This window comes from Salmonella sp. SJTUF15581, from assembly GCF_043356775.1.
GTDB classification, from domain to species: domain Bacteria; phylum Pseudomonadota; class Gammaproteobacteria; order Enterobacterales; family Enterobacteriaceae; genus Salmonella; species Salmonella enterica.
In genome coordinates, this window is record NZ_JBEUJY010000010.1 from 115344 (window position 1) to 173014 (window position 57671).

Sequence of the window (57671 nt, forward strand, 5' to 3'; positions counted from 1 at the left end):
TTTGGTTTCTGCTACCGGGCGGTAATAATCGAAATGGCTTTCAATTTCGACAATCTTGCCCAGTTTGCCGCTCTCAATCGCTTTTTTAACCGTGAGAAAACAGGAATCAAAACGCCGATTCTGATACGGCGTGACGGTCAATCCTTTGCTTCGCGCCAGTTCGAACAACACCTTTGCTTCCGCCAGCGTCGGCGTGAAAGGTTTCTCAACCAGCACGCTTTTACCCGCTTCCAGCGCGCGTTTGGCGTATTCGAAATGGCTGTCAGCATGCGTACAGACGATCACCAGTTTTACCTGCGGATCGCCCAACACCTCATCCAGATCGCTGGTGAAGTGAATATGTGAATACTGCGGCGCCTGCTCTTCCGGTTTAGCGTGACGACGGAAAATATGCGCGACATGCCAGGTGTCTTTCCGATTCAGAACGTAGGGGAGATGGTAACGGGTGGTGCTTTTGCCGAATCCAATAAATGCGCAGTGTAAGGTCATGAGACGATCCTTTTGAAGATGATTGTCTACACCATAGCGCAAAGCGTGAGGAGACTGAATGTTGGATTCTTTGCCGGATGCGGCGTTGCCTTTTCGGGCCTACAAAAGCAGATGCCTCAAGATCGGCCGTCGGCGTCGCGGTCAGTTTGTTCACGGCAAGCGCGCAGGGCCCGGAGCGTACTAAATGTACGTGAGGAGCACGAGCACTTCCCGGGGACAAAATGACAAGTAAGCCAGGCTGAAACAAAACCCAAAAAAAAGCCAGCAAAAGCTGGCTAAAGTAATACTGGAAGCAATGTGAGCAATGTCGTGCTTTCAGGTTCTCCGTAGGGGTTCCCCTGAATGCAAGGCAATAATAATCATTCTCATTCGCACTTGTCTACTTCTTTTTGCAAAAAAATGCGGTTGACGGAATTTTCTTTCTCAGCGAGTGTAAATACACAATTACCCCTGCAGGAGATAAGGAATGAGTGAAATAGTGATACGCCACGCTGAACCGAAAGATTACGACGCCATTCGTCAGATCCACGCCCAGCCGGAGGTGTACCACAACACGCTACAGGTTCCTCATCCTTCCCTCGAAATGTGGCAGGCGCGGCTAACCGAGCAAGCCGGGGTTAAACAACTGGTTGCCTGCATTGACGATATTGTCGTTGGCCATCTTTCTATTCAGGTCACCCAACGTCCCCGCCGCAGCCACGTGGCCGATTTTGGTATCTGCGTGGATGCCCGGTGGCACAATCGCGGCATTGCCAGCGCGCTGATCCGCACAATGATCGACATGTGTGACAACTGGCTGCGCGTCGAGCGTATTGAGTTAACGGTGTTTGTTGATAACGAGCCCGCCGTGGCGGTGTATAAGAAGTACGGCTTTGAAATCGAAGGCACCGGTAAGAAATACGGCCTGCGCAACGGTGAGTACGTTGATGCGTACTTTATGGCGCGCGTGAAATAGCGCTTCCCCGCCCCACCCTGTGGGGCGAAACGTCACAAACCTTCACAACATTCCAGTTATTGCAACCTACTTCCCCTATATCAAAACAATAACCACCTGAAATTCATGGTTATTACCACTTTAAGCTTTATCACCGTTTTTTCCGTAATTTTAGCAATATTAATATTACATTTTTGTTTTTTTTTGGTTTCTGCCATCACTTTATGGTGACAATCACAACAATATACTCCTCCCGGGACTAATTTAACCACGGTGAGGTAAAAAATGAAATTTGAACGCCATCATAGAATATTGAAGGAACTCAGTATTTCGGGAGTTGTAAAAGTTTCAAATCTGGCGAAAAGTCTCAAGGTAACAAAGGAAACTATTCGTTCAGATCTCAATGAACTTGCCGGACAGGGATATCTTACTCGCTGTCATGGTGGTGCATTTATTACCCTTGATTCTCTTGATAACGTCGCAAAAAATGAAATTGCTTATGTGCTGGAAAAATATGAATCAGCGCAGAAAATAAAAAAAGGTCTCTCTGCCATGAAAAATAATGTATGTGTTATTGGCTCGTTCAATGTTGATATCATCAGTTATCTACCGAGATTACCCTTAACGGGAGAATCATTGCTGGCCGATAAATTTATTTTTTCACCCGGCGGTAAGGGATGTAATCAGGCATTAGCAGCAAGCTATGCCGACTCTGATGTGCATTTTATTACTAAAGTCGGCTCAGACCATTTTAGCGATTACGCCATTAATTTTATAAACTCATCAAAAATCCATAAAAGTGTTATCTACCAGACCAAAGAAACACAAACAGGTACAGCAACCATCATGGTGAATGGAGATACCGGAGATAACGTCATCGCTATCTACCCTGGCGCCAACATGACAATTTCCCCTGATGAAATCACCATTCAAAAAGAAGCCATTGTTCATTCAGATATTGTTCTTGTCCAACTGGAGACGAATTACGAAGCGCTGCAGCACACAATTCGTCTCGCACAAAAAAATGACATACCGGTCATTATCAATCCAGCGCCATACAATGACATGGTTAACACCATCATTGATAACATTGACTATATTACGCCAAATGAAACGGAAGCAGGCCTGCTGGCCAATATGGCGGTTAATGATATCGAATCAGCCAAATGCGCGGCCAAAATTATTCACCAGAAAGGCGTCAAAAATACCATTATTACATTAGGTAGCAAAGGTTCGCTTGCTTATGATGGCACACAATTCATCTATTCCCCGGCATTTCCGGCAGTTGTAAAAAATACGGCGGGAGCGGGTGACGCTTTCAATGGCGCCCTCGCATCTGGCCTTGCAAAAGGAAAGTCACTGGCATCCGCATTGTGCTACGCCAGCGCATTTGCCTCACTTGCGGTTGAAACGCCTAATGCCTCTGATATGCCGGAAAACGACTCCGTTCTTCATCGTATTCAGGGTTCACATTACAAACAAACTATCTCTACTCACTAAATCAAGGAGCAGACTATGAACAATACGCAGAAAAAACTAAAGGTGCTCTTTATTGGAGAATCCTGGCATATTCATATGATTCATTCAAAAGGTTATGACAGTTTCACCTCCAGTAAATATGAAGAAGGCGCTACATGGTTACTGGAATGCTTGAGGAAAGGCGGCGTTGATATTGATTACATGCCTGCCCACACGGTACAAATTGCCTTTCCAGAGAGTATTGACGAATTAAATCGTTACGATGTGATTGTTATTAGCGACATTGGTAGTAATACCTTCCTGTTGCAAAACGAGACATTTTATCAGCTAAAAATAAAACCAAACGCTCTGGAGTCCATTAAAGAGTACGTCAAAAATGGCGGTGGACTACTCATGATTGGCGGTTATCTGTCATTTATGGGTATTGAGGCAAAAGCCAATTATAAGAACACCGTTCTTGCTGAGGTTCTGCCAGTTATTATGCTTGATGGCGATGACCGGGTAGAAAAGCCCGAGGGTATCTGTGCTGAGGCTGTCTCACCTGAACATCCTGTTGTTAACGGGTTCTCAGATTATCCGGTATTTCTTGGATATAACCAGGCCGTCGCCAGAGACGATGCCGATGTCGTATTAACAATAAATAATGACCCATTGTTAGTGTTCGGTGAATACCAACAGGGTAAAACCGCCTGCTTTATGAGTGACTGCTCCCCACACTGGGGAACCCAGCAGTTTATGTCATGGCCATTTTATACCGACCTGTGGGTCAACACGCTTCAATTCATCGCCAGAAAATAAAAAACAATGGAGTAACGAAAGTTACTCCTTTTATAAAATATAAGGATTGATGTATGAACAAGAATAAGTACTCAACCCCCTTACTGATGCTTGCCACCATCTTAGCCGGTATGCTTTCCCCGATGCAGTCTGCCGTTAATGGGCAGTTAGGACATTGGTTACAAGACGGTAATGCTTGCGCAGTAATCTCGTTTGCCAGCGGTCTGGTCGTCATGTTTTTTATTATTATTGCGCGCAAAGAAACACGCCAGCAATTCGCCTCAATCCCTACGCTGATTAAAAAGAGAAAAATCCCGCTATGGAATTGGTTTGCAGGATTATGCGGGGCGATGGTCGTATTTTCTGAAGGCGCATCTGCCAGCGCGCTGGGCGTTGCCACCTTTCAAACGGCATTAATTTCCGCTCTGCTTCTTTCCGGCCTGCTGTGCGACCGTTTTGGCATCGGCGTGGAGGAGAAGAAATATTTTACGCCATGGCGCATTACTGGCGCATTGTTCGCCGTTATCGCCACCATTTTTGTCGTGTCGCCACAGTGGCACTCAACCTCGTTTATCCTGCTCGCTATCCTCCCCTTTTTGGCAGGGTTACTCGCTGGCTGGCAGCCTGCGGGAAATGCGAAAGTCGCCGAGGCAACGGGCTCCATGCTGGTGTCCATTACATGGAACTTCATCGTCGGCTTTTGTGTCCTGGGCGCGGCGCTGGCGATACGTATCGCATTAGGCCATGTCACCATCCAGTTACCCGATACATGGTGGATGTATCTCGGTGGTCCGCTGGGTCTGCTGTCCATCGGGCTAATGGCGATTCTGGTGAGAGGCTTAGGGCTATTGATGCTGGGCGTAGCGTCAACAGCAGGCCAACTGCTTGGCTCAGTGCTAATTGATGAATTGATCCCTTCATTAGGCAATACGGTCTACCTGGTCACCATCATCGGTACGCTGTTCGCGTTAGTCGGTGCGATTGTGACCACCATCCCTGAATACAGAGCATCCAAAATGGCGCAAAGAATGGAGGTGTCAGAATGAAAGGTTTCCTGCAAACCGTAACAGGCCCGGTGGCGCATACGGATATGGGGCTGACGCTACCGCATGAACATCTGTTTAACGATCTGTCTTCGGTCGTAGACGAGCCACATTATGCTTTTTCACAGCAACTGGTGGGAAAGAAAGTCAGTGCTGACCTGCAGTGGGGGCTGAAACACGACCCATACTGCTGCGCCGATAACATGGACCGCAAAGAGATTGATGATGTTATCTTCGAAATCAATAACTTTATGTCTTTGGGCGGCAGGACGATTGTCGACGCCACCGGTTCAGAATCCATTGGACGGGACGCCTCAGCGCTACGAGAAGTTGCCTTAAAAACGGGTTTGAATATCGTTGCGTCATCCGGACCTTATCTGGAGAAATTTGAAAGTACCCGGATCCATAAACCTGTTGAGCTGTTAGCCTCACTCATTGATAAAGAACTGAATCAGGGTATTGGCGAGACGGATATTCGCGCTGGCATGATCGGTGAAATCGGCGTATCTCCCGCGTTTACCCAAGCGGAGCGTAACAGCCTGCGGGCAGCGTCTCTGGCACAATGTAACAACCCCCACACGGCGATGAATATCCATATGCCAGGGTGGCTGCGACTGGGTGATGAGGTGCTGGATATCGTGCTGGAAGAAATGAACGTCTCTCCGGCAAAAGTCTCGCTGGCGCATTCGGACCCTTCAGGAAAAGATGTCGTCTATCAACGTAAAATGCTCGACCGTGGCGTATGGCTTGAATTTGACATGATTGGTCTGGACATCACCTTCCCAAAAGAAGGTGTCGCGCCGGGCGTTCAGGAGACCGCAGATGCAGTAGCGAATCTGATTGCACTGGGTTACGCCGACCAAATCGTTTTAAGCCATGATGTTTTTCTCAAACAGATGTGGGCGAAAAATGGCGGAAATGGCTGGGGGTTTGTCCCGAATGTCTTCCTCGCCTATCTGGCTGCTCGCGGAGTAGACAACGATACTCTGCGCAAGCTTTGTATTGATAATCCAGCCCGATTACTCACGGCATAATCTGCAAATAGCCCGGTGTCTGACACCGGGCCTGGAATTAAAAATCAGTATCCCGCCGTTAAATCATCCACGGAACGCGGGTCAGACGCACCGTACAGTTCGCCATCCGGTCCAACCATAATACTTTGGGTGCTGCCCATCGCTTCTTTCAGCGCGACTTTCTGCCCTTTCTGTTCCAGCAACTTCAGCGTATCGGGGCTGAAGCCCTTTTCTACCCGCAGTTCGTCCGGCAACCATTGATGATGGAAACGCGGCGCGTTGGTCGCTTCGGCGACGTTCATGCCAAAATCAATGCTGTTCACTACCATTTGCAGCACAGTAGTGATGATTCGACTCCCGCCAGGACTGCCGGTCACCAGCCAGGTTTTGCCCTCTTTAACGACGATAGTGGGCGACATCGACGACAGCGGACGTTTTTTTGGTTCGACCGCGTTAGCATCGCCGCCCACCAGGCCATAAACATTAGGTACACCGGGTTTAGCAGAAAAATCATCCATTTGATTATTCAGCAGAATACCGGTATTTCCCGCCACAATTCCTGTGCCGAAGGTGGTGTTCAGGGTATAGGTCACCGCCACAGCATTGCCGTCTTTATCCACCACCGAGAAGTGGGTGGTCTGGTTGCTTTCATACGGGGCGAGCTTGCCCGGTTTTATCTGGCTGGAAGGTTTGGCCTTGTTGATATCAATTTGATCGGCCAGCGTTTTCGCATAGGCTTTGTGGGTCAGCGCCTGCCACGGCACTTTCACAAAGTCCGGATCGCCCAGATACTCTGAGCGGTCAGCGTAGGCGTATTTTTCCGCTTCCGCCATGATTTGCATGGCATCGGCGCTGCCAAAGCCGTACTTCTTCATGTCGAAGTTTTCAAGAATATTAAGGATCTGTACGATGTGAATACCGCCCGAGGATGGCGGCGGCATGGAGAAGACCTGATACCCGCGATAGTCACCGCTGATTGGCGTACGCTCAACGGCTTTATAGCTGGCTAAATCCTCTTTGGTCATCAGACCGCCGTTCTTGTGCATTTCCCCGGCAATCTGGTCGGCAATCGCCCCTTTATAAAACGCATCCGGGCCGTTTTCGGCAATCATTTCCAGGCTTTTCGCCAGATTCTTCTGGACCAGCTTATCGCCTTTTTTCAGCGGCTCGCCGTCTTTCCAGAAAATGGCTTTGCTGTTCTCATGGTTGGGGATCACTTCGCTGCCGTAAGTTTTTAAGTCGTCGGCCAGCGCATCGTTAACCACAAAACCCTCTTCCGCCAACTTCATCGCCGGACGCACCACTTTATTCAGCGGCATCGTGCCGTATTTCTCCAGCGCCAGCGAGAACCCCGCCACGGTACCCGGCGTACCGGATGCCAGATGCGACGTCAGCGACTTTTTCGCATCGGCGTTACCCTGCTCGTCGAGGAACATATCACGGGTCGCGCCAGCAGGCGCCATTTCACGAAAATCGATCGCCGTGGTAGCGCCATCTTTAGTGCGCAGCAGCATAAATCCCCCGCCGCCCAGATTTCCGGCTTGCGGATGCGTGACAGCCAGCGCATAGCCCACGGCGACGGCGGCATCCACGGCATTACCGCCCTGCTTTAAGATATCCACGCCAACCTGCGTCGCCATTGCATCCACCGAGGCCACCATCCCTTGCGTCGCCCGCACAGGATGAAAGACATCTTCTTCAACACCATAGGAGACTGGCGGCGCGACGGGAGGATTGGCCACCGCGCTAAACGTCCCCCCGGCCAGCAGAGCGGCGATCGCCACCCAGCGCATAAACGTTGGTTTCATCGTTGTTTTTCTCCAGATAAATGGGTGTATGTCCCGTTTAATCCTGGTCCACAACGCTTAAAAAATCATCATCATGGCGAAATAGAGGTACACTTAAAAAGAGGCCTCATCGGGAGGAGACGACAATGAAACGCTTACTACTTATTACGGCTTTGTTACCCTTTGCTGTATTGGCCCAGCCAATTAACACTATGAATAATCCTAATCAGCCAGGTTATAAGATTCCCAGCCAACAGCGTATGCAGACGCAGATGCAAACGCAGCAGATTCAGCAGCAGGGTATGTTGAAACAACAGATGCAAACGCAGGCGCGCAGCCAGCAGCAAAATCTACAGTCGCAGTTGAATGCCAATACGCAGCGGGTTCAGCAGGGACAGCCGGGCAACGGTATGCTCGGCCAGCAAACGCTGCCCAATACGCAGGGCGGAATGCTCAGCGGCAGCGGAAATCCGGACCGGATGCTAAACCATTCCCAGCCAATGTTGCAGCAGGGCAGCGGGACGCCGCAGCCTGACATCCCGCTGAAAACCATCAGCCCTTAAAACTGACAGCCCTTAAAACTGAAAGTGAGGGCCGATGTCATCAATGCGATCGGTGCAGATACAATCCACGCCCCAGCGCAGCAGCTCTGCCGCCCGCTGGGGCTGATTGACGGTATACACCAGAATCCGCAGACCCGCGGCCTTAATCTCTTGCACTCGCGTCTCATCGAGTAATTTATGGTTGAGATGGAGGGAAACACAGCCCAGACGGGTCGTCAGTTCACGCCAGTCTTCACGCCATTTATCCAGCAATAACCCGCGCGGCAGTTCAGGTGCTGCCGCCTGCGCCGCCTCCAGCGCCTCTATCTCAAAGGAAGAGAGCAGCGGCGGCGTCATCCCGGCCCACAGTTCGCGGGCGGCCAACGCCACGACGCGTCCTGTTAGCCTTTCGCTCCCCGTTGTCGGTTTGATCTCAATATTCGCCATCATGCCGTGTTTACGGCAGCGCTCCGCCACCTGCGAGAGCAACGGCAGCGGCTCGCCTTTAAATTCGCCGCTAAACCAACCGCCAGCGTCCACACGCAATAAATCCTGCCAGTTCAACTCGCCCGCCACGCCCCAACCGTTGCTGGTGCGCTCCAGGTTATCGTCATGCAGCAGGAAAATTTCGCCGTCTTTCGACAGCTTGGCATCAAACTCAATCATGGTGTGCCCGTATCGCGCGCCCACGTCAATCGCCGCCAGAGTGTTTTCCGGCGCCAGTTTACCGCCGCCGCGATGGGCGACAATGTGGGGATAAGGCCAGTTACTCATACACGTTGTCCTGTTTCGCCATCAAAAAGATGTCGCTGATGTTCCGGCAGATGCAGCCATAGCGTACTGCCCGCCGCCGGGCGCTGCTGATGCGCCAACCGCACCACCAGTTTCTGATCGCCCCAGCGCCCATGCGCCAGATTATCCGCGCCCAGAATCTCCAGCGTATCTACCGTTAGCGGCACGCCGCCTTCCGCCTGCGAGCTTAACGCAATATGCTCCGGTCGGATACCCAGCGTCATGTTACGTCCGGCATGACCCCGATAGCCCGCACCAATCGGCAACGCCAGACCGCCAGGCAATTCGAAACGGTCGCCGGAAGCGCTGATAACGCCATCCAACAGGTTCATCGCCGGGCTGCCGATAAAGCTCGCCACGAAGCGACTGGCCGGTTTTTCATATACCTCTACCGGCGTGCCAATCTGTTCTGCGACGCCTTTATTCATCACCATCACCCGCTGGGCCAGCGTCATCGCCTCTACCTGATCGTGAGTAACATAGAGCGAGGTGGTACGAAGACGACGATGCAGATGTTGTAACTCCAGACGCATCTGCACGCGCAGCTTGGCGTCGAGGTTAGAGAGCGGTTCGTCGAATAAGAAGACTGCCGGCTCGCGGACGATCGCGCGCCCCATTGCCACGCGCTGCCGCTGACCGCCGGAAAGCTCGCGTGGACGGCGTTTAAGCAGGCCGTCCAGCTCCAGAATGCGCGCCGCCTCCCGCACGCGTTCTTCAATATGCGCTTTGCTCATACCGCGAATTTTCAGCCCCCACGCCATGTTCTCCTCTACGCTCATATGGGGATAGAGAGCATAGTTCTGAAATACCATCGCGATGCCGCGATCTTTGGGCTCCATCTCGGTGACCCGTTTGCGATCAATCCAGATATCGCCGCTGGTCACGCGTTCCAGACCGGCCACCATCCGCAACAACGTTGATTTGCCACAGCCGGATGGCCCGACCATCACAATAAATTCGCCATCCGCCACGTCCAACGTCAGCGGTTGAATGACCTGGGTTTTGCCGTCCCAGCTTTTGGTTACTGCCTGTAGTTTTAAACCAGCCATTTTATTTCTCACTATCGACCAGGCCACGCACAAACGCGCGCTGCATGGCTAAAACGATGACAACCGGGGGAATAAGGGTCAGCAGCATCGCCGCCATCACCTGGTTCCATTGCGTGGTACCTTCGCCAGTGGCGATCATCCCTTTGATACCCGCTACGGCAGTGCCAAGATTCACGTCGGTGATAATCAACAGCGGCCACAGATACTGGTTCCAGCCGTAGATAAAGGTGATGACGAATAACGCCGCCAGGTTGGTTTTTGACAGCGGCAACACGATGTCGCGGAAAAAGCGCATCGGCGACGCGCCGTCAATACGGGCCGCCTCCACCAGTTCATCCGGAAGCGTCATAAAGAACTGACGAAACAGGAAAGTGGCGGTAGCGGACGCCATCAGCGGTAGCGTCAGACCGGCATAGCTGTCGAGCATTTTCAGGTTGGCGATCACTTCCACCGTCGGGAAGATACGCACTTCAACCGGCAGCATCAGGGTGATAAAAATCATCCAGAAGAACAGGTTACGCAGGGGAAAACGAAACCAGACGATGGCGAATGCGGAAAGCATAGATACCGTGATTTTGCCTACCGTAATGCTGAACGCCATAATGAAACTGTTAAGCATCATCAGCCAGAATGGCGCGCTATTAACACCGACGCCGTTGACCCAAATAGTTTTGATATTCTCCAGTAACTGCGTGCCGGGAAGCAGCGTCATCGGCGTCTCAAACACCGCGCGGTCGTCCAGCGTCGCCGCGACAAACGCGACATACAGCGGAAACAAAATGACCGCGATCCCCAGAATCAGCATGGTATGGCTGAATATTGTCAGCCCGCGACGATTCTCTATCATTGGTAACGCACCTTACTTTCCACATAGCGGAACTGCACCACCGTCAGAATGATGACGAGGAACATCAACACCACCGACTGCGCGGCGGACGCCGAGAGATCCAGGCCGGTAAACCCTTCGCGATAGATCTTATAAATCAGCGTCGTGGTGGCTTGTACCGGCCCGCCGGCGGTCGCGGCGTCGATCACCGGGAAGGTGTCGAAAAAGGCATACACCAGGTTGACCACCAGCAGGAAGAAACTGACCGGCGCAATAAGCGGCAAAGAAAGCCGGAAGAAACGACGAATCGGCCCGGCGCCGTCAATGGCCGCCGCTTCCACCAGCGAGCGGGGAATGGATTGCAGCGCGGCAAAGAAGAATAAAAAGTTGTAACTAATCTGCTTCCAGACTGACGCAAATACCACCAGGAACATCGCCTGACCGCTGTGTTGCGCGTGGTTCCAGTCATAGCCGAATTCGCCGAGGAAATGGGTGATTAATCCCCGCCCCGGGTTAAACAGGAAAATCCACAATACGGCGGCGACGGCGGGCGCGACGGCATAAGGCAGCAGCATCAGCGTCTGATAAAAACGGCTGCCGCGCACCACGTAATCCACCAGGGCGGCGAAAAACAGCGAGACCAGCAGGCCGCTAAACGTGACCAGCGCGCTGAATTTAATCGTCGTCCAGAAGGCGTCGAGATAATAACTGTCGTGAAAAAGCGCGACAAAATTCTCCAGCCCGACAAATTGGCTGGAAAAACCAAACGGATCGACGCTTTGCAGCGAATACCACAGCGCTTCGCCCGCAGGCCAGATAAAGAAAATAACGGTGATAACCAACTGCGGGGCAACCAGTAAATACGGCAGCCAGCGCGAGCGGAACACCGGACGGAATGATGACATGAAGGTTCTTTTCCTGGAAGGTGCCGGATGGCGGTGCAAGCACCTTATCCGGCCTACAAACGCTGTAGGCCTGATAAGCGCAGCGCCATCAGGCACTTATACACTTAAGATTTGCTCGCTTTCTCAAAACGACGCAGCAACTGATTCCCGCGATCCACTGCGGTATCCAACGCCTGTTGTGGGGTTTTCTTTCCGGTCCAGACGCTTTCCAGCTCTTCGTCCACGATGGTACGAATCTGCGGCATATTGCCCAGACGCAAGCCTTTGGTGAAGGGTAACGGCGGCTTATTCAACATCTGGCGAGTGGCGATATCCGCACCGGGGTTTTTATCGTAATAACCCTGCTCGCGGGTCAGCTCGTAGGCGGCGGTGGTAATCGGCAGGTAGCCGGTTTTTTGATGCCATTCAGCAGCGTTTTCCGGCTTTGCCAGGAAGTCGAGGAATTTGGCGACGCCGGTATAGGTTTCTTTATCTTTACCCTGCATGACCCATAGGCTGGCTCCGCCGATAATGGCGTTTTGCGGCGCGCCCTTGATATCAGCGTCGTACGGCATCATACCCACGCCATAGTTAAATTTGGCATACTGGCGGATATTGGCGAGCGAGCCGGAGGACGCGGTTGTCATCGCGCAGTCACCGTTATAAAACTTCTCGGTAGACTCGTCCTTACGCCCAACATAGCTAAAATCGCCTTTTTTATTCATCTCTTCCAGCAGCGCGATATGTTTCACCTGCTCTGGCTTATTAAATTCCAGCACCGCATCTGTACCGTCAAAACCATTGTTTTTACTGGCGAAGGGGAGACCGTTCCAGGCGCTGAAGTTTTCCAGTTGGATCCAGCCTTGCCAGCCGCTGGCGTAACCGCATTTCATGCCTGCCGCTCTCAGTTTCGCGGTATAGTCAGCCAGCTCCTGCCAGGTTTTCGGCGGCTGTTCCGGATCTAAACCGGCTTTCTTAAAGGCGTCTTTGTTGTAGTACAGCACCGGCGTGGAGCTGTTAAAGGGCTGGGAGAGCAGATGCCCGCTTTTAGCATCGGTGTAGTAGCCTGCAACGGTTGGTACAAACTGGGACTCGTCAAAGTTAATACCGGCGTCTTTAAACACTTCATAAACCGGCTTAATGGCTTTCGAGGCCATCATGGTCGCCGTCCCAACCTCATAAACCTGCAATATTGCCGGCGCGTTGCCGGTACGGAATGCCGCGATCCCGGCGCTCAGGTTCTGTTCATAGTTCCCCTTATAGACCGGAACGATTTTGTAATCCGGATTAGCCTGGTTGAAACGTTGCGCCAGTGAATCAACTTCTTTGCCTAACTCCCCTTCCATTGAATGCCAGAATGGAATAGTGGTGACGGCCAACGCCTGACCCGTAAATGCCAGACTCAGCGCCAGTCCTAAAGCTGTATGTCGTAACGATATCATCGGTTATCTCTCTTTTTGTGCCGGGATGCGCGATATCACGCGTTTTATGTTCGCGGGGGTAACATGACATGCTCGAATGACAGAAAAATAACTTTTTTATTACAAAAAAAAGATAGTAAGGCGACAGAGAGATGGCAAGGCAGTGAAAGCGCCGGAAAAGAAAAGTGGGAGCTACGGCACGGATAGGTACGACATTATTCTCGGGGGCGGCGCACATGCCGTAACCCAACCAGGCGGAGCGTCGCCGGGATTAACGTCTCAGGCACGTAAGCGAACGGCAATTTGCTCCAGCGTAAGCCGCCCTGCCGCCGCATCGACTGTCATATCGACAAAATCCGGATTCGCAGCGAGTGAGATCCCGTTACGCTTTAAAAACAGCAGCGTAATAAATAAGGCGGTACGTTTGTTACCATCATTGAAGATATGCCCACGGGATATAGCGAGCAAATGCATTGCCGCCAGCAGCCACACGTCGGTCACCCCTTCATATTCTATTTGATTGAGTACCCGGTACATTAGCGCTTCCGCGCGCCCAGGATCAGACATGCCTGTTACACCAGGCGTAACGCGGAGAAGCCTGTCGTGAAACTGAATTATCTCTTCCGCTGAGATAAGTTGTAGGGTCATTTATCCGCCAGCTCCCTGAGCTCATTGCCATGAACCGCCATAATGGCAGCAAACTCATCATCCATTCGCGCCGTCTGATAACGCTCAAACTCCTCGGCGCTGATGATCACTGCGGACTTATGCCCACGACGCGTGATGGTGACAGGGCCCCCCGTCACCGCACTTTCCAGGACTTCGGCCAGATTTTGCCGCGCTTCGCTATAGTTAACCGTACGCATAAACACCTCCCCAGTTGTACATGTTTATTGTACAACAAACATGTACAAAAAAAGAGCCATCAGGCTCTTTTGAAAAATTTTACCGCTTGCCGTTACCGGGGGCGGCGCACGCGCTTCCCCCCTGGCACAGTCTAACCGCCCAGATAGGCGCTGCGCACCGCTTCGTTCGCCAGCAGTGCATCACCGGTATCGGATAGCACCACGTGGCCGTTTTCCAGCACATAACCGCGGTCGGCGAGCTTCAGAGCCTGGTTGGCGTTCTGCTCGACAAGGAAGATGGTCATACCCTGCTCGCGCAACTGCTCAATGGTGTCGAAGATCTGCTGGATGATGATCGGCGCCAGCCCCAGCGACGGTTCATCCAGCAGCAATAGCCTCGGCTGGCTCATCAGCGCGCGGCCAATCGCCAGCATTTGCTGTTCGCCGCCGGACATGGTGCCCGCTCGCTGGATACGGCGTTCATGCAGGCGCGGAAACAGCTCGTAAACCCATTTGATACGCTCCTGAAACCGATCGCGCTCGGCAAAAAAACCGCCCATCGCCAGATTCTCTTCCACCGTCATCCGCGAGAAGACGCGCCGCCCTTCCGGCACTATCGCCACCGCTTCACGCATGATTTTCGCCGTCTGCCAGTCGGTTATGTCTTTACCGTCAAACACCACCCGTCCGCTGGAGGCGCGCGGATCGCCGCACAAGGTGCCAAGCAGCGTCGTTTTCCCCGCGCCGTTAGCGCCAATCAGGGTAACGATTTCCCCCTGGTTGATGTGCAGACTGACGTCGTGCAGCGCCTGAATTTTGCCGTAGTGGGCGCTGACTTTTTCAAACGTTAACATCGTTTTTTCCATCTTATGCCTCACCCAGATAAGCGCGGATGACGTCCGGGTTGTTGCGGATCTCTTCCGGCGTGCCGTTCGCCAGCGGCGTGCCCTGGTTCACCACGTAAATGCGATCGGAAATGCCCATCACCAGCTTCATATCGTGCTCAATCAGCAGAATGGTGGTGTTGTGATGATTACGCAGTTCGGCAATCAGCTCGTCCAGCTCTTTGGTCTCTTTCGGGTTGAGGCCGGCGGCCGGTTCGTCGAGCATCAGGATTTCTGGCTGGGTCACCATGCAGCGGGCAATCTCCAGCCGGCGCTGGTCGCCGTAGGCCAGATTACTGGCCTGGCGGTTGGCATGTTCCAGCAGGCCAATACGCTCAAGCCAGGTCGCCGCGCGGTCCAGCGCTTCGCTTTGCGCGCGGCGGAAAGCGGGCGTTTTCAACAGGCCGGAAAAGAGGCCCGTTTTCAGTTGCTGGTGCTGCGCCACCAGCAGGTTTTCAATCACCGTCATTTCGCGAAACAGGCGAACATGCTGGAAAGTACGTACCACGCCCATGCGGGCGATCTGCTGGCCCGGCAACCCTTCCAGATGCCGCTCGCGCAACGTGATCGTACCGCCTGTCGGCTTATAAAAACCGGTCAGGCAGTTAAACACCGTCGTTTTACCCGCGCCGTTAGGGCCAATCAGCGACACAATTTCCCGCTCACGCAATTCCAGCGATACATTGTTGACCGCCAGCAAACCGCCAAAGCGCATCATCAGGCCGTTAACCGCTAATAATGGCTGACTCATGCCTGCTCTCCTTTCGCCTGACCACTTTTCAGCTTCAACTGCGGACGCGTCATCGGCAACAATCCCTGCGGGCGCCAGATCATCATCAACACCATCAAACCACCGAGCATCAACATGCTGTATTCGTTGAAGTCGCGCATCAATTCGCGCGACACCACCAGCAGAACCGCCGCCAGGATCACCGCAAACTGCGAGCCCATTCCGCCCAGCACCACAATCGCCAGCACGAAGGCGGATTCGGCGAAGGTGAAGGATTCCGGGCTGACAAAGCCCTGGCGGGCGGCAAACAACGTCCCGGCGAAACCGGCAAACGCGGCGCTGATAGTAAAAGCGGTCAGCTTGATGCGCGTCGGGCTTAAACCTAATGAGCGACAGGCGATCTCATCCTCACGCAACGCTTCCCACGCCCGGCCCAGCGGCATACGCAGCAGGCGGTTAATGACAAACAGCGACAGGACCACCAGCAACAGGGCCACCAGATAGAGGAAAATGACCCGGTCGGATGGGTCGTACTTCACGCCAAAGAAATTGCTGAAGGTATCCCAGCCGCCTTCTCGGGTGTTGCGGCTAAACTCCAGACCAAACAGCGTCGGTTTGGGGATCTGGCTGATGCCGTTCGGGCCGCCGGTAATTTCAGTGTTGTTGAGCAACAGGATACGGACGATTTCGCCGAAGCCGAGCGTCACAATCGCCAGATAGTCGCCGCGCAGGCGCAGTACCGGGAAGCCGAGCAGGAAACCGGCGGCGGCGGAGACCAGTCCCGCCAGTGGCAGGCAGGTCCAGAAACCCAAACCGTAATAGTGGTTGAGCAGCGCAAAGGTATAAGCGCCGATGGCGTAAAAGCCGCCGTAGCCCAATACCAGCAGGCCGGACAGCCCTACCACCACGTTCAGCCCCAGACCGAGGATGATATAAATCATGGTCATAGTGGCGATATCGACGCTACCGCGCGACACCATAAACGGCCACGCCACGGCGATAACCAGCAGCGCCATCAGAAACAGCTTTTGCTTAACGGTAGAGCCATCGATCGCCGGCAGAATAAACTTCGGTCCGGAGACGTGCTTCACCGCTTTCTGGAACATCGGACGCAGCAACTGAAAGAAAAAAACCACTGCCGTACCGATAAAGATCCACTGCCAGCGGATGTCGGCGGCGGTATCCACCACCAGTTTGGTGCCGTCCAGCTCCAGTTGTACGCCCATGAAGACGCCAGCCAGAACGAAGAACATCGCCGCAGAGAACAGAGCCATCGCAATATGCATCGGTTTCATACTTTCTCTACCTCCGGACGCCCCAGGATACCGGTCGGCATCACCAGCAGTACCAGAATCAGCAGAGCGAACGACACGACATCTTTATATTCGGTACTTAAATATGCAGACGAGAGCGCTTCGGCGACGCCCAAAATCAGACCGCCGATCATCGCGCCCGGAATGCTGCCAATACCGCCCAGCACCGCCGCGGTGAACGCTTTCATCCCGGCCATAAAACCGATGTAGGGGTTAATCACGCCATAGAACTGACCGAGCAGCACGCCCGCCACCGCCGCCATTGCCGCGCCGATAACAAACGTTAGCGCAATGACGCGGTCGGTATTAATGCCGAGCAGGCTGGCCATTTTCAGATCCTCCGCGCAGGCGCGGCAGGCGCGGCCCATCCGGGAGTAGCGAATGAAAATGGTGAGCGCCAGCATAGCCAGAAAGGTGACTATCCAGATAACCGCCTGCATGGTGGTGATGGACGCGGAAAAGTTTTCGCTGCTGCCCACAATCCACTGGCCGTTAAACAGGCTGGGTAACGCCACGTCGCGCGAACCTTCCGTCAGGCTGACGTAGTTTTGCAGAAAGATGGACATCCCGATGGCGGAAATCAGGGCGATCAGGCGCTTAGAGTTGCGCACGGGCCGGTAAGCGACTCGCTCAATACTCCAGCCGTAGGCGCTGGCAATAATAATCGCGCCGATAAATCCGGCGGCCACCAGGAGCCAACTGGTGTCTATTCCCATCATCATTAGCGCGGCGATGATCATAAAAGAGACGTAGCTGCCGATCATATACACCTCGCCATGAGCGAAGTTGATCATGCCGATAATGCCGTACACCATCGTATAACCGATAGCAATCAGCGCGTAGGTGCTCCCCAGCGTGACGCCGTTAAACATCTGCTGCAAGAAATAGAGAAACTGCTCGGACATAAGGTAACCTTTTTAAACCCGCCCGGCGTGCGGGCGGTGGGATAACTTATCTTCTGGCATTACTTCGCGACGGTTGACGAGCCGTCGGCGTGCCACTGGAAGACGCCAAATTCAAATCCCTTAAGATCGCCTTTTTCATCCCATTTCAGCGGCCCAATAACGGTATCAGCCCCGTTCGCTTTAAGATCTTTCACCAGATCCAGCGGAGCATGGCTGGCGCTACGCGTCATTGCGGTCGTCAGCGACTGGACGGCGGCGTAGGTGATCCAGACGTACGGACCGCTGGGATCTTTCTTGTCGGCTTTCAGCGCCTCGACAATCGCTTTATTCGCCGGGTCCTGGTCATAACGTTTTGGCATCGTCACCAACATGCCTTCCGCCGCACCGCCCGCAATATTGGACAGCGACGCGTTACCCACGCCTTCCGGCCCCATAAATTGCGTTTTCAGGCCATTAGCCCGTGCCTGGCGCAGCATCTGCCCCATTTCCGGGTAGTAGCCGCCGTAATACACAAAGTCGATATTCTCTTTTTGCAAGCGAGCAATCAGGGCGGAGAAATCTTTTTCACCGGCGGTAATACCATCAAAAAAGACAATATTGGCATTGCCTTGCTTCAGGCCATCCTGCACGGAGCGCGCCAGTCCTTCGCCGTATTGCTGTTTATCGTGAATGATAGCGATGCGCTGCGGTTTCACCGTTTCCAGGATGTATTTCGCGGCCGTTGGCCCCTGGGAGGAGTCCAGGCCGGCGGTACGCATAATGTACTGATAGCCGCGCTGGGTCAGCTCCGGGTTAGTCGCCCCCGGGGAGATCATCAGAATACCTTCATCTTCATAGATATCGGATGCTGGCTGAGTAGAAGAAGAACACAAGTGACCAATAACGTATTGAATACCGTCGTTAACGATTTTGTTGGCCACCGCCACCGCCTGTTTTGGATCGCAGGCATCATCGTACTCTACGCCGACCAGCTTATCGCCTTTAATCCCGCCTTTAGCGTTGATGTCTTTAATGGCCTGGCGCGCGCCGTTAAATTCCATATCGCCCCATTGCGCTACCGGGCCGGACATCGCCCCGACTATGGCGACTTTAATATCATCTGCCATTGCCCCCTGCGAGACTGCTAATGCAACAATCCCTGCGATTATTGTTTTCGCTTTCCGTTTCATGTGCCTGTATCCCCATTCGTGATGTTATATGTTTTGTTTTTTGCTGGTTAAAAAGCAGACTGTACTTTTTATAAATGGTGCGCTTTTTACTGACTCATTAATGAGTTAGCGCAGAATTTAAAGCATAATAAGATTAAAATCTCTATTTTTCAGTCTATTAAGAAAAGATAATATTCTGCTTTTCGCTATAGATAAACAAAAAAAAGCACGCTTGTCAGCATAAAATAACGGCATATTAAGCGGAATAATTCACTAGCATTCAGGGAATTATGCTGCCTGTTTTCCATTCTCTAATGCTTCAAACTGTAATTATCGTTGTTAAAAAATTAATAACCTGGTAAATGACACAAAAAAGAGAAAGCATCTGGCCTGCCTGTTTCGGTACACTGATCGCATCTTTTGAAATCGGGACAAGCCGTCGATGAAGCTGACCATTCTTCGTTTAGAACACTTTAGCGCTCAGGATCAGATCGATCTGGGCAAAATCTGGCCGGAATATTCCGCCTCCTCATTAAGCGTAGATGAAACGCACCGGATTTATGCCGCGCGGTTTAACGAGCGTTTGTTGGGCGCCGTAAGAGTGACGCTGAGCGGAACGCAGGGCGCGCTGGATTCCTTACGCGTGCGTGAAATCACCCGTCGTCGCGGCGTCGGGCAATACCTGGTAGAAGAAGTCATCCGCGATAATCCCAACGTCTCGTCGTGGTGGATGGCAGATGTCGGTGTTGAAGACCGTAGCGTGATGGCCGCGTTTATGCAGGCGTTAGGGTTTACGGCCCAGGCGGATGGCTGGGAAAAAAGATAAAAAAGCCGGATGGCGCTGACGCTTATCCGGCCTACATGCCGGGAGCAAAAAATAAAAAACCACCTCGCAATTTTCCAGGTATGTAGGCCGGGTAAGGCGAAGCCGCCACCCGGCACTCAATTACTTCGCGTCGGTCGCCGTACCATTCGCATGCCAGTCAAACACGCCGAACTCAAATCCTTTCAGATCGCCCTTCTCATCCCACGACAGCGGTCCCATTACGGTGTCGACCGTGGCGCCTTTCAGGTATTTGGCGATTTCCGCCGGATCGTCAGACTGGTTCAGACCCGCCTGCAACGATTGCAGCGCGGCGTAGGTGGTCCACACGAATGCGCCGCTAGGATCTTGTTTCTTGGCTTTGATGGCATCCACAATCGGTTTGTTCGCCGGGACCTGATCGTAGTTCTTCGGTTTGGTGACCAGTAAGCCTTCCGCCGACTCTCCGGCGATGTTAGACAGCGAGACGTTCGCCACCCCTTCCGGCCCCATAAACTGGGTTTTCAGCCCTGCGGCGCGGGACTGGCGCAAAATCTGCCCCATTTCCGGGTGATAACCGCCGTAGTAGACAAAGTCGATATTCTCTTTCTTCAGGCGCGCAACCAGAGTGGAGAAATCTTTTTCGCCAGCGGTGATGCCGTCAAAGAATACGACGTTAACGCCGCCTTTCTTCAGACCGTCCTGCACCGCGCGCGCCAGCCCTTCGCCGTACTGCTGCTTATCGTGGATAATCGCGATGCGCTGCGGTTTTACCTTCTCCAGAATATACTTTGCCGCCGTTGGCCCCTGGTCAGAGTCCAGGCCGGTCGTGCGCAAAATCAGGTTATAGCCGCGCGCGGTCAGCTCCGGCGCGGTCGCCGCCGGGGTTATCATCAGGATGCCTTCGTCTTCGTAGATATCAGACGCTGGCTGTGTGGAAGAGGAGCATAAGTGACCGATAACATACCTGATGCCGTCGTTCACCACTTTGTTAGCGACCGCTACCGCCTGTTTCGGGTCACAGGCGTCGTCATATTTCACCGCGACGAGCTTATCGCCTTTAATACCGCCTTTCGCATTGATATCGGCAATTGCCTGCTCCGCACCGGTAAATTCCTGGTCGCCATACTGCGCCACCGGACCGGACATCGCGCCGACAACCGCGACTTTAATGTCCTCGGCGAATGCCATATGGCTTAATGACAGGGCGATACATCCTGCCAATAACGTTTTACCCTTCATATTCATCCTGATAATCCCCATTATTCTGGTTGTTACGTGTGTTGTGGTGTTATTGTTCAGCACTTTATTTCGATTATTGGCTAGCTACCCGTGCTTTAGCAGCATACTCTGCTAAAACATACCCGATTTTTATTATTTTGGAATAGCTAAATTTACATCCAGATAACAGATTTGTGTCGGTGGGGGAGAGGAAGGGCCCGTAGGCCCGATAAGCGAAGCGCCATCGGGCAAACGTGTTGCCGGATGGCAGGGTAAACGCCTTATCCGGCCTACAAAAAACAAAACCCCCGAATTCACATTCGAGGGTTCATTGGCAATTCGCGAAGGTTACGCTTCGATCGCAGCGCGAAGCTTTTTCATGGCGTTCTTTTCAAGCTGGCGCACACGCTCAGCGGAGACGCCGTAACGATCGGCCAGCTCCTGCAACGTAGACTTATTGTCTTCGTCCAGCCAGCGAGCGCGGATAATATCCTGGCTACGCTCGTCGAGCCCCTGCATCGCGTCGGTCAGTCGGTTGGCGGCCTGCTCTTCCCAGTTATCGTCTTCAATGCCGTCGGCAAAGTTAGACGATTTATCCTGCAGATACAGCACCGGCGCCATTGGCTGGCTGTCGGACTCATCGTCCGAAGACATGTCAAACGTCATGTCCTGCGCCGCCATACGCGACTCCATCTCACGCACGTCTTTACTGGAAACACCCAGTTCGCGCGCCACCATTTCAACCTCATCCTGATTAAACCAGCCCAGACGCTGCTTGGTTTTACGCAGATTAAAGAACAGCTTACGCTGCGCTTTCGTGGTTGCGACTTTAACGATACGCCAGTTACGCAGCACGTATTCGTGAATTTCTGCTTTAATCCAGTGTACGGCGAAGGAGACCAGACGCACGCCTACTTCCGGGTTGAAACGGCGTACGGCTTTCATCAGGCCGATGTTGCCTTCCTGGATCAAATCCGCCTGCGGCAGACCATAGCCCGCATAGTTACGAGCAATATGAACAACAAAGCGCAGGTGAGACAGGATCAGCGTTTTAGCTGCTTCCAGATCGCCCTGGTAATGCAGCCTTTCAGCCAATGCCCGCTCCTCGTCAGCCGATAACATCGGCCACGCGTTCGCCGCCCGGATATAAGATTCCAGGTTGCCAACAGGGGCTAAAGCTAAATTTTGCATTTCTTTGGTCATTCAAATCCTCTCAATCAGTATTGCCTGGCACCGTCAGCGAGCAACAACCGTGCCAAAGCCGATGAGCAACGAGAATATCACCCACTCTTTTATCAGACAGTGATTTTATCCACAAGTTCAATGTAACATTGTGCATAATTTGCACAAATCTTGTGACATAAAGATGATGCGCGGGGAAGAGACAACAGGGACTCTTTCCCTGCGAACGGAAGCCCATTGCAGGGAAAGATTATACCACGATTTTATCAATCGGGAGTAAAGTGACGTAAATGTTGCACCGTGGCCAGCCAGGCGGCGATCCAGCCAATCATGGAACAGACCAGCAGCAGCAGTAGGCACTCATCGAACGATAAGCCATTGAGATCAAACTTCGTGCCGAAGACCTGCGCCACTTCAGTCACCGCCGATGATAAACGCATCACCAAAATTTCAGACAATATCAGTGAAAGAAACGCGCCGGAAAAACCGAGCAACGCGCCGCCATAGAGGAACGGACGCAGGATAAAGCCATCGGTCGCGCCAATCAGCTTTTGCACGTTAATGGTATCGCGACGGGCAAAAATGCTCAGGCGCACGCTGTTGCCGATAACGAGGAAGACCGCCGCGACCATCAGCACGCCGATCATCGCCGACACGCGGCCCACCAGCCCGGTGAGCGCCGCCAGGCGCGCAAACCAGCTATCATCCATGCGGACTTCGTCAATGCCGTTAATCTGCGAGATACGGTCGCGCAGCGTATTAAGCGAGGCGGTACTCTGGAAGTCCAGCTTGGGGATCACCACCGCCACCGCCGGTAGCGGGTTCTCTTCCAGCATGTCCAGCGCGCCGCCAAAACCCGACCAGTTGCGGAATTCTCCCAGCGCGTCCTCACGGGACAGGTAGTTGACCTTCTCAACGCCCTGCTCGGCCTGAAGCTGCCCAACGACCCGCGCCGCCGCGTCATCATCCAGCGTTTTTTGCAGATAAACGGTGATCTGCGGCGACGGATAATACTGAGTCGCCGCCTGGTTGACGTTCTTATAGACCATGTAACAGACGCTGGGCAGCGTCAGGGAGATGGCGATCACCATCACCGTTAGAAACGTCGCCAGCGGTTTGCTTTTCAGATCTTGCAGCGCGCCGTGCCAGGCATAGCGCACCTGTTCATTAAAGACATTCGTTTTACGTGAGTTCGGTTTCGGCGTCGGCTTCTGGCGTCCTGGCGCGTTGCGCCCGCCGCCTGTTCCGCCGCGAGACTTACGCAGTCGATCCAGCCGTCCGCCGAACTGCCTGATTTGGTTAATCGCGTCGCGCCTATTCATTGGCCAGGCCTCCATGCAGATGTCCATCGCTCAGGACGAGCTGCCTATAGGAACGACGGGAGATAAGTCCAATATCGTGCGTCGCCATCAGTACCGTCACCCCTACGCGGTTAAACTCTTCAAACAGACGTAAAATCCCTTCCGACAACGCGTCGTCCAGGTTCCCGGTCGGTTCATCCGCCAGCAATACCGCTGGCTTATTGACCACCGCGCGGGCGATGCCCACGCGCTGTTGTTCGCCTCCGGAGAGTTGAATCGGGAAGTTTCTCGCTTTGTCCAGTAGTCCAACCTTATCCAGCGCCGCCGACACACGACGACGGATATCATCGCCGCTGGCGCCGGCAATGATTAACGGTATCGCCACATTGTCATAAACCGTGCGATCCATCAGCAGATGGTGATCCTGGAAAATCATCCCAATCTGGCGGCGCAAAAACGGCACTTCGCGGTTTTTCAGGCGCGTAATATCATGCCCGCTGAAGAAGATTTTGCCGGCGCTGGGCCGCTCAATCCCACAGATTAGCTTCAGCAGGGTACTTTTCCCCGCGCCGGAGTGGCCGGTCAGAAACGCCATCTCGCCTGGCCGCATATGGAATGTCACTCCCTGCAGCGCTTGTCTCCCGCCGAGATAGGCCTTGCTGACATGTTCAAAGCGAATCATTGTTAATCCTCTCGGGCAAAAAGTGCCTCAATAAAATCGTCCGCCTTAAACGGACGCAAATCCTCGATACGTTCGCCCACGCCAATGTAACGGATAGGAATGCCAAACTGGTCAGCTACCGAGAAAATCACCCCGCCTTTCGCCGTACCGTCCAGCTTGGTCAGGGTAATACCGGTTAAGCCTACCGCTTCATGGAACAGTTTGGCCTGGCTTACCGCGTTCTGTCCGGTGCTGGCGTCAATGGTCAGCATAACTTCATGTGGCGCTTCTTCGTCCAGCTTTTTCATGACGCGAACGATTTTTTTCAGCTCTTCCATCAGGTGCGACTTGTTCTGCAAACGCCCTGCCGTATCGGCAATTAACACATCCACATTACGCGCCTTCGCGGCCTGGATAGCGTCAAAAATCACCGAGGCGGAGTCCGCGCCGGTATGCTGGGCGATAACCGGAATGTTGTTACGCTGTCCCCAGACCTGTAGCTGTTCGACCGCCGCCGCGCGGAAAGTATCCCCCGCCGCCAGCATCACTGATTTACCCTGCTGCTCAAACTGGCGCGCCAGTTTACCGATAGTGGTGGTTTTACCCACGCCGTTCACGCCAACCATCAGAATAACAAAAGGCGTTTTACCTTCAATATTAAGCGGTTCGTCTACCTTCGCCAGAATCTCGCCCATCTCGTCTTTCAACAGACCATACAGCGCCTCGGCATCTTTAAGCTGTTTGCGGCTGGCGCCTTCCGTCAGATTAGCGATAATCTTACGCGTGGTTTCTACCCCGACATCAGCGATGAGCAACTGCTCTTCCAGCTCCTCGAACAAATCATCGTCGATTTTCTTGCCGCGGAACAGACTGATAAATCCGGAACCGAGATTTTCTTTGGTTTTCAGCAGACTGCGTTTCAGGCGGGCAAAGAAACCTTCTTTAGTCGGTTTTTCCTGTTCCTGAACGATCGCTTCCACCGGCGCGTCTTCTTCCGCAGGCGGAACAACCATCACCGCCTCTTCCGCCGCCTGAGCGGCCAGCGCCTGCGCTTCCAGCTCTTCGTCGGTGAATTTCGCCGCGTTTTCGCCCTCTTCTTCTACCGCGGCAATGACCTCTACGGTTTCCGCTTCGGCCTGCCACTCTTCCGGCGAGATAGCCTCGTCTTTGACCTCTTCCGGCAGCGGCAACTCCTCGCGTTCCACCGCGATCTGCGGTGCTGCCGTCTCAATGGCCGCCGCGGGCTCCGGCTCTACCGGCTGCGGTTTTTCGCTCTCCTGAACTTTCTCAGTAACGTCCACCACCTCTTCCGCAAAGGCTTCTGTTTCTGCTTTGCTGTGCGCGGGCGTTTGCGCGTCTATGTCTGCCGCCGTTTCAACAGGGGGCTCAACCGGTCGTTGTTCCTCAACAATCTGCTGTTCTTCGGTCTGTTCCTGCTTCTGCTCTTTATCACCGAAGCCCAACCAGGAAAAGAAGCCACGTTTTTTCTGTTTTGCCATCTGCGACTACACCCCTCGCGGCGCTATATACATGGAAGCTAAAAAAATGATGAAATAGTCTATCACTTAACTTAATTCACATCACCGCCTGGAATAACTTGCAACAGGCGGTTCGAGCAAGAGAAATGAAAAAACCGACTCACTCTGGCAGCGGCCAAATCCGCATTATTGGCGGGCAATGGCGTGGCCGTAAATTACCGGTTCCGGACAGCCCGGGTCTGCGTCCCACCACCGATCGCGTGCGCGAAACGTTATTTAACTGGCTGGCTCCGGTAATGGTAGACGCCCATTGTCTGGATTGCTTTGCCGGCAGCGGCGCTCTGGGCCTGGAGGCGCTATCGCGTTATGCGGCCCAGGCAACGTTACTGGAAATGGATCGCGCCGTATCGCAGCAGTTGCAAAAAAATCTGGCGACGCTGAAAGCCAACAATGCTCGCGTCGTCAATACCAATACTCTGGCCTTCCTCAGCCAGCCGGGAACGCCGCATCACGTCGTCTTTGTCGACCCGCCGTTTCGTAAAGGGCTGCTGGAAGAGACGTTACAATTGCTGGAAACCCAGGGATGGCTGGCCGACGACGCGCTAATCTACGTAGAAAGCGAGGTGGAAAACGGTCTGCCGCCCGTTCCGGCGAACTGGGCATTGTATCGAGAAAAGGTGGCCGGACAGGTCGCTTATCGTCTGTATCAGCGCGACGCGCAAGGAGAAAATGATGTTGATTAATCTGGGCCGCTTATTAATGCTCTTCGTGTGGGCATTTTTGATTCTTAATCTGGTGCAACCCTTCCCGCGCCCGCTCAATATCTTCGTCAACGTGGCGTTGGTGTTCATGGCGCTGATGCACGGTATGCAGTTGGCGTTGCTGAAATCAACGATACCGAAAGAGGGTCCGCAGATGACGACGGGAGAGAAAATCCGCATTTTCCTGTTCGGCGTGTTTGAGCTGCTGGTCTGGCAGAAGAAGTTTAAGAACAAAAAATAACGTTTGCTGCCGGATGACGGTTTATTCGTTATCCGGGGTACGGCTAACAAACCCGACGAACCGCGTTCCCTTATAGCTCAGCGTACCTTGATCGCCCACCGTCAAAGCGTGGTACTGCTGCGCTTGTAAACGGAACGTTTTTTCCAGACCGCCATTGAGCGGCTTAAAACTTGCCTCATAGCGCATACTGGTTCCCGCCGGGCTCACTTCCTGCTGGCGAGAGCGTCGGTCATTAACCGGCTTCTCCCGTTTATTGCTGACCACGACCAGCTTTTGCTGTAACGGCGCCGCCTCATTAGCGGCTTTTTCCCGCCGTTGCTGAACGAAGCGGAACGACGCGGCAACTACGATTAATGCAATGATTATAATGAAGAAAAGCGGTGGCTTACTCATACTGTTAACCTGTCAGAAAATGCGGAAATAAGCATACCCTGCCCGTTATAGTGTTGTCATCTGACCGTCACGGCCTCTACACTGAATAATAGAGCCGCAAGCATACCGTTTGCGAAAAAATAACGAATTCAAGGAATTAAGATGCTTTGGTCGTTTATCGCTGTCTGCCTGTCCGCATGGCTGTATGTGGACGCCTCCTATCGCGGGCCAGCCTGGCAACGCTGGGTTTTTAAGCCCGTCACGTTATTACTGTTGCTGTTACTGGCCTGGCAAGCGCCGATGTTTGACGCCATCAGTTATCTTGTGTTGGCCGGGCTGTGCGCCTCGCTGGTCGGCGATGCGTTAACGCTCTTACCGCGTCAACGCCTGCTGTACGCCGTCGGGGCATTTTTCTTATCGCATCTGCTCTACACCATTTACTTTGCCAGCCAAATGACGTTGTCGTTCTTCTGGCCGCTGCCGCTGGCGTTACTGATAGTCGGCGCGTTGCTTATCGCCGTTATCTGGACGCGACTGGAGGAGCTACGCTGGCCGGTATGTACTTTTATCGCCATGACTCTGGTCATGGTCTGGCTGGCGGGCGAACTGTGGTTCTTCCGCCCAACGGCGCCAGCCCTTTCGGCCTTTACCGGCGCGACGCTGCTGTTTATCGGCAATATCGTCTGGCTGGGTAGCCATTACCGCCGCCGTTTCCGGGCGGATAACGCGATTGCCGCCGCCTGCTACTTTGCCGGACACTTCCTGATTGTTCGCTCGCTGTACCTGTAAATAATAGCGCTTGACTCTGGAGTCGACTCCAGAGTGTATCCTCCGGTTAATGAGAAAATTATCATCAACCGGAGGACGTTATGTCGACCCCTGATACCGATGGCAAAAAAGTCCCGCCCTTTACCTCCTTCAGATTAGCCCCGGCAATACAGAAGGCCGATAGCTGCTGCTGCGAAGAACATTGCGCGTCCAGCGCGCCTGTTTCTACTGCCGTGGCAGGCACGCGCTATACCTGGAAAATCTCCGGCATGGACTGCGCCGCCTGCGCCCGAAAAGTGGAGAATGCGGTCCGCCAAATTCGCGGCGTCAACCAGGCGCAAGTGCTGTTCGCCACCGAAAAGTTAGTGGTCGATGCCGACGCCGACCTCCGCGCGCAAATTGAACGCGCCGTACAGAAGGCGGGTTATACCTTGCGTAGCGAAGATTCGCGCGACGCCGCGCCTGAATCTCGTCTTAAAGAGAACCTGCCGCTTATTACGCTGATCATTATGATGGCGATAAGCTGGGGGCTGGAGCAATTTAACCACCCGTTCGGCCAACTGGCCTTTATCGTCACCACTCTGGTCGGTCTGTATCCTATTGCCCGCCAGGCGCTGCGGCTGATGAAAAGCGGCAGTTGGTTCGCTATTGAAACGCTGATGAGCGTCGCCGCCATTGGCGCGCTGTTTATTGGCGCGACGGCGGAGGCGGCAATGGTATTGCTGCTGTTCCTCATCGGCGAGCGCCTGGAAGGATGGGCCGCCAGCCGCGCCCGTAAAGGCGTCAGCGCGTTAATGGCGCTTAAACCGGAAACGGCGACCCGTCTGCGCGACGGCGTACGGGAAGAGGTCGCTATTAATACCCTGCGACCGGGCGATATTATCGAAGTCGCCGCCGGGGGGCGTTTACCCGCCGACGGTAAACTGGTTTCCGGTTTCGCCAGCTTTGATGAAAGCGCGCTCACCGGCGAGTCTATCCCAGTGGAGCGCGCAACGGGCGACAAAGTCCCGGCAGGCGCGACCAGCGTTGACCGTCTCGTCACCCTGGAGGTGCTATCTGAACCTGGCGCCAGCGCGATTGACCGTATCCTGACGCTGATTGAAGAGGCGGAAGAGCGCCGTGCGCCCATTGAGCGGTTTATTGACCGTTTCAGCCGCATCTATACGCCAGTCATTATGGTCATCGCGCTGCTGGTGACGCTTATTCCGCCGCTGATGTTCGATGGCGGCTGGCAGGAGTGGATTTATAAAGGGCTGACGCTGCTATTAATCGGTTGCCCGTGCGCGCTGGTGATCTCCACGCCCGCGGCCATTACCTCCGGGCTGGCGGCGGCGGCACGGCGCGGCGCATTGATAAAAGGCGGCGCAGCGCTGGAGCAACTGGGCCGTATCACGCAGGTCGCCTTTGATAAAACCGGTACGTTGACCATCGGTAAACCACGGGTGACGGCGATTCATCCGGCAAGCGGTATCAGCGAAGCTGAACTGTTGGCGCTGGCGGCAGCCGTAGAACAAGGCGCTACGCACCCGCTGGCGCAGGCTATTGTCCGCGAAGCGCAGACACGCGATCTGGCGATCCCGACGGCGGAATCGCAGCGAACGCTGGCCGGCACCGGGATTGAAGCGCAGGTTAACGGCGAACGTATTCTGATTTGCGCGGCGGGAAAACAGCCTGCGGCAGCGTTTGCCGGGCAAATTAGCGAACTGGAAAACGCCGGGCAGACGGTGGTTCTGGTGCTACGTAACGAGACCGTACTTGGCGTCCTCGCCCTCCAGGATACGTTGCGTGACGATGCGCGCGACGCCATCCGCGAACTACATCAGTTAGGCGTTAACGGCGTGATTCTGACTGGCGATAACCCACGGGCGGCGGCAGCGATTGCCGGCGAGCTGGATCTGGCGTTTAAAGCCGGGCTACTGCCGGAAGACAAGGTGCGGGCAGTCACCGCCCTTAACCAACAAGCGCCGCTGGCAATGGTGGGCGACGGCATTAATGATGCGCCCGCGATGAAAGCCGCCAGTATCGGAATTGCGATGGGCAGCGGTACTGACGTCGCGCTGGAAACGGCTGACGCCGCCCTTACTCATAACCGTCTGCGCGGGTTAGCGCAGATGATTACGCTGGCGCGCGCTACCCACGCGAATATCCGACAGAACATCACCATTGCGCTGGGGCTGAAAGCCATTTTCCTGGTGACGACGCTACTGGGTTTTACCGGGCTATGGCTGGCAATCCTGGCGGATACGGGAGCCACGGTATTAGTGACCGCCAACGCGCTACGTTTGCTGCGTAAAAACTAATCTTCTCCCACCCGGCGGCATGTCGCCGGGTTATCCCGCGGTATTCCTTTCTTTGTGCATATTATTCACGCGAAAATTATTTATTTTCTATTACTTATCAAACCATTAATCAGAAATAGCGTGATTTGATGTAAGGTTAATTTTTATCCAACCGATATTGATCATACCGTCTACAAAATAAGGAATGTTAGGCACTATGAAAAATATCAAAGTCATCACCGGCGTTATCGCGACGCTGGGCATATTTAGCGCCTTATTGTTGGTGACAGGAATACTGTTTTATTCCGCCGTCAGCAGCGATCGGCTGAATTTCCAGAATGCGAGCGCGCTGAGTTACCAACAACAGGAACTGGGCGGCAGTTTTCAGACATTGATCGAAACCCGCGTCACCATTAACCGCGTGGCGATACGCATGTTAAAAAATCAGCGCGATCCCGCCTCGCTGGACGCCATGAACACGCTGTTAACCAACGCTGGCGCGTCGCTCAACGAAGCGGAAAAGCATTTCAACAACTACGTGAACTCCGAAGCGATCGCAGGCAAAGATCCGGCGTTGGATGCCCAGGCCGAAGCCAGCTTTAAGCAGATGTATGACGTTTTGCAGCAGTCTATCCACTATCTTAAAGCCGATAATTACGCCGCCTATGGCAACCTTGACGCGCAAAAAGCGCAGGATGACATGGAGCAGGTATATGACCAGTGGCTCTCTCAAAATGCGCAATTAATAAAATTAGCCAGCGATCAGAATCAGAGCAGTTTTACCCAGATGCAATGGACGCTGGGGATAATTCTACTTATCGTACTCATCGTGCTGGCGTTTATCTGGCTGGGGCTGCAACGCGTTCTACTCCGCCCGCTGCAACGGATTATGGCGCACATTCAAACTATCGCCGACGGCGATCTTACCCATGAGATAGAGGCTGAAGGACGCAGTGAAATGGGCCAACTGGCCGCCGGTCTCAAAACGATGCAGCAGTCGTTAATCCGTACCGTCAGCGCGGTGCGCGATAACGCAGACTCTATCTATACTGGCGCAGGCGAAATTTCCGCCGGCAGCAGCGACCTCTCTTCCCGTACCGAACAGCAGGCCTCGGCGCTGGAGGAGACCGCCGCCAGCATGGAACAGTTAACCGCCACGGTACGGCAAAACACCGATAACGCACGCCAGGCGACGGGTCTGGCGAAAACCGCATCAGAAACCGCGCGTAAAGGAGGACGCGTGGTGGATAACGTAGTGAACACCATGAACGATATCGCCGAAAGCTCGGAAAAAATCGTGGACATCACCAGCGTGATTGACGGTATCGCCTTCCAGACTAATATCCTGGCGCTGAACGCCGCGGTAGAAGCCGCCCGCGCCGGCGAACAGGGGCGAGGATTCGCGGTCGTGGCCGGAGAGGTACGCACGTTGGCCAGCCGTAGCGCGCAGGCCGCCAAAGAGATCAAAGTGCTGATTGAAAACTCCGTGTCGCGCATTGATACCGGCTCTACGCAGGTACGCGAAGCGGGAGAAACCATGAAAGAGATCGTCAACGCCGTGACCCGCGTGACCGATATTATGGGCGAAATCGCCTCTGCCTCCGATGAGCAAAGCAAAGGCATTGAGCAGGTGGCGCAGGCGGTATCGGAAATGGACAGCGTGACGCAGCAAAACGCCTCGCTGGTAGAGGAATCCGCAGCAGCGGCGGCGGCGCTGGAAGATCAGGCTAACGAACTTCGTCAGGCGGTCGCCGCGTTCCGCATCCAGAAACAGCCTCGTCGGGAGGCATCGCCGACGCCGTTAAGCAAAGGTTTAACGCCACAGCCCGCCGCAGAACAGGCGAACTGGGAAAGCTTCTAATCAGAATGCTATCTGCCGTGCGGTTAATGCGCTTTACGCAATAAATAGCGGTACGGCAGACCCTCCGTCTCTTGCGCCAGCAAATCGTGTTCCATAAAGGTACAGAACCCCGGAATATCACGCGTCGTCGCCGGATCGTCGGCGATAATCAGCAATGTTTCGCCAGTTTGCATGTTGCGCACCGTTTTGCGCACCATCATTACCGGTTCAGGGCAACGCAGCCCCAGGGCGTCAAGCGTATGGTCAGGGGAGGAAAACAGATCGCTCATCTTCGTCTCAATGGTAGAAAAACGGCGATATTTTACGCCCATCTTCGTCAGTAAGCCAGGCAGGTTAACGATTGCGTGAAAATTAGCCATTGCAATGCCAGCGCAAAACAGTATTATGCGGCGGTTCTTTATTGGGTTCCCTCACCCCATCCAACAAAAAGGTCACAATATGACTCCGTTTACACAATCACAGCGCGTAAAAGCGTTGTTCTGGCTATCGCTATTCCATTTACTGGTGATCATTTCCAGTAACTATCTGGTGCAGCTCCCCATCACTATTTTTGGTTTCCACACGACCTGGGGCGCGTTTAGTTTTCCTTTTATTTTTCTCGCCACCGATCTTACCGTGCGTATTTTTGGCGCACCGCTGGCGCGCCGCATTATCTTCGCCGTCATGATCCCTGCGCTGCTGGTGTCATATGTGGTGTCATCGCTGTTCTATATGGGCGCCTGGCAAGGTTTCGCCGCGCTGGCGAACTTTAATCTGTTCGTCGCCCGTATCGCCGCCGCCAGCTTTATGGCCTACGCGCTGGGACAGATCCTTGATGTCCATGTGTTTAACCGCCTGCGCCAAAATCGTCGCTGGTGGCTGGCGCCGACCGCTTCAACGCTGTTTGGCAATATCAGCGATACCCTTGCCTTTTTCTTCATTGCGTTCTGGCGAAGCCCCGATGCCTTTATGGCCGGGCACTGGATGGAAATTGCGCTAGTGGATTATTGCTTTAAGGTGCTCATCAGCATTATTTTCTTCCTGCCGATGTACGGCGTTCTACTGAATATGTTGCTGAAAAAGCTGGCAGATAAATCTGAAATTTCCCCATTACCGGCAAGTTAAAGGTTCGTTTTCCGAGTTGTGATAAGATGAGCGAATGAGCCGTTATGGCCGTTTATCGAAAGGAAGAAGTCAATGCGCAATTTGGTTAAATATGCCGGTATTGGCCTGCTGGTTATGGGGCTTGCGGCCTGTGATAACAACGATACAAAAGCGTCGGCAGAAAGCGCCGCCGCAGAAAGCCAGGCCTCCGGTCAGCCCATCAGCCTGATGGATGGCAAACTCAGTTTCTCACTGCCGGCGGATATGACCGATCAAAGCGGTAAGCTGGGCACCCAGGCGAATAATATGCACGTTTATTCTGACCCGACGGGCCAGAAAGCGGTGATTGTTATCGTCGGCGATAATACCGATGAAGCGTTGCCGGTGCTGGCGAACCGCCTGCTTGAGCAACAGCGTAGCCGTGACCCGCAGCTTCAGGTCGTTACCAATAAGTCTATTGAGCTCAAAGGCCATACGTTGCAACAACTGGACAGCATTATCTCCGCGAAGGGCCAGACGGCGTACTCTTCCATCGTGCTGGGCAAAGTGGATAACCAATTGCTGACGATTCAGGTCACGCTGCCTGCGGACAATCAGCAAAAAGCGCAAACCACGGCTGAAAACATCATCAATACGTTGGTTATTAAGTAACCTTTACGATGATGATGCGGCCTCCGGCAGTGCAGACGGAGGCCGTTTTTTTAAGCGCCAGGTCAGCAATAGCGCCATCGTTACCAGCCCGGCTGCCGCCAGATAAATCACCGGCACGCCCGCCCAGGTCATCACCAGCCCCGCCAGCGGCCCGGTAACCCCCAAAGACATATCCATAAAGACGGTATAGGTCGCCAGCGCCGCGCCCTGGTTCTGCGGCGGCACGGCTTTGACGGCCACCACGCCCAGCGCCGGAAAGACCAGCGAAAACCCCATCCCCGTGAGTAAAACGCCGATTTTTGCCATCCACGGCATGGCTGCCGTTCCCACCAGTAACAGACCAATAATCTCCACGCCAAAGCAGATCATGGCGACATTCAACCCGCCTAAACGATTGATGCCGTTAGGGAACAGCAAACGCGTGCCGACAAACGCGACGCTAAATAACGTGAGCGCAAAGGCGGCGCCATCCCAACCTTTAGCATCATAAAATAAGGTAATAAACGTCGCGATGACGCCAAACCCTGCCGAGGCCAGCGCCAACGCCATACCATACAGCCAGACACGCCCCAGCACCGCGCGAAACGGCAGCGGCTTGCCTTTGTTCGCCTTCACCGACGGACGTGGAAGGGCTAACAGTACCGCCAACAGCGCCACGCCCATCACCGTTAGCGCCAGTCCCTGTAACCCGCCCCAGGCATAACACAGCACGCCCAGCGGCGCGCCCATCGCCATTGCGCCGTAGGTGACGATACCGTTCCAGGAGATGACCCGACCAATATGCAACGACCCGACGACGCCGACGCCCCATAGTGTCGAACCGGTGCCGGCAAAACTTTGCCCAATCCCCAAAATCACGCGACCCAGCCCCAGTAGCAACAAACTGATCATCGGCCAGGCGCTGGCGATATCCGCCAGCAGGTAGCCGAGTCCGCTTAAAAAACAGCCGCATAAGCCAAAGACAACGATTTTTTTCGGCCCTAATACATCCGCATACCGCCCGGCATGGGGACGGCTTAACAGAGTGGCGAAGTATTGCAGGCTGATAATAAGCCCCGCCCAGAACGCGCTGAATCCCATCGCATCATGCACATAGCCGGGCAAGACGGCGAGCGGCAGGCCGATGGTCAGGTAGCTGGCAAAGTTAAACATCACAATGGAGACAATACGCAGATTGAGGCGCAATCCGTTTAGCGCCGGTTCAGCGACGGGTTCGGGCATGAGTATCACCGCATTTTTACAACATGTTTTCTTTTCTATCATGGCGCGCGGTGAAAATCAGTAGTGAGATTCAGATTATCGGTATCAGGGCAGCCGCTACACTTAGAAAAAAACACAACAAGGAAAACTTCATGGCAACCGCTCAACCCGACAAAACGGGTATGCATATTCTGCTGAAACTGGCCTCCCTGGTTATTATTCTCGCCGGGATTCATGCCGCGGCGGATATTATTGTACAACTCTTGCTGGCGCTCTTTTTTGCCATCGTTCTTAATCCATTAGTGACCTGGTTTATTCGCCGGGGCGTGAAGCGACCGCTGGCGATTACTATCGTGGTGGTCGTCATGCTGATCGTGCTTACCGCGCTGGTGGGTGTGCTTGCCGCATCGCTTAATGAATTTATCGCTATGCTGCCTAAATACAGCAAGGAGCTGACGCGTAAAGTCTTACACCTTCAGGAGTTAATGCCCTTCCTGAATTTACATATGTCACCGGAACGTATGCTCCGCGGGATGGATTCCGATAAAATCATGCTCTTCACCACAACATTAATGACCGGCGTATCGGGCGCGATGGCAAGCATTGTGCTGCTGGTGATGACCGTGGTTTTTATGCTGTTTGAGGTGCGTCACGTGCCTTATAAATTACGTTTCGCGCTAAACAATCCACAAATCCATATTGCCGGCCTGCACCGCGCCCTGAAAGGCGTCTCGCATTATCTGGCGCTGAAAACGCTGCTCAGTTTATGGACGGGCGCGATTATCTGGCTGGGACTGGCGTTAATGGGTATTCAGTTTGCGCTAATGTGGGGCGTACTGGCCTTTTTGCTCAATTACGTTCCTAATATCGGCTCGGTGATTTCCGCCGTTCCCCCCATGATTCAGGCGCTGTTATTTAACGGTTTTTACGAGTGCGTACTGGTCGGCGCGCTCTTTTTGGTGGTCCATATGGTGATTGGCAACATTATGGAGCCACGCATGATGGGCCATCGTCTGGGAATGTCCACGCTGGTGGTATTTCTTTCGTTATTGGTCTGGGGATGGCTATTAGGCCCGGTCGGGATGCTCTTGTCCGTTCCTTTGACCAGCGTCTGCAAAATCTGGATGGAAACCACTAAAGGCGGCAGCAAGCTGGCGATCTTACTGGGGCCAGGCCGACCGAAAAGCCGTTTACCGGGTTGAGGCGACAGATGCTACAATCTCCTCTTCTTCATAGGCAACGTTGGTCCTGATATGTACCAGGTCGTTCTGGGAAAAGTGTCAACATTAAGCGCAGGTCAATTGCCCGACGCGTTAATCGCTCAGGCGCCGCAGGGCGTTCGCCGGGCAAGCTGGCTGGCCGGGCGCGTGCTGCTTTCCCGTGCGCTCTCGCCGCTACCGGAGATGGTGTATGGCGAACAGGGTAAACCGGCTTTTTCCGCCGGAGCGCCGCTGTGGTTTAACCTCAGTCATAGCGGCGACACTATTGCTCTGTTGCTTAGCGACGAAGGTGAAGTCGGCTGCGATATTGAAGTGATCCGCCCGCGCGATAACTGGCGTTCGCTAGCAAATGCGGTATTCAGCCTCGGCGAACATGCTGAAATGGAAGCGGAACGTCCGGAGCAACAACTGGCGGCATTCTGGCGTATCTGGACGCGTAAAGAAGCCATCGTAAAACAACGCGGCGGCAGCGCCTGGCAAATCGTCAGCGTGGACAGCACGTTGCCCTCTGCCTTGTCGGTCAGCCAGTGTCAGCTCGATACGCTCAGTCTGGCAGTCTGTACCCCCACACCGTTTACGCTGACGCCGCAGACGATAACGAAAGCGTTATGACACATTAATTTTTCCCTCTGGCGGCGGACGTGTGTTACAAAATGCGGAGCTTCCCATGCGCCGACGCGCCATACCAAAAGGTTTAAGTCAGATGCAACGTGTCACCATCACCCTCGATGACGATTTACTGGAAACGCTGGACAGCCTGAGCCAGCGACGCGGCTATAACAATCGCTCCGAAGCGATCCGTGATATTTTGCGCGGCGCTCTGGCGCAGGAGGCCACTCAGGAACACGGCACACAGGGTTTCGCGGTACTTTCATATGTTTATGAACATGAGAAACGGGATTTAGCCAGCCGCATCGTCTCCACCCAGCATCATCATCATGATTTATCCGTCGCCACGCTGCACGTCCATATCAACCACGATGACTGTCTGGAGATCGCCGTTCTGAAGGGCGATATGGGCGACGTACAGCATTTTGCCGATGATGTTATCGCCCAGCGCGGCGTGCGCCACGGCCACTTGCAGTGTTTGCCGAAAGAAGACTAACGCCCCAGCGCTTTGCCGGGGGCGCTTCGCTTGCCCGGCCTACGTTCGCACGTCGTCGTTTGTAGGCCGGATGAGGCGCAGCCGCCCTCCGGCAATAATGTTTACGCCATTGTGCCAATCGTTTTTCTGAAGCGTAACAGCGCTATCAGGAAGAACACGCCGCCTATCGCCAGCAGGGTCAGGAACTGCGGCCAGACGATACTCAAACCTGCGCCGCGATAAAGAATAGCCTGGGCAAGGCTGACAAAATGCGTCGTCGGCATGGTCAGCATAATATCCTGCACCGCCTGCGGCATACTTTCGCGCGGCGTGGAACCGCCGGAAAGCATTTGTAGCGGCAACAGTACCAGAATCATTAATAACCCCAGTTGCGGCATCGAACGGGCGATGGTGCCCATAAAAATCCCAATTGAAGTGGTGGCGAACAGGCTCAGCGCCACGCCCAACATAAACAATGGGATCGATCCTTCAATCGGTACGCCAAGTACGCCTTTCACCATCAGCATCAAAGACAAACCGGAAACCACCAGCACGACCAGCCCCATCGACCACACTTTTGCCATCATGATCTCAAAGGGCGTGACCGGCATCACCAACAGATGCTCTACCGTGCCGTGTTCTCGCTCGCGGATCAGCGCCGATCCGGTCAGCACTATCGCCAGCATGGTAATGTTGTTGATAATCGCCATCACGCCGCCAAACCACGCCGGGTCCAGATTCGGGTTAAAGCGCATCCGAATCTCCAGCGACACCGGCTGAACGTTATCTCCCCGCGCGCGCGCCACAAAGCTGTTGACCTCGCCGCTAATAATATTCTGGATATAACTGTTGCCGGTAAACGCCTGGCTCATGCGCGTCGCATCGACGTTAACCTGAATATCAGGCTGACGTCCGGCCAGCACATCACGCTGGAAATTCGGCGGAATATTGACCGCAAAGGTATAGCGTCCGGCATCCAGTCCGGCATCCATTTCCGTTGCCGTAATCATCTCCGGCGGCAGAAACCACGGGCGGTAAAAACTATTCACAATACGGTTCGACAACTGTGACTGATCCATATCGGCGATGGCGATAGGGGCAAGATGCAACGAACCGGGCAGGACGGTAGCGGAGGAGTAAACCGAAATCGTAAAGGCGAAGACGATCAGCGACAGCATCGCTTTGTCGCCCAGCAGACTGCGCAGTTCTTTAACGCCGAGGTTATAAATATTACGTAATCCGCGCATTACCCCTCCTGTTTTTTCAGCAGCAGAATGCTCAGACCCATCACCACCGGGACGGCAATCAGTAACGGCATAAATAACGGCCAGAGATCGGACAGATCCAACGCTTTGGAAAACGTCCCGCGCGCGATCGTCAGAAAATGGCTGGTCGGGTAGATCTCGCCGATCCATCTTCCCGGCCCTTCCAGCGAAGCCACCGGATCGATCATGCCGGAAAATTGTGTTGCCGGAATGAGGGTAATAATCGACGTCCCAAAAATAGCGGCGATTTGGCTCTTCATAAACGTGGAGATCAGCAGCCCCAGACCGGTGGCGATGATGACGTAAAGTAGCGCCGCGAGGGTAAGCGTGAGAAAGCTGCCTTTCAGCGGCACGCCGAACACAAAGACCGACAGCGCGCACAGTAGCAAGAAGTTCAGCATACCCAGCGCGATATACGGCAGTTGTTTACCCAGCAAAAATTCGCTGCGCGTCGTCGGCGTTACGTACAGATTAATCATCGACCCCAGCTCTTTCTCCCGCACCACGCTCAGGGCGCTAAGCATTGACGGGATCATCATGAGCAGCAGCGGAATGACCGCCGGAACGATAGCGGGCAGACTTTTCACATCCGGGTTATAGCGATAGCGCGTTTCAATGTTGAGCAGCCCGGCCTGTTTAACCGGGTTCGGCTGACGACTTGCCGCCTCCTGCAGCCAGCTTTGGTGCATCGCCTGAACGTACCCCTTCACCGTCTCGGCGCGGCTGGGCATGGCGCCATCCACCCAGACGCCAATCTGCGCTGGCGTACCGCGAGCAATATCGCGGCCAAAATTAGGCGGGATCTCAATGGCAACCGCCAACTCTCCCGAACGCATCCGCCGGTCAAGCTCGTCATAGCTGGCGAGCGGCGGCTGTTCGATAAAATAGCGCGATCCCGCCAGATTGAGCGACCATGCCTGGCTGCTGACGGTTTGATCGCGGTCGAGTACGGCAAAACGCAGGTTCTCCACGTCCATACTGATGCCATAGCCCATAATCAGCATCAGAATTACCGTTCCCAGCAGCGCCAGCGTCGAGCGTACCGGATCGCGGCGTAGCTCCAGCGCTTCGCGGCGACTGTAGCTGAACAAACGCCGGAAGCTCAATCCCTGCCGCGACGGTTTACCTGACGCGGCGGGCGTCTGGGATGGCGGTATTGGGGTTTCAGGCGCCGCTCCCGCAGCTTCCTGTAGCCAGGAGATAAACGCCGCTTCCAGATTGGCCGCGCCCCGCTGTTGCACCAATTCCTGCGGCGTACCGCTGGCGAGCACTTTACCGGCGTGCATCAATGACATTCGGTCGCAACGTTCCGCTTCGTTCATAAAATGGGTCGAGATAAAAATCGTCACCTTATCCTGACGCGAAAGATCGACCATAAGCTGCCAGAACATATCCCTGGCGACCGGATCAACGCCGGACGTTGGCTCATCAAGAATCAGCATTTCCGGGCGATGGATCACCGCTACCGCCAGCGATAAACGCTGGCGGATACCGAGCGGCAACGAAGCGGGGAGCGTATCTTCCACCTCCGTTAGCATAAAGCGTTCGATCATCTGCGCGACGCGCGCCGGGATCTCCGCTGGCGGAATATGAAACAGGCGGGCATGAAGTTCCAGATTCTGCCGCACGGTGAGTTCGTTATAGAGCGAAAAAGCCTGCGACATATACCCGACCCGGCGACGAGTATCGATGTCGTTCGGGTCCACCGGCTGGCCAAATAGCCAGGCCTGGCCTTCGCTGGCGGGAAGCAGACCGGTCAGCATTTTCATGGTGGTCGATTTGCCGCAACCGTTTGAACCGAGGAAGCCAAAAATCTCGCCGCGCGGAATGCGGAAATTAACATGGTCAACCGCGACGAACTTACCGAAGCGCATGGTCAGATCTTTCGCCTCAATGGCAATCTCTTCCTGCTCAGCGTGATACGGCGGGATCACCACTGGCTTATGCGCCTGGCGCTGCGCTTCTGGCAACAGGGCGATAAACGCCTGTTCCAGCGTCGCACTATGGGTTTTTGCCCGCAGTTGCTGCGCGCTGCCGGTTGCCAGTATCTCGCCCGCATTCATCGCCACCAGCCAGTCAAAACGCTCCGCCTCTTCCATATAGGCCGTTGCGACCAACACGCTCATATTGGTCTGCCGTTGGCGGATACTGTCGATTAAGTCCCAGAACTGAGCGCGGGAGAGCGGGTCCACGCCGGTGGTAGGCTCATCAAGAATCAGCAATTCCGGGTCATGAATCAGCGCACAGCACAGCCCCAGCTTTTGTTTCATCCCACCGGACAGCTTCCCGGCAGGACGGTCACGAAACGGCGCCAGGCCGGTGCTGTTCAGCAGCTCGGTAATACGCGCTTCGCGTTCAGCTTTGTCATGACCAAAGAGACGAGCGAAAAAATCGACGTTCTCATAAACCGATAATGTGTGATAAAGGTTTTTCCCCAGCCCCTGCGGCATCCAGGCGATGCGCGGACAGACGTCGCGGCGATGTTTCGCATCGCGCATATCGCCGCCCAGGACGATAACGTTCCCTTGCTCAATCACCCGCGCGCCAGAAATCAGCGACAGCAGGCTCGACTTACCCACCCCGTCCGGACCAATCAGCCCGACCATACTACGGGCGGGAATGTCCAGCGTGATATTGTTCAGCGCGACCGTTTTTCCGTAATGCTGGCTCACCCCCTCAAGCTGCGCCACGGGAGGAACAGGCACCAGCGTCAGCGACGTCATTGCGACAGCCTCACGCTTAGAGCGTCAGGCCAGGGCACGCGCTCATCCAGACGAACCCAGGCCATTCCCGGCAAACCGGTTTTGACATATTCCAGATGCTGTCGCAGCAGCTCTGGCGGAATACGCGCTTTGACGCGGAACATCAGCTTCAGCCGTTCATCGTGGGTTTCCACGGTTTTGGGCGTGAACTGCGCCACGCTGGCGACAAAACTGATCGTCGCCGGGATACGCAGATCCGGCGCGGCGTCCAGCACCAGTCGCGCTTCGCCGCCGATCTTCAACAACCCCGCCTGTTCGGTCGGCAGGAAAAATGTCATATAAACGTCGCTGAGATCGACCATGTTCAACACCCGGCCGCCAGCCGATAACACTTCGCCCGGCTCCGCAACGCGGTACTGCACGCGTCCATCGCGCGGCGCTTTTAATTCGCTGTCGTCGATGTCGGCGACAATACGCCGCTCGGTCGCCTGCGCCGCTTCCACGCGCGTTTGCGCCTGGATAATACTGGTACGCGCCGCCTCAATCGCCGCTTTTGCCGCAGATACCTGCGCTTTGGCGGTCTCGAGGGCGGCGCGCGCGCTTTCCGCCGCCGCGCGATCGTCATCTAACTGTTGTACAGATACCGCGCCACGCTGCGACAGCGAACGGGAACGCACGTGACGTTTAGAGACGGAGTCCAGCTCAGCTTCCCGCTGTTTGACGACCGACTGCGCGGCGCGCATTTCACTCTGGCGTTGCTCCAGCAAGGCGCGGGCGGCGGCAACTGCGCTCTCGGCCTCTTTAATCTGCGCAATCGCCTCCAGCCGCTGCTCCTGCAGTACGCGGGTATCCATTTTCGCCAGCACCTCGCCCTGACGAACGAACTGCCCTTCCGAAACGAGGATGGTATCAATACGCCCGGCAATCTTAGTGGCAATATCCACTTCGGTGGCTTCAATTCTGCCGTTGCTGGCGGCAAATCCCTCCGGTATTCCCGCAGGGCGCAGCATCCACCAGGCTATCGCGGCCACCGCTACAAGAATCCCCGCTCCCCACCACACCAGATGACGCTTCATTTTGTCCATAATCGACCCGCCGTAATCCCTGTTGTCTAACCATGCGTGTCACAAAGTCCGCCGGGCGTGCGCTCAGCGGGGGTTTCCATTCGGGATAAGAATGAAAAAAGAAAAGGGGCCAGACGACGAACAGACGCCGATGAAGCGCTCGCCGTCAAAGGGAGTGAATGATGTAGGTACCCGGAAAAGAGGGAGTAATGTTGTCATCATCAGCGTTCCTGGCCGTAAATGAAACACGCATACTCATAACTGCTATAAATCGATACTAACACCTCTGTCCGGGATGTCTATTCGCTTATTGTTTGTAATGGTACTTAGCGTTTTGCCGCTGTGTAGAGACATTAAAGTTGTATCCTTTAACCTGAAAAAGACTTTAAAGTTGTAAAGTTTTAAAAAAACACATACAAAACATGATGCTAAGTGTGTATCACACGCTGTTCCAACATTATGCCTTGATGTTCTTGCAGGAACTGCAATTTACAGGAGGAAAAAGGTGTTTTTGTAGTTATCTGGCGTTACGTGACAGTGTTGGTCAGATACTTCCACCTCTTCAGAGTTAAAGTTTGATATATGGGAAAAAAAACGCTCCCGGACGGGAGCGTAAGCCAGTGACTTCGGCGTCAAATGAGGGTCTAACAAGTGGAGCTGCGGGTTAATTCTGGGTGATCTGACTGCGATGCTTATCAGCCTGCTGCTGGTGAACAACGGAAGACTGACCATTATTCGCCTTCTCATGTACAGCTGCGGCCTTCTCATGCTCGCTCATTTCAGAAAATGACTTTGCTGTTTCGTTGGTAGCTCCGGGTTTAGCTTTCATCATTTTTTTATGCATTTCAGCCATGTCCTGGTGGGCAGCAGAATTGCTGTTTTGCATCATGTCATGGGACATTGCGGCCTGATCGTGACTGCTCATATCCATCATTGTCATGCTGTCTCCCTGAATTGCACTTTTTTCAGCAGATGACTGCATCTGGTGGGCAGGTGCCTGTGCATTATTTACCTGGTCATGCATGTTCATTGTCTCTGCAGCCATGGCAGATGAAGCGGCAGCCATAATGGCAACAAATGATACGAGAATCTTTTTCATGGTTGGGTCTCCGGTGTTTACATACCCAAACAATCAATGGCTTATAACAGAGAAAGCAGTTGATCTCAGGGCGGGTTAATCATCACTCCAGGAACCAGGTGATTGTGTTATCACGCTGCTCCTGATTTATGAATAATTATAAAAAACCGCCTCTGTTTATCGCGTGACTGAATGATGACAATTTTGTCACCTTCCAGGTTTCTCCTGAACAACGGGATTAATCCATTAACAGGCGCACTTTGAACACAATTTCACGCCCCTGCTGTTCTGCTGACAGCTCGCCGCCGTGAGCATGAATGATCGACCTTGTAATTGATAATCCCAGCCCCGCGCCTTCCGTGTTGTAGAACCTTGATGAGTCTGCGCGATAGAACCGGTCAAACAAACGTTCCAGATTAGCGGGAACCTGGCCGGACATCGTATTCGTAATCATCACGTTCACACAGTCACTGTCACGCTCAAGGTGTATCGCTGTACAGGTGTTATCGGGAGAATACTTGATTGCATTGGAAAGCAGGTTACTGAAAGCACGTCGGAGCATATCGCTGTCTCCGGCAACAACGCCCTCTCCTTCAACCGTGATTGTCTTTCCTGTTTCGTCTGCCAGGGGCTCGAACAACTCACGTAATTCATTCAGTTCGGCTGCCAGATCCACATCATGTTTATCCAGCCGCAGCAGACCATGCTCTGAACGTGCCAGAAAAAGCATGTCACTGGTCATTCGTGACAACCTTTTCAGTTCTTCCAGGTTAGCGAATAAAATTTCGCGGTAATGCGAAACATCCCTTTCCTTAGCCAGTGCAAACTGCGTCTGCATCATCAGATTACTGACTGGTGTGCGCAGCTCATGCGCGATGTCAGACGAGAAATCTGACAGTTTCCGGAATGCCCCCTCCAGGCGATCAAACATATTATTGAACTCCTGCATGGTCTCAGAGATTTCCGGCGGAGCCAGATCGGGATTTAGACGCTGATCCAGGCTGTGTACGGTCATGGAGGAAGCCAGACTGGTCATTTCCCGTAGCGGTTTCAGACCAATACGTGTGGTCAGCCAGCCCAGAAAAACAGAAATAAAGACCAGACCGATATTGAACCAGAACAGCCAGGTACTGAGTTTGTCCATAAACAGGGTGTGATACCCAGTATCCGTGGCAACCGTAATGATGACATGTTTGCTTTTACCCTGTTCCGGCGTCACGGCAACCCGCCGCGAGATACTGCGGTACACGGTGTTATTTTCTTCCGTCTGGATCATATAGTCGAGAATATCACCCGACTTATTAAGCAGGACCGCTGGAACAACAGAATTTTTGGCATAGAGTTCAACAATTTTTTCATTTTCCATGTTTTTTATAGAAATGAATAAGCCATTGTGCCCCACCATCGCATCGTTTATTTTTTCTGATAATGACTTAATATCCGTTTTGTTCCTGAACGTCTCTGTTTTAAGAAACTCTTCGGTGAGCTGAAGTTTACCTGTCAGAAAATCGCGGTCCTGATTATCGAAATAGCCATTAAGGGTGCTAATCAGGATAAAACTTGATAACCACCATACCGTAAGCATCACCGCAGAAAAAATCAGGCTCAGGCGTGTGGTCAGGGAAATTTTGAACCTCACTCTTCTCTGATCTCCAGGACATATCCGGCACCGCGAACGGTATGGATCAGTTTTGGCTCAAAGTCATCATCAATTTTACTTCTCAGACGTCTCACGGCGACATCAATCACATTCGTATCACTGTCAAAATTCATGTTCCAGACCAGGGACGAGATAAGACTCCTGGGTAACACTTCTCCGGTGCGTTGCAGCAGCAACTCAAGCAGAACGTATTCTTTACCGGTGAGATGGATCTTCTTCCCCGAACGGATCACGGTCCGGCGCACCATATCAACGGTCATATCGGCGATGGTGCAGACTGTTGCGGCCTGCGAGCGTGCCCGGCGCAGTAGGGTTCTTACACGTGCAACCAGCTCCGTAAAATCAAAGGGCTTAATCAGGTAGTCATCTGCGCCAAGCTCCAGTCCTTTCACTTTGTCCCGCACGTTGTCCTTTGCGGTTAAAAACAGGACCGGTTCTTCGTGCCCGGACTCCCTCAGTGCGCTGATGATTTGCCACCCGTCGAGGAAAGGCAGCATCACGTCCAGTATTATCAAATCATACTGTCCCTTCGACGCGGCCCCGAGACCATCGCGGCCATTATTAAAGAGATCGGCCTGATAGCCTTCCTCAACCAGTCCCTGCTGCAGGTAACGACCTGTTTTTTGTTCGTCTTCAACGATTAAAATACGCTGCATGGTCAACTCGCTGATATGAAAGTAAAAATCTCACGCATGAGCTTTGGCTGTCCCCTAGCTGACCTGAGACGGAGCAAGCATTCCGAGCCACGCTACGGCGCCCAGAATGATAATCGCAACAACGAATTCTGTCAGGATGCTGTTTCGCATCAGGGCAACGCTGCGATCATAATTCCCTTCCCTGACCATAACTTCAAGCCGGGGACCCAGGTGAAACCGGTTTGCTGCAGCCAGAAGAAGCATCAGAACAAACAGAGCCGTCTTGGCAAGCAATATCCTCCCCCAGGAACTGTTGAATAAGGGAGTTAAGTTACCCTCAGCAATATACAGATAGTTGACCAGCGCACTCAGGATCAGGGCTACAACAATCACCGTTCCTGCCGTGGCAAATTTTGCCAGGGAGTCAGATATCACAATGACGCTCTGTGCATTATGCTCGTTTCTGCGCATCAGCAGGATAGCAAATGCAACCAGAGCACCTGTCCAGGCACCTGCAGCGCCGAGATGGGTCAGATCGCTCAGTAAATGGAGATAGTAATGCAGACCGTCATGCATAACGGCGTGTCCTCCCCAGGCAAGTGTAGCCAGCGCCACGCCCCCACTCATCGTCATCAGCAGGCAGGACAATACTCTCTTATTAGTGTAAAGGAACAAAGCACCGAGTGTGGTAAACAGGGCACAGAGCCTGACAATCCAGCTAATACCCACATCAGTTTCTTCTATCACCATCTCGATAACATGGATGGATAATTCTCTGAGGTCAGTTACTCCACTCATGGCATTAGATACCAGGAGCATATTAATGCCAGTAAGAATGATGCCTGTAACAACAGCAAAAGTTATAAACGACCTGAAATTAGTCAGGTTATAGGTTTCATGTCTGACACCGCTTATTCCATATATCTGAAAAAATGGCAATCCAAATATTACCATCAAATCCAGATAAAGAAGAAAACGAATAACAATCATAATCAGGTCGTTCATAATATTACTTCACTGTAAAGGTGTAATTACCGGTAATAAGGTGCGTATCTGAAGAAACCGCGCGCCAGTCAACACGATAAGTGCCAGCGGGTAAAGGCTCTCGCGGAATAATGACCATCGATTTAGGGTCAGCGCCTGGCGCCACTTTTGCCGCGACCGGCATCGGAGAATGTGATGACATGCCTTTCATACCCGTCATCGTTAATTTTGCACCTGAGAATTTCACGGTCAGATTTTCCGAGAAATTAAGCTGAATCTTTTCCGGGGCCGCTACGGCTGAATCAGCCTGTGGCACAGAGCTTTTTAATTCCGGATGGGCCATAGCAGAGAAAGCAACGCCCATAACGAGGCCACCTGTAAGAATGGCTTTATTTAAAATCGACATTTTATTTACCTGTTTAGTTGAGTGTTTTATATCAGTGCGTTAAAACCAGATTCTGGCTCCCGCCAGGAATACTACCTGATGGTCTTTCTCACCTTCTCTTTTCGCCATATCGGATGTTTTCCCGTAAAGTTGATTCCAGGAAACGCCTATATAGGGTGCAAACTCACGGCGTATTTCATAGCGCAGCCGGAGCCCCAGCTCTGTGTCAGTCAGTCCCCTGCCGCGACCCCGCGATTCATCATCCTGACTGTAGAAATTCACCTCATAGGATGGCTGGAGTATGAGCCGGTTAGTCAGTAAAACGTCGTATTCTCCTCCCAGACGAAGGGCTGCTTTTCCGCCATTACTGACAAAACCCGTAATTTCAGACTCAAAATTATAGAGTGCCAGCCCCTGAAAACCGACAGCAGCCCAGGTCCGGGCAGAAGCAGGTCTGAAATCCTGCCTGACACCCGCAACCAAATCCCACCATGGGCCAACCGCATGTCCCCAGAGTAACTGCGCTTCAGCCGCCTCCGTTTCCCCATTGCTTCGTTCACCTTCACTCTTTAGCCAAATCCGATCTGTGTCGCCTCCAATCCAGCTGTTAACACTCCAGCTGAAATTGTTGGTGTTATCCGACCGTTGCCATTCCAGTTGATCCAGCAGAACCAGATAATTAATCGCACTGTCGTGAATCGCATGCCCCTGTAAATTGCCGAATGCAGCCTTCCGGTCGGCATCGGTAACAGGCGGAATTGGCGTTCTGCTCTCAGTTACAATGGGCTCCATTGACGTCATCTCAGTGAAATTCTCATCTGCTGGCATCTGCATGGCAGACATGTCGTGCCCGGCGTGGGGATCTGCAGAGACGGAGCCCGCCGCAATAGAAAGCTGTGAGGTAAACAAACCGGCGACCAGAACAGGTATGGCCTTCAAATTTCTCTTCATTCGCATCATTCCTCCACCCGGACTTCACGAAACATTCCCATTTCCATGTGATAGAGCAAATGGCAGTGATACGCCCAGCGGCCAAGCGCATCTGCTGTCACTCTGTAACTGCGTTTTGTACCAGGGGGAACATCTATTGTGTGTTTACGAACCATGAAATTACCGTTTTCATCTTCCAGATCGCTCCACATACCATGCAGGTGAATGGGGTGAGTCATCATGGTATCGTTGATCAGCGTGATCCTGAGCCGCTCACCGTATTTCAGCAGCACCGGTGCGGCATCTGAAAACTTGATTCCGTTAAATGACCAGGCAAACTTTTCCATGTGGCCGGTTAAATGCAGTTCTATGGTACGGCCAGGTTCACGTCCGTCAGGATCCTCAAAGCGGCTTTTCAAATCCGCGTACGTGAGAACCTTTCTTCCGTTATTTCGAAGACCAATACCCGGATCATTTAATTTCGGAGAGACGCTCATCGCCTGCATATCAACCAGTGGGTTATCCGTTTCTGACGCAGGATGACTTTGCATACCCGGCATTCCGGCCATCCGGGAATGATCCATACCGGCCATGCTGCTGTGATCCATGGGCGCGGAGGATGTCCCGCTATCCGGAAGGTCAGCACCGTCCATAGACATCATCTCTCCGCTGTTATCCATGCCTCCCATCTGGCTGTGGTCCATTCCTGCCATATCATGTCCCATTCCCCCCATACCCATATCTTCCATGGTCAACAGAGGACGGGGATCGAGGGGGGGAACGGCAGCACTTAACCCCTCTCTCGTGGCCAGTGTCCCTCGAGCGTAACCGGTCCTGTCCATGGATTGTGCGAAGATGGTATAGGCCTCACCCTGAGGCTCCACAATGACATCATAGGTTTCGGCAACGGCAATCCTGAATTCGTCAACGGTAACCGGGTTTACATACTGGCCATCTGCAGCCACGACCGTCATTTTCAGCCCGGGGATACGGATATCGAAATAGGTCATTGCCGAGCCGTTGATAAACCGTAAGCGTATCTTTTCACCGGGACGGAACAGTCCGGTCCAGTTTTTCAGCGGGGCCTGCCCGTTCATGAGATAGGTGTAGGTGTAGCCACTGACATCCGCGAGGTCAGTCGGATTCATTTTCATTTCAGCCCACATTTTCCGATCGGCAATGGTGGCTGACAGCCCCCTGGTATTCACGTCGCGGAAAAAAGAGCCAACGGTTGGTTTATTGAAATTGTAGTAATCCGACTGTTTTTTTAATTTTTTCAGCAGGCTGTGAGGATTTTCATCGGTCCAGTCAGACAACATGACCACATGCTCACGATCGTAAGTAAACGGTTCTGGCTCCCCGGCATCGATGATAATGGCACCGTATACCCCCTCCTGTTCCTGCAGACCGGAATGGCTGTGGTACCAGTAAGTCCCGTTCTGCTTAACCTTAAAGGTGTAAACGTAGGTATCATCAGGCTCTATGCCCATAAAACTCAGCCCCGGAACACCATCCATATTGGCCGGAAGAATAATGCCGTGCCAGTGAATGGACGTCTGTTCATTAAGACGGTTTTTGACCTTCAGGGTAATGGTGTCACCTTCTTTCCAGCGAAGAACGGGCCCCGGCAGGCCTCCATTGATTGTTTTGGCCTGACGCTCACTGCCCGTGATATTGACGGCCGTTTCACCAATGGTCAGGTCAAACTGAGTACCCTGCAGGGATGCGGCAACTGGCAGGCTCAGACTGGAACGCGCATTGAAACTCCATACGCCAAGACTTCCGGCTACGCCAGAGAGGGTTAACCCCTTCAGGAAAGTTCGTCGAGACGTTTTCAACAGCATGCGTATTCCCTTATTTAAAGTATGGTTACTGACAGAATTCGAGAACCGATTTAAATTAAATTACTGGTTCATCCACTTACAATAAAATGAATCTAGCACACCTTAAGAAACAAATTCATTACAATCGTGTAATGTACATAGCTGTATTACATTTACGTCATCTTCCCCACAGGTTGATTATTTTTATATATGATCATAAGGACATCTTTTATGTACCTCAGAAGGTAATTACACATGAATATATTAATCACGACCACTGCGTTTACAGCTTTATTTTGTGGGGCAGCTTTTGCTCAGTCCAGTGATATTGCCCATGAAGCACATCGATTTGTTAATAATGCCTCAGCCGTCAGTCATGTGAATTCCTCGACGCATGAAAACTTACCGGACAGGGTTAATAAAAACAACACGCCCTCATTCTCTGAAATGAATGAACATGAAAGGGCCATTGTTGCTCATTCATTTATGAACAACAGCGCGTCCTATGCGCATCAGAAAATGATTGAGGAACATAAAAAAATGCTGTCCGGCAGTGACGCAAATTCAAAGACCTCGTCTTCTTCTTTTAACGAACTGAATGCCGGAGAAAAAGCCGCTCTCGTGCATGAGCAGGTCAATAATGCCGGTGCGGAAGCACATCAGACGCAGGCAAGAAAGCTTCGCGGGCTGTATTCGACCAGGTAACTGCAGGCGGGTTAGTGCTTAGCGTCAGGTGCGCAGCAGGGCTTTACTGACGGGTTACGTAGCAGGACATGAGCCCCATATTGCTCTGCCGTAACCTGTTTCAGTCCCGTTAATCATCACCGTCGGGCTGGTCATACAGTTCCCAGAGCTTCAGGAGCAAACGGGAAACAAGATATGTTACAAAAATGACGACCATCAACGGTGCTCCCGATTAACTGACAGATGACACGCCTCCTGAAAACCCCTAGCATACGCCGCAGTGTTCATGCTAACGGCGAATTCCAGTAAATGTATTCTACCGATGTCGTAAAAGAAAATGCCTACCTTTCAGCCACCCGCTCGGGGCTGGAATCGAACGAGATCGCTACTCTTCAGCGCTCCTTGCCTTCCCGGTTTAATCTGCGGCATTTGAAAAAAAATGAATCATTAAAACTCGTACTGCAAAAGAAAGCGGGAAAATCACGTGTCGTGGCCTATAAATTTACGTCCGGTTCATTTAATTACACGGCGTATCGTATATCAGATAAAAAGTTCTATAACCTTTCCGATACTTCCGGGAAAGGCAGTCTCGATTATCCGTTACCGGCCACAGCAAGACTCAGTTCGCCTTTCAATCCTGCAAGACTTAACCCGGTATCGGGAAAAGTGAGTCCCCATAATGGCATTGATTATTCCATGCCCATGAACACGAAAATAGTCAGCGTCATCGACGGAAAAATCACCCGGGCCGAATACAACAGTACCATGGGATATTTTGTTGAAGTAACGGGAAAAGCCGGTGTTAAAACTCGCTATCTCCACCTCAATAAAATACTCGTTACTAAAGGGGCCAGGGTTACACGGGGAGGTGCTATTGCGTTATCCGGTAACAGCGGACGTTCATCCGGTCCTCATCTGCATTACGAGCTGGTCATCAATAACAACCCTGTTAACTCTCTGGCGTTCCGGGCAGCGGCACCCGCTGATAACAAACTCGAACAGCATGCCTTTGCGCATGCCAGAGACTACGAACGATACCTGGACTGATAACGGGACCGCGACGCGGCCCCGTCTGCCGGATTAATTTTTTTTATCGTTTTCACTTCCGTGATGTTGATGATCTCCATGCCCTCCGTGGCCGTGGAAAAGATGCATTAGCGGGCAGACCAGCAATAACAGATATGGCCAGTAACCTGCCACATGTGACCAGTGTTCGCGCAGGAGGGCAAATGCCGCGATCGCGGCGACAGCAATAAGCGCATAGGTGGTACTTTTCATACTGGACTCCTTCTGTTCGTAACTGACCCTTCACTCAGTGTTATTTCCCGAGCCTGACACTTTTCAGACGCAACGCATTCACAATGACGCTGACGGAGGAAAGAGCCATGGCCGCCGCCGCAATAACTGGCGACAGCAGTATTCCATACACAGGATAAAGCAGACCTGCAGCCACAGGCACGCCAAGTGCGTTGTAGATAAATGCAAAAAACAGATTCTGACGGATATTTTTCATGGTGATCTCTGACAGATGACGGGCCCTGTTCAGTATCATCAAGTCGCCTTTGAGAAGGGTGACTCCGGCACTTTCAATTGCCACATCTGTACCCGTTCCCATGGCTATTCCCACGTCAGCCGCTGCCAGCGCCGGGGCATCATTCACACCGTCTCCGGCCATCGCAACCACATGGCCAGACGCTTTCAGTCGGGTTATCACTGCTTTTTTGCCATCCGGCAGAATCCCGGCTTCAACCTCATCTATTCCCAGTTTCCGTGCGACTGCTTCAGCAGTAAGCTGGTTATCCCCGGTGAGCATAACAATGCGGATCCCCGCCTGACGCAAAGCTTTAAGCGCATCCGGCGTGGTTGCTTTCACGGGATCCGAGATAGCTATCAGGCCTGCAAGGTACCCATCTGTGGCCACATAGATAACGGTAGCGCCTTCCATCCGCAACTTATCCGCAACGGCCTTTTGATTATCAATAACGATACTGTTTTCCTGCATAGCCAGTTCATTACCAATAACAACCCGTTGACCTTCAACATCGCCTGAAACACCTTTCCCCGACGGAGCATTGAAATCACTGACTGCGGGTATCATGATCCCCCTGTGCTGGGCTGCCCGGACTACAGCCATACCCAGCGGATGCTGCGAGCCTTTTTCCACTGCGGCCGCTACACGTAAAAGAGATGCTTCCCCACCCGGATTGAGACTGATAATCCCTGTCACCGTAGGCGAACCTTCCGTGAGCGTGCCTGTTTTGTCGACAACCAGCGTGTCCACTTTTTCAAGACGCTCAAGGGCTTCGGCATTCCTGATTAACACCCCGGCCTGGGCTCCTTTGCCTACCCCCACCATTATCGACATCGGTGTGGCCAGCCCCAGTGCGCAGGGGCAGGCAATAATCAGGACCGACACAGCCGCAATCAGACCGTGCGCCATCCTGGGCTCGGGCCCCCAGACAGACCAGATCACGAAAGCAACAACCGCGATAAGTATCACCAGAGGAACAAACCAGCCTGAAACGCTGTCAGCCATTCTCTGGATGGGGGCACGCGAACGCTGTGCATCAGCGACCATCTGAACAATTCGTGAGAGCATCGTTTCATCACCGACTTTCTCTGCACGGATGATAAGACTCCCTGTCTGATTAATCGTCCCCCCAATGACAGGGTCATCCTTCGTTTTGGTAACCGGCATAGACTCCCCGGTCACCATCGATTCATCAACGGTTGTTTTGCCTTCGATCACGATACCGTCGACCGGAATACTCTCTCCAGGTCTGATGCGGAGCTTATCGCCAGGCAGGACATCTTCCGCATTAATATCCGTTTCATGACCGTCATGATCCAGCCGTCTGGCGGTTTTGGGGGCAAGGTTCAGAAGCGCAGTAATGGCGCCTGAGGTTTGTTCCCGTGCCCGCAGCTCAAGAACCTGTCCCAGCAGAACAAGCACCGTAATAACTGCTGCGGCTTCAAAATAAACGGCCACCAGGCCATCCATGTTTCTGAACGATGCAGGAAACCAGGAGGGGAAGACGGTTGCAATGACGCTGTAAACCCAGGCTACGCCGGTCCCCATTGCAACAAGGGTAAACATATTCAGGGAGCGGTTACGTAACGACATTCCGGCCCGGGCGAAGAATGGCCAGCCACACCACAACACGACAGGGGAGGCCAGAAGCAACTGCAGCCATGTGTTGTACTGTGGCGGTACTGTATTCCTCAAGTCGGGAAACAGATGAGATCCCATTTCGAGTACCAGAACCGGAAACGCCAGCAACAACCCCAGCCAGAAGCGTCTTGTCATGTCGTGAAGTTCATCACTCGGCCCCGTGGATGCCGTAGCTACGAGCGGCTCCAGTGCCATTCCACAGACAGGACAGCTTCCGGGACCACTGCGGCGTATCTCCGGGTGCATCGGACATGTCCACACACCTTCAGAATTCTCTTTTTCCGCCTGGTGGTGAGGCTGTTTTATCTGATCAGGGCTGACTTCGTGATGATCGTGGTGATGGTGATGGGAATGTTCACTGGCATCTTCGGTAAGATAACGATCGGGATGGGCTTTAAATTTACTCTCACAGCTGGCGGAGCAGAAATAAAGTTGATGGTCCTGGTATCGAATGCTGCTGTGCGCCCTGTCGGGCAGGATGGCCATCCCGCACACGGGATCTCTCACCTTATGCAATACGTGGCCCTCGTCCGGGGATAATGTCTGCTCAGAAGCAGTCTGGTTGTTGTGTTGCACTGCATTGTTATTTTTCACTGTAACTCTCCTTATGCATATCTGAAGCATTTTCTGTCTTCAGGGTATGTCATGGATGCGATTACCACGAATATCGCCGGCACAGGAGTGCCTGCTACCGGCGTCCCGTTATCAGCCGTTCCGCTGACTATTCGATTCGCTGGAAGACTTTTTTACTTCCATCCGGTGAGAATGCGATAACATCGTAAGCCTCTTTTCGGGCTCCCATCTCCATTCCAGGACTTCCTGCTGGCATACCGGGGGTGGCGAGACCGTATATACCCGAACCAGACTGCATTGCCTTATGTATCGTTGTCGCAGGCACATGGCCTTCAATGATCAAATTACCGGCAACCGCGGTATGACAACTTCGTAGTCCTGCAGGAATAGCATGCTTTTCTTTCTGGGCTGACAGCGCCTGATCATTCATGACGTGAGTTCGTACTTCGAACCCGTCTTTTTCCATCGCTTTGCCCCACAGGGAACAACAGCCACAGTTTTCAGATTTGTACATATCAATGACTTTTTCACTCGCCATCGCGGGTAGTGAAAGGCCGAGAGCCAGCGCCATTAGAACCACTTTTTTCATACTCACCTCTGTATATTATCGATATAAACCCTGACGTCAGGGTGAATCAGTAAAGAAGGACACCCACAGGGGGTGCCCTTTCAGGTTCAGGACACGCTTTTTTTATGTCTGCGCAGCCAGATTAATTTGTAGGCGGCAGGAATAATGAACAGGGACAGCAGCGGAGCCGTGATCATCCCACCAATCATGGGTGCCGCGATACGGCTCATGACTTCTGAACCTGCACCGGTTCCCCAGAGTATTGGCAGCAGACCCGCAATGATCACCGCCACGGTCATGGCTTTCGGCCGGACACGCAGTACGGCACCATGATAGAGGGCTTCATCAAGGCCTTCCGGTGTGAACGTCTCTTTACGGGACAATTCCGGGTGCGCGTCAATGGCATGACGCAGATACATCAGCATGACCACGCCAAACTCTGCTGCCACCCCGGCCAGAGCGATAAACCCCGTTCCGGTTGCGACAGACATATGGAAGCCCTGCCAGTACAGGAACCATATCCCGCCAACCAGGGCGAACGGCAGGCTCATCAGGATCAGCAGGGCTTCATCAACCCGGCGGAATGCCAGATACAACAGGATGAAGATGATCATCACCGTCATCGGCACCATCAGCTTCAGTTTCTTGTTGGCATGCTCAAGCAGTTCAAACTGTCCGGAGAATGACACGCTGGTACCCGGTCTCAGTTTCACTTTCTGACTGATCGCCGTTTTAATGTCATTAACCACCGACACCATATCCCTGCCGCGCGCGTCAATGTAAATCCAGCTGGCTGGACGGGCATTTTCCGTTTTCAGCATAGTCGGCCCGGAAACGACCTTAATATCCGCAACATCGCCCAGCGTGATCTGCTGCTTCATCGGGGTCAGGATCGGCATCTGTTTCAGGGCCTGCGGGCTGTTCCGGTAATCCTGCGGATAGCGGATATTAATCGGGTACCGGGCCACGCCTTCAACCGTTTCCCCTACCGTCGCGCCGCCGATGGCTGATGAGATGAACAGCTGCACATCGCCCACCGTCATTCCGTAGCGGGAGGCTTTTTCCCGGTTGATATCCACATCAATGTAGCGCCCGCCTTCCAGTCGCTCTGCGAGAGCAGACACTACGCCGGGTACGGTTTTGGCGACCGCTTCGATACTCTGCGCCGTTGCATCGATATCGGACAGAACCGTTCCGGACACCTTGATACCTATCGGGCTTTTGATCCCGGTTGAGAGCATATCAATACGGTTACGGATTGGCGGCACCCAGAGGTTTGCCAGCCCCGGTAAACGGACGGTCCTGTCGAGTTCTTCAATAATCTTGTCAATCGTCATGCCTGGACGCCACTGATCCTCAGGTTTGAGCTGGATCGTGGTTTCAACCATTTCGAGCGGTGCGGAATCCGTGGCGGTCTCTGCTTTACCGGTCTTGCCAAATACAGAGGCCACTTCAGGAACGCTTTTGATTAACTTGTCCGTCGTCTGCAGGAGCGCTGCAGCTTCAGCCGGAGAGACACCCGGCAGGGTCGACGGCATATACAACAGGTCGCCCTCGTTAATCTTCGGCAGAAACTCACCGCCCACCTGGCTCAGCGGCCAGATAACGGTGAAAATGGACAAGGCCGCAACCAGCAGGGTTGTTTTTGGCCAGTGGAGAACCCACAACAGCAATGGATGATACGCTTTGATCAGTACCCGGTTCAGGGGGTTACTGGTCTCTGCAGGAATTTTCCCCCGGATCCAGAATCCCATCAGAATCGGAATGACGATGATGGCCAGCGCGGCCGCGCCCGCCATGGAGTACGTTTTCGTGAATGCCAGCGGGCCAAACAGACGTCCTTCCTGACCTTCCAGGGTAAAGATAGGAATAAAGGACAGGGTGATGATCAGCAGGCTGATAAACAGTGCGGGTCCCACTTCAACGGAGGCATCGGTAATCACCTTCCAGCGGGTGGCGTTGTCAATCTGCTCACCCGGATGCTGATGATCCCACTCCTCAAGCCGCTTATGCGCATTCTCAATCATCACAATGGCGGCATCCACCATCGCACCGACGGCAATCGCTATCCCTCCCAGCGACATGATATTGGCGTTCAGTCCCTGGAAGTGCATGACGATAAAGGCGATACACAGACCAAGCGGCAGAGAGATAATCGCCACCAGGGCAGAACGTACGTGCCACAGGAACAGGGCACAGACGATGGCCACCACGATAAACTCTTCCAGAAGTTTGGAACTGAGGTTATCAATCGCCCGGTCGATGAGCTGGCTGCGATCGTAGGTGGTCACGATTTCAACGCCTTCCGGCAGGCTGGCCTTCAGCGTCTCAAGTTTATCCCTCACTGCCGTGATAACGTCGCGTGCATTTTTACCCGACCGCAGGATCACCACGCCGCCAGCGACTTCGCCCTGGCCGTTCAGCTCGGCAATACCACGCCGCATTTCAGGCCCGGTCTGCACGCGGGCAACATCCCGCAGATAAACCGGCACGCCGTTCTCGCCTGTTTTCAGGACGATGTTATTAAAATCATCAATGCTCTGAAGATAACCGCTGGCACGGACCATATACTCAGCTTCGGCCATTTCAACGGATGAGCCACCGGCCTCCTGGTTAGACGATTCAAGGGCCTGTTTCACTTCGGGCAGGCTGATACCATACTGAGACAATTTTACCGGATTGACCTGAATCTGGTACTGTTTCACCACGCCGCCAACCGAAGCGACCTCAGCCACGTTCGGGATGGTTTTCAGCTCAAATTTCAGGAACCAGTCCTGCAGAGAACGCAGTTCTGAAAGGTCGTGTTTTCCGCTGCGATCGACAAGGGCATATTCAAATATCCAGCCCACCCCCGTGGCGTCCGGACCGATTTCAGAACTCACACCGGCGGGCAGTTTTCCCTGTACCTGGTTCAGGTACTCCAGCACGCGGGAACGGGCCCAGTACAGATCGGTGCCGTCTTCAAAAATGACATACACATACGAATCACCGAACTGTGAAAAACCACGCACGGTTTTTGCGCCAGGCACGGACAGCATGGTGGTGGTAAGTGGATAGGTGACCTGGTTTTCTACAATCTGCGGGGCCTGGCCGGGATAGCTGGTTTTGATAATGACCTGCAC

55 protein-coding genes and 1 pseudogene (2 of these 56 cut by a window edge) are annotated in these 57671 nt (G+C 53.4%); 20 read left to right on the plus strand and 36 right to left on the minus strand.

What is annotated here, in order from left to right:
* Positions 1-489: the 5' end (the start) of an oxidoreductase gene (locus ABVN36_RS17260; protein WP_020899337.1), read on the minus strand. Its footprint begins 549 nt before the window's first position; the window shows 489 of its 1038 coding nt (coding positions 1-489); its start codon is at positions 487-489; the stop codon falls past the left edge of the window.
* Between the two features lie 466 nt (positions 490-955).
* Here ABVN36_RS17260 and yhhY point away from each other — a divergent pair, with 466 nt between their 5' ends.
* From yhhY to ABVN36_RS17285, 5 genes are all read left to right on the plus strand, one after another.
* Positions 956-1444 carry an N-acetyltransferase gene (gene yhhY / locus ABVN36_RS17265; RefSeq protein ID WP_001290279.1) on the plus strand — a complete coding sequence of 163 codons (489 nt, stop codon included), beginning with the start codon at positions 956-958 and terminating at the stop codon, positions 1442-1444.
* 264 nt (positions 1445-1708) lie between these two features.
* Positions 1709-2923 carry a PfkB family carbohydrate kinase gene (locus ABVN36_RS17270; RefSeq protein ID WP_023138595.1) on the plus strand — a complete coding sequence of 405 codons (1215 nt, stop codon included), beginning with the start codon at positions 1709-1711 and terminating at the stop codon, positions 2921-2923.
* Positions 2924-2938: 15 nt separating this feature from the next.
* A complete protein-coding gene (locus ABVN36_RS17275; RefSeq protein WP_001066509.1) occupies positions 2939-3700 on the plus strand; it encodes a glutamine amidotransferase in 762 nt (253 codons plus the stop codon).
* A gap of 53 nt (positions 3701-3753) precedes the next feature.
* On the plus strand, positions 3754-4725 hold the full coding sequence (locus ABVN36_RS17280) for a DMT family transporter (protein ID WP_001038949.1): 972 nt from the start codon (positions 3754-3756) through the stop codon (positions 4723-4725).
* Complete coding sequence (locus ABVN36_RS17285) at positions 4722-5756, plus strand: phosphotriesterase (protein WP_000675710.1); 1035 nt, start codon at positions 4722-4724, stop codon at positions 5754-5756. Before ABVN36_RS17280 ends, ABVN36_RS17285 begins: the two co-directional genes overlap by 4 nt.
* 44 nt (positions 5757-5800) lie before the next feature.
* Here the strand turns inward: ABVN36_RS17285 and ggt are convergent, their stop codons facing one another.
* Positions 5801-7543 (minus strand): gamma-glutamyltransferase, encoded by a 1743-nt coding sequence (ggt, locus tag ABVN36_RS17290; RefSeq protein ID WP_023138594.1) that lies wholly within the window; start codon positions 7541-7543, stop codon positions 5801-5803.
* Between the two features lie 125 nt (positions 7544-7668).
* Between ggt and ABVN36_RS17295 the strand changes: the two genes are divergently transcribed.
* Entirely contained in the window at positions 7669-8085 is a 417-nt protein-coding gene (locus ABVN36_RS17295; protein ID WP_000826035.1) for a DUF2756 family protein, read from the plus strand.
* Between the two features lie 12 nt (positions 8086-8097).
* On the opposite strand, the gene ugpQ is transcribed toward ABVN36_RS17295, so the two are convergent.
* The 12 genes from ugpQ to livK form a co-directional block, all read right to left on the minus strand.
* The gene (gene ugpQ / locus ABVN36_RS17300) at positions 8098-8838 is read right to left on the minus strand and encodes a glycerophosphodiester phosphodiesterase (protein ID WP_000073542.1); all 741 of its coding nucleotides are present in this window, start codon (positions 8836-8838) and stop codon (positions 8098-8100) included.
* Positions 8835-9905, minus strand: coding sequence for a sn-glycerol-3-phosphate import ATP-binding protein UgpC (locus ABVN36_RS17305; RefSeq protein ID WP_001646570.1), 1071 nt, complete (start codon positions 9903-9905; stop codon positions 8835-8837). The genes ugpQ and ABVN36_RS17305 overlap by 4 nt, the downstream gene beginning before the upstream one ends.
* Position 9906: 1 nt before the next feature.
* Complete coding sequence (ugpE, locus tag ABVN36_RS17310; protein WP_000572196.1) at positions 9907-10752, minus strand: sn-glycerol-3-phosphate ABC transporter permease UgpE; 846 nt, start codon at positions 10750-10752, stop codon at positions 9907-9909.
* Positions 10749-11636: a sn-glycerol-3-phosphate ABC transporter permease UgpA gene (gene ugpA / locus ABVN36_RS17315; RefSeq protein WP_023138593.1), complete on the minus strand. Its 888-nt coding sequence runs from the start codon at positions 11634-11636 to the stop codon at positions 10749-10751. The genes ugpE and ugpA overlap by 4 nt, the downstream gene beginning before the upstream one ends.
* A gap of 104 nt (positions 11637-11740) precedes the next feature.
* Complete coding sequence (gene ugpB, locus ABVN36_RS17320) at positions 11741-13057, minus strand: sn-glycerol-3-phosphate ABC transporter substrate-binding protein UgpB (RefSeq protein ID WP_000624747.1); 1317 nt, start codon at positions 13055-13057, stop codon at positions 11741-11743.
* 258 nt (positions 13058-13315) lie between these two features.
* Entirely contained in the window at positions 13316-13684 is a 369-nt protein-coding gene (locus ABVN36_RS17325) for a type II toxin-antitoxin system death-on-curing family toxin (protein WP_023138592.1), read from the minus strand.
* Positions 13681-13902, minus strand: coding sequence for a type II toxin-antitoxin system Phd/YefM family antitoxin (locus ABVN36_RS17330; RefSeq protein ID WP_001520924.1), 222 nt, complete (start codon positions 13900-13902; stop codon positions 13681-13683). Before ABVN36_RS17330 ends, ABVN36_RS17325 begins: the two co-directional genes overlap by 4 nt.
* Positions 13903-14033: 131 nt before the next feature.
* Positions 14034-14747: a high-affinity branched-chain amino acid ABC transporter ATP-binding protein LivF gene (gene livF / locus ABVN36_RS17335; RefSeq protein WP_000416114.1), complete on the minus strand. Its 714-nt coding sequence runs from the start codon at positions 14745-14747 to the stop codon at positions 14034-14036.
* 1 nt (position 14748) lies between these two features.
* Positions 14749-15516, minus strand: a complete 768-nt coding sequence (livG, locus tag ABVN36_RS17340) for a high-affinity branched-chain amino acid ABC transporter ATP-binding protein LivG (RefSeq protein WP_000082083.1) — start codon at positions 15514-15516, stop codon at positions 14749-14751.
* Entirely contained in the window at positions 15513-16790 is a 1278-nt protein-coding gene (gene livM / locus ABVN36_RS17345; RefSeq protein ID WP_000803764.1) for a branched chain amino acid ABC transporter permease LivM, read from the minus strand. Before livM ends, livG begins: the two co-directional genes overlap by 4 nt.
* Positions 16787-17713: a high-affinity branched-chain amino acid ABC transporter permease LivH gene (gene livH / locus ABVN36_RS17350; protein WP_000003007.1), complete on the minus strand. Its 927-nt coding sequence runs from the start codon at positions 17711-17713 to the stop codon at positions 16787-16789. The genes livM and livH overlap by 4 nt, the downstream gene beginning before the upstream one ends.
* Positions 17714-17772: 59 nt before the next feature.
* Positions 17773-18882, minus strand: coding sequence for a high-affinity branched-chain amino acid ABC transporter substrate-binding protein LivK (gene livK / locus ABVN36_RS17355; RefSeq protein ID WP_000822977.1), 1110 nt, complete (start codon positions 18880-18882; stop codon positions 17773-17775).
* Between the two features lie 421 nt (positions 18883-19303).
* Here livK and panM point away from each other — a divergent pair, with 421 nt between their 5' ends.
* Both panM and ABVN36_RS17365 read left to right on the plus strand, forming a co-directional pair.
* Positions 19304-19687, plus strand: a complete 384-nt coding sequence (panM, locus tag ABVN36_RS17360) for an aspartate 1-decarboxylase autocleavage activator PanM (RefSeq protein ID WP_000778872.1) — start codon at positions 19304-19306, stop codon at positions 19685-19687.
* Positions 19672-19766: pseudogene (locus ABVN36_RS17365) on the plus strand (hypothetical protein); the annotation flags it as partial. The gene panM and the pseudogene ABVN36_RS17365, both read left to right, overlap by 16 nt.
* A 41-nt stretch (positions 19767-19807) precedes the next feature.
* Here ABVN36_RS17365 and livJ read toward each other — a convergent pair.
* From livJ to ftsY, 5 genes are all read right to left on the minus strand, one after another.
* Positions 19808-20911 (minus strand): branched chain amino acid ABC transporter substrate-binding protein LivJ, encoded by a 1104-nt coding sequence (gene livJ / locus ABVN36_RS17370; protein WP_001747710.1) that lies wholly within the window; start codon positions 20909-20911, stop codon positions 19808-19810.
* 321 nt (positions 20912-21232) lie between these two features.
* Positions 21233-22087 (minus strand): RNA polymerase sigma factor RpoH, encoded by an 855-nt coding sequence (gene rpoH, locus ABVN36_RS17375; protein ID WP_000159621.1) that lies wholly within the window; start codon positions 22085-22087, stop codon positions 21233-21235.
* Between the two features lie 245 nt (positions 22088-22332).
* Positions 22333-23388, minus strand: coding sequence for a permease-like cell division protein FtsX (ftsX, locus tag ABVN36_RS17380; RefSeq protein WP_001081707.1), 1056 nt, complete (start codon positions 23386-23388; stop codon positions 22333-22335).
* The gene (gene ftsE / locus ABVN36_RS17385; protein WP_000617729.1) at positions 23381-24049 is read right to left on the minus strand and encodes a cell division ATP-binding protein FtsE; all 669 of its coding nucleotides are present in this window, start codon (positions 24047-24049) and stop codon (positions 23381-23383) included. The genes ftsX and ftsE overlap by 8 nt, the downstream gene beginning before the upstream one ends.
* 2 nt (positions 24050-24051) lie before the next feature.
* Positions 24052-25527 (minus strand): signal recognition particle-docking protein FtsY, encoded by a 1476-nt coding sequence (gene ftsY, locus ABVN36_RS17390; protein WP_023137384.1) that lies wholly within the window; start codon positions 25525-25527, stop codon positions 24052-24054.
* A gap of 125 nt (positions 25528-25652) precedes the next feature.
* On the opposite strand from ftsY, the gene rsmD reads away from it, so the two are divergent.
* Together rsmD and ABVN36_RS17400 are read left to right on the plus strand one after the other, a co-directional pair.
* A complete protein-coding gene (gene rsmD / locus ABVN36_RS17395) occupies positions 25653-26249 on the plus strand; it encodes a 16S rRNA (guanine(966)-N(2))-methyltransferase (protein WP_000743275.1) in 597 nt (198 codons plus the stop codon).
* A complete protein-coding gene (locus ABVN36_RS17400) occupies positions 26239-26508 on the plus strand; it encodes a DUF1145 family protein (protein WP_000906762.1) in 270 nt (89 codons plus the stop codon). Before rsmD ends, ABVN36_RS17400 begins: the two co-directional genes overlap by 11 nt.
* Positions 26509-26529: 21 nt before the next feature.
* Here the strand turns inward: ABVN36_RS17400 and ABVN36_RS17405 are convergent, their stop codons facing one another.
* Positions 26530-26901 carry a DUF2500 domain-containing protein gene (locus ABVN36_RS17405; RefSeq protein ID WP_000042850.1) on the minus strand — a complete coding sequence of 124 codons (372 nt, stop codon included), beginning with the start codon at positions 26899-26901 and terminating at the stop codon, positions 26530-26532.
* A gap of 141 nt (positions 26902-27042) precedes the next feature.
* On the opposite strand from ABVN36_RS17405, the gene ABVN36_RS17410 reads away from it, so the two are divergent.
* The 3 genes from ABVN36_RS17410 to ABVN36_RS17420 all read left to right on the plus strand — a co-directional run bounded on the left by ABVN36_RS17410 (position 27043) and on the right by ABVN36_RS17420 (position 31788).
* The gene (locus ABVN36_RS17410) at positions 27043-27669 is read left to right on the plus strand and encodes a lysoplasmalogenase (RefSeq protein ID WP_000964735.1); all 627 of its coding nucleotides are present in this window, start codon (positions 27043-27045) and stop codon (positions 27667-27669) included.
* A gap of 80 nt (positions 27670-27749) precedes the next feature.
* Complete coding sequence (gene zntA, locus ABVN36_RS17415; protein ID WP_000106657.1) at positions 27750-29948, plus strand: Zn(II)/Cd(II)/Pb(II) translocating P-type ATPase ZntA; 2199 nt, start codon at positions 27750-27752, stop codon at positions 29946-29948.
* A gap of 196 nt (positions 29949-30144) precedes the next feature.
* Entirely contained in the window at positions 30145-31788 is a 1644-nt protein-coding gene (locus ABVN36_RS17420; RefSeq protein ID WP_000789678.1) for a methyl-accepting chemotaxis citrate transducer, read from the plus strand.
* A 23-nt stretch (positions 31789-31811) separates the two neighbouring features.
* Here the strand turns inward: ABVN36_RS17420 and tusA are convergent, their stop codons facing one another.
* A complete protein-coding gene (tusA, locus tag ABVN36_RS17425; RefSeq protein ID WP_001541054.1) occupies positions 31812-32057 on the minus strand; it encodes a sulfurtransferase TusA in 246 nt (81 codons plus the stop codon).
* A 169-nt stretch (positions 32058-32226) separates the two neighbouring features.
* On the opposite strand from tusA, the gene ABVN36_RS17430 reads away from it, so the two are divergent.
* Complete coding sequence (locus ABVN36_RS17430) at positions 32227-32892, plus strand: 7-cyano-7-deazaguanine/7-aminomethyl-7-deazaguanine transporter (protein ID WP_001518097.1); 666 nt, start codon at positions 32227-32229, stop codon at positions 32890-32892.
* A 72-nt stretch (positions 32893-32964) separates the two neighbouring features.
* Positions 32965-33522 carry a DcrB family lipoprotein gene (locus ABVN36_RS17435; RefSeq protein WP_001245277.1) on the plus strand — a complete coding sequence of 186 codons (558 nt, stop codon included), beginning with the start codon at positions 32965-32967 and terminating at the stop codon, positions 33520-33522.
* Between the two features lie 3 nt (positions 33523-33525).
* Here the strand turns inward: ABVN36_RS17435 and ABVN36_RS17440 are convergent, their stop codons facing one another.
* Positions 33526-34785 (minus strand): MFS transporter, encoded by a 1260-nt coding sequence (locus ABVN36_RS17440; protein ID WP_077677850.1) that lies wholly within the window; start codon positions 34783-34785, stop codon positions 33526-33528.
* A gap of 89 nt (positions 34786-34874) precedes the next feature.
* Here ABVN36_RS17440 and ABVN36_RS17445 point away from each other — a divergent pair, with 89 nt between their 5' ends.
* The 3 genes from ABVN36_RS17445 to nikR all read left to right on the plus strand — a co-directional run bounded on the left by ABVN36_RS17445 (position 34875) and on the right by nikR (position 37047).
* Positions 34875-35924: an AI-2E family transporter gene (locus tag ABVN36_RS17445; RefSeq protein ID WP_000179589.1), complete on the plus strand. Its 1050-nt coding sequence runs from the start codon at positions 34875-34877 to the stop codon at positions 35922-35924.
* 51 nt (positions 35925-35975) lie between these two features.
* Entirely contained in the window at positions 35976-36554 is a 579-nt protein-coding gene (acpT, locus tag ABVN36_RS17450) for a 4'-phosphopantetheinyl transferase AcpT (RefSeq protein WP_000285376.1), read from the plus strand.
* Positions 36555-36645: 91 nt separating this feature from the next.
* Positions 36646-37047, plus strand: a complete 402-nt coding sequence (gene nikR, locus ABVN36_RS17455; RefSeq protein WP_001190057.1) for a nickel-responsive transcriptional regulator NikR — start codon at positions 36646-36648, stop codon at positions 37045-37047.
* A gap of 101 nt (positions 37048-37148) precedes the next feature.
* Here the strand turns inward: nikR and ABVN36_RS17460 are convergent, their stop codons facing one another.
* From ABVN36_RS17460 to pcoA, 10 genes are all read right to left on the minus strand, one after another.
* Complete coding sequence (locus ABVN36_RS17460) at positions 37149-38273, minus strand: ABC transporter permease (protein WP_001214764.1); 1125 nt, start codon at positions 38271-38273, stop codon at positions 37149-37151.
* Positions 38273-41014 (minus strand): ribosome-associated ATPase/putative transporter RbbA, encoded by a 2742-nt coding sequence (rbbA, locus tag ABVN36_RS17465; RefSeq protein ID WP_000202922.1) that lies wholly within the window; start codon positions 41012-41014, stop codon positions 38273-38275. Before rbbA ends, ABVN36_RS17460 begins: the two co-directional genes overlap by 1 nt.
* Entirely contained in the window at positions 41011-42078 is a 1068-nt protein-coding gene (locus ABVN36_RS17470; RefSeq protein ID WP_000359836.1) for an HlyD family secretion protein, read from the minus strand. The genes rbbA and ABVN36_RS17470 overlap by 4 nt, the downstream gene beginning before the upstream one ends.
* Before the next feature lie 643 nt (positions 42079-42721).
* Positions 42722-43156 carry a copper resistance system metallochaperone PcoE gene (gene pcoE, locus ABVN36_RS17475; RefSeq protein WP_000723069.1) on the minus strand — a complete coding sequence of 145 codons (435 nt, stop codon included), beginning with the start codon at positions 43154-43156 and terminating at the stop codon, positions 42722-42724.
* Positions 43157-43373: 217 nt separating this feature from the next.
* A complete protein-coding gene (gene pcoS / locus ABVN36_RS17480) occupies positions 43374-44774 on the minus strand; it encodes a copper resistance membrane spanning protein PcoS (protein ID WP_001211180.1) in 1401 nt (466 codons plus the stop codon).
* Entirely contained in the window at positions 44771-45451 is a 681-nt protein-coding gene (pcoR, locus tag ABVN36_RS17485; RefSeq protein WP_001188930.1) for a copper response regulator transcription factor PcoR, read from the minus strand. The genes pcoS and pcoR overlap by 4 nt, the downstream gene beginning before the upstream one ends.
* A gap of 54 nt (positions 45452-45505) precedes the next feature.
* On the minus strand, positions 45506-46384 hold the full coding sequence (gene pcoD, locus ABVN36_RS17490; RefSeq protein WP_229692861.1) for a copper resistance inner membrane protein PcoD: 879 nt from the start codon (positions 46382-46384) through the stop codon (positions 45506-45508).
* A 55-nt stretch (positions 46385-46439) separates the two neighbouring features.
* Entirely contained in the window at positions 46440-46820 is a 381-nt protein-coding gene (gene pcoC / locus ABVN36_RS17495; RefSeq protein WP_020219105.1) for a copper resistance system metallochaperone PcoC, read from the minus strand.
* Positions 46821-46859: 39 nt separating this feature from the next.
* Positions 46860-47750, minus strand: a complete 891-nt coding sequence (pcoB, locus tag ABVN36_RS17500; protein WP_001378118.1) for a copper resistance outer membrane transporter PcoB — start codon at positions 47748-47750, stop codon at positions 46860-46862.
* A gap of 5 nt (positions 47751-47755) precedes the next feature.
* On the minus strand, positions 47756-49573 hold the full coding sequence (pcoA, locus tag ABVN36_RS17505; protein WP_000925240.1) for a multicopper oxidase PcoA: 1818 nt from the start codon (positions 49571-49573) through the stop codon (positions 47756-47758).
* Positions 49574-49807: 234 nt separating this feature from the next.
* On the opposite strand from pcoA, the gene ABVN36_RS17510 reads away from it, so the two are divergent.
* Both ABVN36_RS17510 and ABVN36_RS17515 read left to right on the plus strand, forming a co-directional pair.
* Positions 49808-50257, plus strand: a complete 450-nt coding sequence (locus ABVN36_RS17510; protein WP_001023257.1) for a copper resistance protein — start codon at positions 49808-49810, stop codon at positions 50255-50257.
* A 288-nt stretch (positions 50258-50545) separates the two neighbouring features.
* Positions 50546-51283 (plus strand): peptidoglycan DD-metalloendopeptidase family protein, encoded by a 738-nt coding sequence (locus ABVN36_RS17515; RefSeq protein WP_000287501.1) that lies wholly within the window; start codon positions 50546-50548, stop codon positions 51281-51283.
* A gap of 33 nt (positions 51284-51316) precedes the next feature.
* Here the strand turns inward: ABVN36_RS17515 and ABVN36_RS17520 are convergent, their stop codons facing one another.
* The 4 genes from ABVN36_RS17520 to silA all read right to left on the minus strand — a co-directional run.
* Positions 51317-51514, minus strand: a complete 198-nt coding sequence (locus ABVN36_RS17520) for a DUF2933 domain-containing protein (RefSeq protein WP_000843494.1) — start codon at positions 51512-51514, stop codon at positions 51317-51319.
* Positions 51515-51554: 40 nt separating this feature from the next.
* The gene (silP, locus tag ABVN36_RS17525) at positions 51555-54032 is read right to left on the minus strand and encodes an Ag(+)-translocating P-type ATPase SilP (protein WP_001398208.1); all 2478 of its coding nucleotides are present in this window, start codon (positions 54030-54032) and stop codon (positions 51555-51557) included.
* 97 nt (positions 54033-54129) lie between these two features.
* Complete coding sequence (locus ABVN36_RS17530) at positions 54130-54570, minus strand: DUF411 domain-containing protein (RefSeq protein ID WP_000758229.1); 441 nt, start codon at positions 54568-54570, stop codon at positions 54130-54132.
* An 86-nt stretch (positions 54571-54656) separates the two neighbouring features.
* Positions 54657-57671, minus strand: the 3' portion of a protein-coding gene (gene silA, locus ABVN36_RS17535; protein ID WP_020219104.1) for a Cu(+)/Ag(+) efflux RND transporter permease subunit SilA. Its footprint extends 132 nt past the window's final position; only the last 3015 of its 3147 coding nucleotides appear in the window; the start codon falls outside the window, past its right edge; its stop codon occupies positions 54657-54659.

Excerpts from the sequence above, each read along its gene's own strand:
- rbbA (WP_000202922.1), bottom strand. The coding sequence starts at position 41,014 with ATGACGTCGCTGACGCTGGTGCCTGTTCCTCCCGTGGCGCAGCTTGAG.
- ugpB (WP_000624747.1), bottom strand. The coding sequence starts at position 13,057 with ATGATATCGTTACGACATACAGCTTTAGGACTGGCGCTGAGTCTGGCA.
- ABVN36_RS17460 (WP_001214764.1), bottom strand. The coding sequence starts at position 38,273 with ATGCGCGGATTACGTAATATTTATAACCTCGGCGTTAAAGAACTGCGC.
- pcoD (WP_229692861.1), bottom strand. The coding sequence starts at position 46,384 with ATGGTAATATTTGGATTGCCATTTTTTCAGATATATGGAATAAGCGGT.
- pcoR (WP_001188930.1), bottom strand. The coding sequence starts at position 45,451 with ATGCAGCGTATTTTAATCGTTGAAGACGAACAAAAAACAGGTCGTTAC.
- pcoE (WP_000723069.1), bottom strand. The coding sequence starts at position 43,156 with ATGAAAAAGATTCTCGTATCATTTGTTGCCATTATGGCTGCCGCTTCA.
- yhhY (WP_001290279.1), top strand. The coding sequence starts at position 956 with ATGAGTGAAATAGTGATACGCCACGCTGAACCGAAAGATTACGACGCC.
- ugpQ (WP_000073542.1), bottom strand. The coding sequence starts at position 8,838 with ATGAGTAACTGGCCTTATCCCCACATTGTCGCCCATCGCGGCGGCGGT.
- ABVN36_RS17400 (WP_000906762.1), top strand. The coding sequence starts at position 26,239 with ATGTTGATTAATCTGGGCCGCTTATTAATGCTCTTCGTGTGGGCATTT.
- ABVN36_RS17515 (WP_000287501.1), top strand. The coding sequence starts at position 50,546 with ATGTATTCTACCGATGTCGTAAAAGAAAATGCCTACCTTTCAGCCACC.
- ftsX (WP_001081707.1), bottom strand. The coding sequence starts at position 23,388 with ATGAATAGGCGCGACGCGATTAACCAAATCAGGCAGTTCGGCGGACGG.
- livH (WP_000003007.1), bottom strand. The coding sequence starts at position 17,713 with ATGTCCGAGCAGTTTCTCTATTTCTTGCAGCAGATGTTTAACGGCGTC.
- ABVN36_RS17275 (WP_001066509.1), top strand. The coding sequence starts at position 2,939 with ATGAACAATACGCAGAAAAAACTAAAGGTGCTCTTTATTGGAGAATCC.
- acpT (WP_000285376.1), top strand. The coding sequence starts at position 35,976 with ATGTACCAGGTCGTTCTGGGAAAAGTGTCAACATTAAGCGCAGGTCAA.
- livK (WP_000822977.1), bottom strand. The coding sequence starts at position 18,882 with ATGAAACGGAAAGCGAAAACAATAATCGCAGGGATTGTTGCATTAGCA.
- ABVN36_RS17410 (WP_000964735.1), top strand. The coding sequence starts at position 27,043 with ATGCTTTGGTCGTTTATCGCTGTCTGCCTGTCCGCATGGCTGTATGTG.
- livG (WP_000082083.1), bottom strand. The coding sequence starts at position 15,516 with ATGAGTCAGCCATTATTAGCGGTTAACGGCCTGATGATGCGCTTTGGC.
- livM (WP_000803764.1), bottom strand. The coding sequence starts at position 16,790 with ATGAAACCGATGCATATTGCGATGGCTCTGTTCTCTGCGGCGATGTTC.
- pcoA (WP_000925240.1), bottom strand. The coding sequence starts at position 49,573 with ATGCTGTTGAAAACGTCTCGACGAACTTTCCTGAAGGGGTTAACCCTC.
- ABVN36_RS17530 (WP_000758229.1), bottom strand. The coding sequence starts at position 54,570 with ATGAAAAAAGTGGTTCTAATGGCGCTGGCTCTCGGCCTTTCACTACCC.
- zntA (WP_000106657.1), top strand. The coding sequence starts at position 27,750 with ATGTCGACCCCTGATACCGATGGCAAAAAAGTCCCGCCCTTTACCTCC.
- pcoC (WP_020219105.1), bottom strand. The coding sequence starts at position 46,820 with ATGTCGATTTTAAATAAAGCCATTCTTACAGGTGGCCTCGTTATGGGC.
- ugpE (WP_000572196.1), bottom strand. The coding sequence starts at position 10,752 with ATGATAGAGAATCGTCGCGGGCTGACAATATTCAGCCATACCATGCTG.
- silP (WP_001398208.1), bottom strand. The coding sequence starts at position 54,032 with ATGCTTCAGATATGCATAAGGAGAGTTACAGTGAAAAATAACAATGCA.
- ABVN36_RS17510 (WP_001023257.1), top strand. The coding sequence starts at position 49,808 with ATGAATATATTAATCACGACCACTGCGTTTACAGCTTTATTTTGTGGG.
- ABVN36_RS17280 (WP_001038949.1), top strand. The coding sequence starts at position 3,754 with ATGAACAAGAATAAGTACTCAACCCCCTTACTGATGCTTGCCACCATC.
- nikR (WP_001190057.1), top strand. The coding sequence starts at position 36,646 with ATGCAACGTGTCACCATCACCCTCGATGACGATTTACTGGAAACGCTG.
- ABVN36_RS17420 (WP_000789678.1), top strand. The coding sequence starts at position 30,145 with ATGAAAAATATCAAAGTCATCACCGGCGTTATCGCGACGCTGGGCATA.
- panM (WP_000778872.1), top strand. The coding sequence starts at position 19,304 with ATGAAGCTGACCATTCTTCGTTTAGAACACTTTAGCGCTCAGGATCAG.
- rpoH (WP_000159621.1), bottom strand. The coding sequence starts at position 22,087 with ATGACCAAAGAAATGCAAAATTTAGCTTTAGCCCCTGTTGGCAACCTG.
- ABVN36_RS17295 (WP_000826035.1), top strand. The coding sequence starts at position 7,669 with ATGAAACGCTTACTACTTATTACGGCTTTGTTACCCTTTGCTGTATTG.
- ftsY (WP_023137384.1), bottom strand. The coding sequence starts at position 25,527 with ATGGCAAAACAGAAAAAACGTGGCTTCTTTTCCTGGTTGGGCTTCGGT.
- ftsE (WP_000617729.1), bottom strand. The coding sequence starts at position 24,049 with ATGATTCGCTTTGAACATGTCAGCAAGGCCTATCTCGGCGGGAGACAA.
- pcoB (WP_001378118.1), bottom strand. The coding sequence starts at position 47,750 with ATGAAGAGAAATTTGAAGGCCATACCTGTTCTGGTCGCCGGTTTGTTT.
- ABVN36_RS17520 (WP_000843494.1), bottom strand. The coding sequence starts at position 51,514 with ATGAAAAGTACCACCTATGCGCTTATTGCTGTCGCCGCGATCGCGGCA.
- ggt (WP_023138594.1), bottom strand. The coding sequence starts at position 7,543 with ATGAAACCAACGTTTATGCGCTGGGTGGCGATCGCCGCTCTGCTGGCC.
- ABVN36_RS17430 (WP_001518097.1), top strand. The coding sequence starts at position 32,227 with ATGACTCCGTTTACACAATCACAGCGCGTAAAAGCGTTGTTCTGGCTA.
- ABVN36_RS17445 (WP_000179589.1), top strand. The coding sequence starts at position 34,875 with ATGGCAACCGCTCAACCCGACAAAACGGGTATGCATATTCTGCTGAAA.
- tusA (WP_001541054.1), bottom strand. The coding sequence starts at position 32,057 with ATGAGCGATCTGTTTTCCTCCCCTGACCATACGCTTGACGCCCTGGGG.
- ugpA (WP_023138593.1), bottom strand. The coding sequence starts at position 11,636 with ATGTCATCATTCCGTCCGGTGTTCCGCTCGCGCTGGCTGCCGTATTTA.
- livJ (WP_001747710.1), bottom strand. The coding sequence starts at position 20,911 with ATGAATATGAAGGGTAAAACGTTATTGGCAGGATGTATCGCCCTGTCA.
- ABVN36_RS17325 (WP_023138592.1), bottom strand. The coding sequence starts at position 13,684 with ATGACCCTACAACTTATCTCAGCGGAAGAGATAATTCAGTTTCACGAC.
- ABVN36_RS17305 (WP_001646570.1), bottom strand. The coding sequence starts at position 9,905 with ATGGCTGGTTTAAAACTACAGGCAGTAACCAAAAGCTGGGACGGCAAA.
- livF (WP_000416114.1), bottom strand. The coding sequence starts at position 14,747 with ATGGAAAAAACGATGTTAACGTTTGAAAAAGTCAGCGCCCACTACGGC.
- ABVN36_RS17435 (WP_001245277.1), top strand. The coding sequence starts at position 32,965 with ATGCGCAATTTGGTTAAATATGCCGGTATTGGCCTGCTGGTTATGGGG.
- rsmD (WP_000743275.1), top strand. The coding sequence starts at position 25,653 with ATGAAAAAACCGACTCACTCTGGCAGCGGCCAAATCCGCATTATTGGC.
- ABVN36_RS17285 (WP_000675710.1), top strand. The coding sequence starts at position 4,722 with ATGAAAGGTTTCCTGCAAACCGTAACAGGCCCGGTGGCGCATACGGAT.
- ABVN36_RS17270 (WP_023138595.1), top strand. The coding sequence starts at position 1,709 with ATGAAATTTGAACGCCATCATAGAATATTGAAGGAACTCAGTATTTCG.
- ABVN36_RS17470 (WP_000359836.1), bottom strand. The coding sequence starts at position 42,078 with ATGGACAAAATGAAGCGTCATCTGGTGTGGTGGGGAGCGGGGATTCTT.
- ABVN36_RS17330 (WP_001520924.1), bottom strand. The coding sequence starts at position 13,902 with ATGCGTACGGTTAACTATAGCGAAGCGCGGCAAAATCTGGCCGAAGTC.
- ABVN36_RS17405 (WP_000042850.1), bottom strand. The coding sequence starts at position 26,901 with ATGAGTAAGCCACCGCTTTTCTTCATTATAATCATTGCATTAATCGTA.
- ABVN36_RS17440 (WP_077677850.1), bottom strand. The coding sequence starts at position 34,785 with ATGATAGAAAAGAAAACATGTTGTAAAAATGCGGTGATACTCATGCCC.